The sequence below is a fragment of the Sphaerisporangium rhizosphaerae genome (assembly GCF_042665155.1).
GTDB lineage: Bacteria > Actinomycetota > Actinomycetes > Streptosporangiales > Streptosporangiaceae > Sphaerisporangium > Sphaerisporangium rhizosphaerae.
Genome location: NZ_JBHTCG010000028.1, coordinates 1 through 56,438, shown reverse-complemented (window position 1 = coordinate 56,438; position 56,438 = coordinate 1). Strand labels below are relative to the sequence as shown.

Here is a 56,438-nt window from a genome sequence, read left to right as displayed (position 1 = left end):
TGCCAGAGGGTGTAGTCGGCGTACTGCACCGGCAGCGGCTCCCAGTCGGGGGCGGTGCCGGCCAGGCGCGCGGCGTAGGCGGTGGACAGGTCGCGGCTCAGGGTGCCCATCGAGACGCCGTCGGTGGCGATGTGGTGCAGCAGGAGCAGCAGGCAGTGCTCCTGCGCGCCGAGCGCGAACAGCGTCGCCCTGACCGGCAGGTCGCCGGCCAAGTCGAAGGTGTGCCGGAGCGCGTCGCCCATGAGCGCGGGCAGCTCGTCGCGGCCGGCGGGCACGACGTCGAAGGCGGGACGGGCCTCGCCGGCGGGGTGGATCCGCTGGTAGGGGCGGCCGCCGTCGTCCAGGTAGACCGTGCGCAGCGCCTCGTGCCGCTCGACCAGGTCGGCCAGCGCGGCCGACAGGGCCGTGGCCGACAGCGCCCCCGACAGGCGCAGCACGAGCGGGACGTTGAACGTCGGGCTCGGCCCCTCCAGCCGGTGCAGGAACCACAGGCGCTGCTGGGCGTAGGACAGCGGGACGCGCTCGGGCCGCTCCATCGGCGCCAGCGCGGGCCCGTCGTCCTTGGTGGCGCGCAGCCGGTCGACCAGCGCGGCGACCGTGGGGGTGCGGAACAGGTCGCGGACCCGCAGCTCGGTGCCGAGGGTGCTCCTGATCCTGCTGACCAGCCGGGTGGCCAGCAGCGAGTGGCCGCCGAGCTCGAAGAAGTTGTCCTCCACCCCGACGTGCGGCACGCCGAGGATCTCGGCGAACAGCCCGCACATGATCTCCTCGCGGGCCGTGCGCGGCGCCCGGCCGCCCGAGCGGGTGGCGAACTCCGGCGCGGGCAGCAGCTTGCGGTCGAGCTTGCCGTTGGGCATGACCGGCAGCGCGTCGAGGGTCACGAACGCGGCGGGCACCATGTACTCGGGCAGGGTGGCGCCCACGTGCGCGCGCAACTGCCCCGGTTCGGGGGCCTTGGCCGAGGCCGCGACCAGGTAGGCGACGATGCGCCGGTCGCCGGGCCGGTCCTCGCGCACGATGACGGCGGCCTGCCTGACCTGCGGGTGGCGCGACAGCGCGGCCTCGATCTCGCCGAGCTCGACGCGGAAGCCGCGCACCTTGACCTGGCTGTCCACCCGGCCGACGAACTCCAGCTGCCCGTCGGCCCGCCACCGCACCGCGTCGCCCGTGCGGTACATGCGCCCGCCGCCGAACGGGTCGGCCACGAACCGCTCGGCGGTCAGGGCGGGACGGCGCAGGTAGCCGCGCGCCAGCCCCTCGCCGGCCACGTACAGCTCGCCGACCACGCCGGGGGCCACCGGCCGCAGGCCCGCGTCCAGGACGTAGACCCGGGTGTCGCACAGGGGCGAGCCGATGGGCGGGTTCTCCCCCGGCGTCAGGGCGCCGCTCGCGGTGGCCCAGATCGTCGCCTCGGTGGGGCCGTAGCCGTTCAGCATGAGCCGGCCCTCGCCCCACCGGTCCACCAGCTCGGGGCCGACGACGTCTCCGCCGGTCAGCAGGGTGGTCAGGTGGGGCAGCGGGGTGGGCGGGACGCTGGCCAGGGTCGCCGAGGGGATGACCGCGTGGGTGATCCGCTGGGCCGACAGCAGTTCGGCCAGGTCGTCGCCGCCGCGCACGTGCGGCGGCGCGACCACCAGGGCTCCCCCGGCGCCGAAGGCCATCAGCGTCTCCATGACCGAGACGTCGAAGCTCGGGGAGGCGAGCTGGAGCACCCGGCCGCCGTCGTGGACCAGCAGGCGCTCGCGCATCGAGGCGACGGTGGCGGCGATGCCGTGGTGGGTGACCGCCACGCCCTTGGGACGCCCGGTGGAGCCGGAGGTGTAGATCACGTAGGCCGGGTGGGACGGCTCCAGCGGCGCGGTCCGCTCGCCGTCCGTCAGGTCGCCCAAGGCGTACCCGTCCAGTCCGTCGAGGTCGGAGAGCGCGTCGAGCACCAGCCGGGGCACCTCGCCGCCGGTCTCGGCGGCCGGGCCGGTGATCACCAGGGACGGCCGGGTGTCGGCCAGCATGAACGCGATGCGTTCGGCTGGGTAGTCGGGGTCGACCGGGACGTAGGCCGCGCCGGTCTTGACCACCGCGAGCACCGCGGCGACGGCCTCCACCGAGCGGGGCAGCGCGACGGCGACGTGCGACTCCGGGCCGGCGCCGTACCGGTCCACCAGCAGGCGGGCCAGCCGGTTGGCCGCGGCGTTCAGCTCGGCGTAGGTGAGCGTGCGCTCGCCGGACACCAGCGCGGGCGCCTCGGGCGTGCGGGCCGCCTGGGCCTCGAACAGCGCCGGCATCGTCACCGGGGCGGCGGAGGAGGCGGTGTCGTTCCACTCCACCAGCAGCCGCGCCCGCTCGCCGGCCGACAGGATGTCCACCGCGCCCATCCGGCCGTCGGGGTCGGCGACCATCGCGGCCAGCATCCGGCAGAAGCGCTCGGCGATGCCCTCGGCCGTGGCCCGGTCGAACAGGTCGGTGGCGAACTTCAGGCCGACCTTCATCCCGCCGGGCGCCCGCCCGGTCAGCGGGTCATCCTCGTGCGCCTCCTCCAGGAAGAACATCAGGTCGAACTTGGCGGCCTCCAGTTCGACGTCCGGCGGGCTCACCGTCAGTCCGGGCATCCGCGCCTGGGCGCCGGCGTAGTTCTGCAGCACGATGCTGACCTGGAACAGCGGGTGGTGGGCCAGCGAGCGCGCCGGGTTGACGACGTCGACCAGCCGCTCGAAGGGGAGGTCCTGGTTGGCGTAGGCCACCAGGTCCACCTCGCGCACCCGGTCGAGCAGCTCGCGGAAGGTCGGGTCGCCGGAGGTGTCGGTGCGCAGCACCATGGTGTTGACGAAGAAGCCGACCAGGTCGTCGAGGTTCTCGTGGCTGCGCCCGGCCAGGCCGGTGCCGATCGGCAGGTCGGTGCCGGCGCCCATCCGCGTGAGCAGCGCGGCGAAGGCGGCGTGGGCGACCATGAACACGGTGACCCCGGCCTGGTGGGCCAGGGTGACCAGGTCGCGGTGCAGCGCGGCGTCGACGTGGCGGGTGACCATCTCGCCGCGGTTGGAGGCGACGGCCGGGCGCGGGCGGTCCAGCGGCAGTTCCAGCAGCTCGGGCATGCCGGCCAGGGCGGCGCGCCAGTGCCCGACCTGCCGCGCCAGCGCGCTGCCGGGGTCGTCCTCGCGGCCGAGCGTCCTGGTCTGCCAGAGCGCGTAGTCGGCGTACTGCACCGGCAGGGGAGGCCACGCGGGCGCGGCGCCGCCGAGGCGGGCGGTGTAGGCCTCGGCCAGGTCGCGCAGCAGCGCCCGCCACGACCAGCCGTCGCAGGCGACGTGGTGGATGACCAGGTGCAGGACGTGCTCGCGCTCGCTCAGCGAGAACAGCCCGACCCTGATGGGCGGCTGCTCGGCGAGCCGGAAGGAGCGGTGGCCGAACGCGGCGAGCGCCTCCTTCAGCTCCTCGGGCCGGACGCCGGTGAAGGCCACCTCGATCTCGGCGTCCTGCAGGGCCAGCACCACCTGGTACGGCTCGCCGTCCTCGCTGCGGATCAGCGTGCGCAGCACCTCGTGCCTGCCCACGACGTCCAGGACGGCGGCGCGCAGAGCGTCCTTGTCGACCGGGCCGCCGAGGCGCAGCACGGTCGGGATGTTGTACTGCGGGTTGTCCTCGTCGAGCCGGTGGATGAACCACACGCCGCGCTGGGCGTAGGACAGGGGGATGCGCTCGGGGCGCGGCTCGGGCTCCGGCTTCGACCGGCCCCGGCCCGCCAGGTCGATGCGCTCGACCAGCGCGGCCGGGGTCGGCGCCTCGAACGCCTCGCGGACGCCGAGCTCGACGCCGAAGACCGAGCGCACGCGGGCGACCAGCCGGGTCACCAGCAGCGAGTGGCCGCCGAGCTCGAAGAAGTTGGCGTCGGTGCCGACCTGGGGCAGGCCGAGCAGCTCGGCGAACAGGCCGCAGACGATCTCCTGCTGCGGAGTGCGCGGAGCGGACCCGCCGACCGGAGCGGCCGGTCCGGGCGCGGGCAGCGCGGCGCGGTCGAGCTTGCTGTTGGCGGTCAGCGGCAGCGCGTCGAGCACCACCACGGCCGAGGGCACCATGTAGGCGGGCAGCATGGCCCGGGCGTGGCCGAGCAGGTCCACCGGCTCGCCGGGGGTGAGCGTGACGTAGGCGACCAGGCGCTGGTCGCCGGGCCGGTCCTCGCGGACGATCACCGCGGCGGACGACACCCGGGGGTGCTCGCCGAGCACCGACTCGATCTCGCTGAGCTCGATGCGGAACCCGCGCACCTTCACCTGGTGGTCGACGCGCCCGGCGAACTCCATCTGGCCGTCGGGCCGCCAGCGGGCCAGGTCGCCCGAGCGGTACATGCGCGTCCCGGCGGCGAACGGGTCGGCCACGAATCGCTCGGCGCTCAGCCCCGGCCGGTTCAGGTAGCCGCGGCTGACCAGGTCGCCGGCGATGTAGAGCTCGCCGACCACGCCGGGCGGCACCGGGCGCAGCGCGGCGTCCAGGACATACAGCCGGGTGTTCCAGATGGGCCGGCCGATGGGGACGACGCCCGCGGGCACCCGGTCGCCGGGCTCGACGCGGTACTCCATGCAGCCCACGGTGGTCTCCGTGGGACCGTACTCGTTGATCACGGTGGCCGACGGGTGGCGGCGGCGCCACTCGTCCAGCACCTCCCCCATGAGCGACTCCCCGCCCAGCACGAGCTGCGCCGAGGGGGAGAACCGGTCGGGCAGGCCGATGAGCAGCGGCAGGTGGCTCGGGGTGGCCTTGACGAAGTCCGGGCGGGCCATGGCGGCCGCGGCGGCGTCGCCGTCGTCCAGGTCCACCAGGTGCGCGCACCCGCCGCTGGTCAGCGGCCCGAACAGGCCGGTGACGGTCAGGTCGAAGGAGACCGGCGAGTGCACCAGGGCGCGGCCGGCGACGCTGTGGTAGGTGTGCCGCGTCCAGGCCAGGTACTGGTTGAGCGAGCGGTGCTCGACCACGACGCCCTTGGGCCGGCCGGTCGAGCCTGAGGTGTAGATGACGAACGCCGGGTTGGCGGGCGTCGGGCCGCTGTCGAGGGGCCCGGCGGGCAGCGCGGCGGCCTCGGCCTCCAGCGCGGCCATGTCCCGCGGCGCGGCCAGGGTGAGGACGGGGGCGACGTCGTCCAGCATGAAGCGCACGCGCTCGGCGGGCAGGGCGGGGTCGACGGGCAGGTAGGCGCCGCCGGCCTTGGCGATGGCGAGCAGGGCGACCACCAGGGAGGCCGATCTGGGCAGCGCGACGGCGACGAACCGCTCGGGGCCCACGCCGCGCCCGGCCAGCAGCCGCGCCAGCCGGGAGGCGCGGGCGTCCAGCTCGGCGTAGGTGAGGATCTCCCCGCCGCACTCCACGGCCGCCGCGCCGGGGGTGCGGGCCGCCTGCGCCTCGAACAGCTCGGGCAGGGTCGCGTCGGGCACGGGGTGGGCGGTGGCGTTCCACTCCTCCAGCAGCGTGTCCCGCTCGCCCGGGGTGAGCAGGTCCAGCTCGCCGATGGGCCGCGCCGGGTCGCGCACGGCGCCTTCGAGCAGCCGCACCAGCCGCGCGGCCAGCACCTCGGCGCTGCGCTCGTCGAACAGGTCGGTGGCGTAGTCCAGGGCGCACTCGACCTCGCCGGCCCCGCCCCACTCGGCGGGCTCCCTGACGAAGAAGCTGAGGTCCACCTTGGCCGCGCCGGTGTGCACGGTGGGTTCCACCGACAGCGACAGCTCCGGGCCGAGCAGCGGCGCGCGCAGGCTGCGCTCGAAGGTCAGCATGACCTGGAAAACCGGGTGGTAGGACAGGGACCTGACCGGGTTGACGGCCTCCACGACGCTCTCGTACGGCGCGTCGGCGTTGGCGTAGGCCGCCAGGTCGGCCTCGGTCACCCGGGCGAGCAGCTCGCGGAAGCCCGGGTCGCCGGAGGTGTCGGTGCGCAGCACCAGCGTGTTGAGGAACTTGCCGACGAGCCCGTCCAGGGCCCGGTCCCCGCGGCCGGCGGTGGCCGTGCCGATGGGGATGTCGGTGCCGGCGCCGAGCCGGGTGAGCAGCGCGGCCACGGCGGCCTGGACGACCATGAAGACGGTCGAGCCGTCGCGCCGGGCGAGCGCGACCAGATCGCGGTGCAGGCCCTCGGGGAGAGCGAAGGCCACCCTGGCGCCGCCGTTGCCGGCCACGGCCGGGCGGGGACGGTCCAGCGGCAGCTCCAGCAGCGCGGGGCCGCCGGCCAGGGTCTCACGCCAGAACGCCACCTGGCGGGCGGCCGGGCTCGTCGCGTCGTCGAGGTCGCCGAGCAGCTCGCGCTGCCACAGGGTGTGGTCGGCGTACTGGATCCGCGGCGCGTCCTGTGCCTCGGCGCGCCCGGTGCGGTGGGCGTAGGCGGCGGCCAGGTCGTCCAGCAGCGGCTGCTCCGACAGCCCGTCGCTGGCGATGTGGTGGGTGACCAGCATGAGCACGTGCTCGCGCTCGCCGAGCCTGAACAGGGTCGCACGGAACGGCGCCTCGCGGGTGAAGGCGAACGGCCGCGCGGCCTCGGCGGCCAGCGCCGCGGCGAGGCCCCCGGCCGTGACGGGCACCACGGGCAGCCCGGGGACGGCGGCCCCCGGGTCGAGGGCGAGCTGGTACGGCTCGCCGTCGAGGTCGGGGTAGAGCGTGCGCAGCGGCTCGTGGCGGGCCACGACGTCGGCGACGGCCCGGCCGAGCGCCGCGGCGTCGACCCGGCCGGTCAGCCGCACGGCGAGCGGGAGGTTGTAGGTCGCGCTGGGCCCTTCCAGGCGGTGCAGGAACCACAGCCCGCGCTGGCCGGCGGACAGCGGCATCCGCTCGGGCCGGGGGCGGGCGGTGAGCGCGGGCCTGCGGCCCCTGGCGGCGGTGGCGACGCGGCCGGCGAGCGCCTCGGGGGTCGGCGCCTCGAACAGGGCGCGCAGAGGCAGCTCGACGTCGAACGCCTCGCGGACCATGCCGACCAGGCGGGTGGCCAGCAGGGAGTGCCCGCCGAGCTCGAAGAAGTTGCCGTCCACGCCGACGCCCGCCGCGCCGATGCCGCCGCCGATGCCCTCCGTGCCGTCCGCGCCGTCCGCGCCTTCGATGCCGAGCGCGTCGGCGAACAGGCGGCACAGCAGCTCCTCCGCGGCGGTGCGCGGGGCGCGTCCGGGGGCGGCCTGGACGGGCGGCGCGGGCAGCGCGCGGCGGTCGAGCTTGCCGTTGGCGGTGAGCGGCAGGGCGTCCAGCACCACCACGGCGGAGGGCACCATGTACGCGGGCAGGGCGGCCCCGGCGTGCTCCAGCACGGCGGCCTTCACCCTCTCGGCAGGGCCGGCGTGCCCGCCGTTCGGGCCGTCCGCTCCATTCGGCACGCCCATGCCATTCGGGCCGTCCACGCCGTCCGTGCCGTTCGGGTCGTCCGCGCGCGGGGTGACGTAGGCGACGATGCGCTGGTCGCCCGCGCGGTCCTCGCGCACGATCACGGCCACCTGGGCGACCCGGGGATGGCCGCCGATGACGGCCTCGATCTCGCCGAGCTCGATGCGGTGCCCGCGCACCTTGATCTGGTCGTCGACGCGGCCCGCGAACTCCAGCACCCCGTCCTCGCGCCACCGGGCGAGGTCGCCGGTGCGGTACATCCGCTCGCCGGGCACGCCGGAGGGGTCGGGGACGAACCGCTCGGCGGTGAGCCCGGGCCGGTTGACGTACCCCCGGGCCAGGCCGGTGCCGGCGATGTACAGCTCGCCGACCTCGCCGGGCGGCAGCGGGCGCAGCTCGGCGTCCAGCACGTGGACCCGGGTGTCGTCCATCGGCCGGCCGAGCGGCAGGACGCCGTCGGGCACCCGCTGCCCCGGCTCCACGCGGTACTCGGCGACGTTGACGGTGGCCTCGGTGGGCCCGTAGACGTTGATCACGGTGACGCCGGGGTGCCGCTCGCGCCAGCCGCGCAGCGCCTCGCCGCGCAGGGCCTCGCCGCCGAACATCAGCTCGCGGGTCGGGGAGAACCGCTCGGGCAGGATGTCCAGCAGCGGCAGGTGGCTCGGGGTGGCCTTGAGGAAGGTGCACGCGCCGGCGTCGCCGGGCACGCCATCCTCGGCGAGCGGCGACACCCGGACGCACCCGCCCGCGACCAGCGGCGCCCACAGCGAGGTCACGGTCATGTCGAAGGACACCGAGGAGTGCCACAGCGACTCCCCGGCCAGGCTCGGGTAGGCGCGCAGCGACCACAGCAGGTAGTCCGAGAGCGCGCCGTGCCCGATGACCACGCCCTTGGGCCGGCCGGTGGAGCCGGAGGTGTAGATGACGTAGGCGGGGTGACCGGCGGGCGCCAGCAGCGGCTCGCCGGGCCACGGCTGCTCGCCGTCGTCCTCGGCGAGCTCCTCCACCAGGACCCGGGGCCCTTCGTCCGGCACGGCGGCCGCCGCGGCGCCGCCGGTCAGCACGCACACCGGCCGCGCTTCCCGCAGCATGAACGCCACACGGTCACGCGGGTACTCGACGTCGATCGGCAGGTAGGCCGCGCCCGTCTTCAGCACGGCCAGCAACGCCACGACCAGGTCCGCCGAACGCGGCAGCGCCACGGCGACCAGGCGCTCGGGACCGGCCCCGAGCGCGGCCAGGCGGGAGGCGAGGCGGCCGGCCCGGCGGTCGAGCTCGGCGTAGGTCAGCTCGGTGCCGGCGAAGCGGACCGCGGGGGCGTCCGGCGTACGGCGTGCCTGGGCGGCGAACAGGCCAGGAAGCCACTCGGCGGGGCGCGCCGCGTCGTCGCCGTGCGGGTCGTGCAGCAAATCCTGGTCCATAAGCATGCCAGCCATCACTCGACTCCTAGTCACTATTCGCGCCACGACGAACCGAGTCTAAAAACGCGCCGTTTCGTCTTGTTATCGGGCGCGCATCACCGATCGAATTCCGCATTCTCGTCCGCGCATTTCCGAAAGCCCCGGATCAGGCCGGGAGCAGTTTCACCTGGAGGCTGCTGATTCCGCTCAACAGGTTGGAATGGACCGGCTCGGGCTCGGCCGTGATGTGCATTTCGGCGACGAATTCCCGCAGCGCCTCCAGCATGGCGCCGACCTCCGTACGGCCCAGGTAGGCGCCCAGGCAGAAGTGCGGCCCGTATCCGAAGGTGGCGTGCCGGTTGGGGAAGCGCCGCAGGTCCAGGCGTTCGGGGCCGTCGAAGACGTCCTCGTCCCGGTTGGCGGAGGAGTTCCACAGCGTGACGATGTCGCCCGCGGCGATCCTCGTTCCGCGGACGGTGACGTCCTTGAGCGCGCTCCTGCCGAAGTGCATGGCCGGGCTGACCCAGCGCAGGATCTCCTCGACGGCGGTCTTGGTCTCTATCTCGCCGGCGCGGTAGGCGGCCCACTGCTCGGGGTGGCCGACCATCGCCGGCACCGTCCCGATCATGGTGAGGCGGCTGGTCTCGTCGCCGCCGATGATCAGGCTGTAGCAGTTGAAGACGATGTCGTCGTCGGTCAGCGGCACCCCGTCGATGCTGCTGGCGACCATCGCGCCGATGACGTCGTCCTTGGGGGTGCGGCGGTGCTCGGTGACCAGGTCGTCGAAGTACATCAGGATCTCGTTGCGCGCCTCCAGCGACGCCTCGGCGGCGTCCTCGTCGTCGGCGTCCACCTCGTCGCTGCTCAGCGCGGTCTTGGTCAGGTCGAGCAGGTGGTCGCGGTGCTCGTCACCCTCGGGGACGCCGAGCAGGTCGCAGATGGTGTTGATCGGGATCTTCTCGGCGACGTCCCGCGCGAAGTCGCAGGCGCCCATCTCGACGCCCGCGCGGACGCGGGCGCGGGTGTTCTCCCGCACGCGTTCGGCGACGTAGGACAGCGCGCGGGGCGAGAACGCCTTGAGGAACACGTTGCGCAGGTCCTGGTGGCGCTTGCCGTCGGTCACCGCGAGCATGCGGCCGGCCGCGGAGTCGCCGCCCGCCAGCAGCGTGGTCAGGACGTTGCCGCGCTCGGAGGTGAAGTGGTCGTCGTCCTTGTAGACCGCCATGATGTCGTCGTACCTGGTGAGCGCCCAGAACCCGGGACGGCCGCCGCGGGGGGCGTTCCAGAACACCGGGGCCTCGGCGCGCAGGCGGCGCCAGATCGCGTACTGGTCGTGGGCGCGGAAGGTCCGCGGGTCGGCCAGGTCCAGCGCGTCCAGATCGACGGGAAGGCCGGCGGGGATGCCCGCGGGGATGCCCGCGGCGAGCTCAGTCATCCGAGCCGCCCCCGTCCACGAGGATCAGGTCCATCTCGACGCCCTCGCGCAGCGGAGTTATCTCCGCGTACTCCGGCGAGTTGTACCAGCGCCGGGCGTGCTCGGCGCTGGGGAACCGCATGACCGACAGGTGCGTGGGGTGCCAGTCCCCCTCCAGCACGTCGAACGCCCCGCCGCGGATGGCGAAGCCGCCGCCGTACGCCTGGAGCGTCGCCAGGACCTTGTCCCGGTAGAGGGCCATCTTCTCCTTGTCGGGGATGGCGGCCACGTTGCCAATGACGAACGTCGTCATCGTTCCTCCCGTTCGTGTAGCTCTCCACTCATGAAGATCACCGCGCGGCCGTCCAGCCCCACGCGCTCGCCGCGCGTCGTCACGCGCACGCGGCCGCCGCGCGGGGAGCACTGGAACCCGGTCAGGCGGCGCCGGCCGAGCCTGGCGCTCCAGAAGGGGCCGAGGCAGCAGTGCGCCGAGCCGGTCACCGGGTCCTCGTCCACCCCGTGCCGGGGCGCGAAGAAGCGGGAGACGAAGTCGTGCTCCCGCCGTCCCCGGGCGGTGACGATGACGCCCCGCACGGGGAAGGCGCTCAGCGCGGCGAAGTCGGGCCGCAGCTCGGCGACCTCCTCCTCGTCGGCCAGCTCGGCCAGGTAGTCGAAGCGGTTGCGGCCCATCCAGACGGGCTTGGCGCCGAGCGCCTCGGGCAGCCCGTCGGGGACCTCGGTCTCCTCGGCGGGCTCGGCGGGGAAGTCCAGGCCGATGCCGTCCTGCCCCCGCTCGGCCGAGAGGACGCCGCTGCGGGTGGCGAAGCGCAGCGGGCGGGCGCCGTCCTCGCCCTCCCGCTCCCACAGCACGTGCGCGGCGGCCAGCGTCGCGTGCCCGCACAGGTCGACCTCGCCCGCGGGGGTGAACCAGCGCAGGCCCATGCCCTCCGGGGAGTCCGCCGGGGTGGACCGGTCGACGAACGCGGTCTCCGACAGGTTCATCTCGGCCGCCACCGCCTGCATCCAGCGCGCGTCGCGCGGCCGGTCGAGCAGGCACACCGCGGCGGGGTTGCCCTGGAACGCCGCGTCGGCGAAGGCGTCGACCACGTAGATCCTCATGGCGCGGGGTAGGGGAAGTCGGCGCCGAGTCCGAGTTCACGGGCGGCCCGGGCCGCGGCGAAGCCGGACACGATGTCCTGCGCGGCCATGCCGAGCGACTTGTACAGCGTGATCTCCGCCGCGTCGCCGCGTCCCGGGTGCCGTCCGAGCAGCACCTCGCCGAGCTCGGCGCGCACGTGATCGGGGCCGATCAGCCCTTCGGCCAGCGGGACGCGCAGGTCGCCCGACTCGCTCGCCGCCGACTCCCTGCTGTCCACGAACACCGCGCACCTGGCGACCGCGTCGCCGGACAGCTCGCGCGCGTCGGCGACCGAGGCGCCGACCGCGTTGACGTGCGCGCCAGGGGCGAGGTCGCGCCCGAAGACGACCGGCTCCTTGGCGGAGGTGGCGGTGCAGACCAGGTCGGCGCCCGCCAGCGCCTCCCCGGCCGTGGGCGTCACCTCGACGGGGACCGCCAGCCAGGACGCGGCCCAGCGCCGGAAGTCCTCGGCCCGCCCTTCCGTGGGGCTGTACACGCGGACCCTGCGCAGGTCGCGCACGAGCGCGAGGGCTTCGAGGTGCGAGCGGGCCTGCACGCCCGACCCGATGACGGCCAGGTCGCCGGCGCCGGGGAGCGCCAGCGTGTCGGTGGCCACCGCCGAGACGGCGGCGGTGCGGATCGCGGTCAGCTCGGCGCCGTCCAGCAGCGCCAGCGGGTACCCGGTCTCGGGGTCGAAGACCAGGACCACGCCGATGTGCACGGGCAGGCCCCTGTCCCGGTTGCCGGGCCGCAGCATGATCGCCTTGAGGCCGTATCCGGGCAGGTCGCCGGTGACGTGGCAGGGCATGGAGGCGAAGACGCCGCCCTCGCCCGGGGGCCGCAGGATGGTGCGCAGCGGCTGGGTGACCTCTCCCCCGCTGTAGGAGCGCATGACGCCGGCCATCAGGCCGATCGCCCGCTCCATGGGCAGGGCCTTGCGCACCGCCCCGCTATCGAGGAACAACATCGGCGTTCTCCCTGTGGATGTCGGCGGCGGTGGCGTCCAGGTCGTCCAGGACGAACACCGACCAGACCATGCGGATGGGCCGGGTACGCGAGATGAACTCCAGGCCGTAGTGGTCCACGGCCGGGGCCGTGGTGAGCGCCAGGTCGCTGAACCCGCCGCTCGCGGCCATGGCCGCCGCGCTGGTCGAGTTCATGATCATGACCTTGCCCTGCGCGAACGGCGCGGGCAGCAACTGGGCGATCAGCGGGGCGGGCGCCGGGTGCGTGGCGATCGACGGCCGCACGGGCAGGGCGTCGTTGCCGCGCGACTTGGCGAGCCCGTACAGCGGGGTGTCCATGATGAACGCCCCCGCCAGGGCCAGCCGCGTGTCCATGTAGAACTCGTTGACCGCCCGGTAGGCGTTGGCCACGATGAAGTGGCTGATGTCCCGGTTGAGCAGGGCGTCGCATGCCCCCTCGTAGGTGTCGTACAGCGAGAGCTGCGGTTCGCTCGGCAGCTCGGAGAGCTTCTCCCACAGCAGGGTGGCGGCCGTCTCGCTGCTCGTCCCCGCGGGGCCGAGCGTTCCTATCTCCTTCAGCACCACCCGGCTCAGCGCGTCGATCTCCATCCACCCGAGCAGTTCCATCCCGCTCGCTCCTTTCATGCCGGTCGCTCCACTGGCTCGCCCCTGTTTGAGTCCGGCACACCCGGTTCCACCGCGGTCAGCCACCCGCGGGCGTCCTCCCGCTCGGCCCTGACCACCTGGCGGTAGCGCTCCACGAGCCGGGAGGTGACCGGGCCGGGCTCCCCGGTCCCGATCGGCCTGCCGTTGACCACGATCACCGGGGTGAGGCCGACGCCGGTGCCGGTGAGGAAGACCTCGTCGGCCAGCAGCAGGTCGGCGGGGTGCAGCGGCCGCTCGGCGGCGGTCAGGCCGAGGTCGGCCGCCAGCGTGAGCACCGTGTCCCTGGTGATGCCGGGCAGGATGTCGGCGTCGGGCGGCGGCGTGAGCAGGGCGCCGCCGCGCACCGCGAAGACGTTGGCCGTGCTGGCCTCGGCGACCTGCCCGGCGTCGTTGAGCAGGATCGCGTCGTCGTAGCCGGCCGCGCGCGCGTCCTCGACGGCCAGCGCGCTGTTGACGTACCCGCCGGTGATCTTGGCCTGGACGGGGACGGCCGCGCGCGAGGGCCTGCGCCACGAGCTGACCAGGCACCGGACGCCGCCCGGCGGGGTGTAGGCGCCCAGGCGGGAGGCGACGATCGTGACGGCGTCGGAGATCCCGCCCAGGCCCACCCCCGGCGGGGTGCCCGGCAGCAGGCCGAGCTTGTAGGCCAGCGGCCGGATGTAGACGTCGCCCATGTCGCCGTTGCGGCGCAGCAGCTCCACGGTGAGGTCGGCCAGCTCGTCGGCGCTCAGTCCCACCTCGATGCGCAGCAGCCGGCACGACCGCAGGAAGCGGCGGTAGTGGTCGCGCACCCGGAACAGGTGCACCCGCCCGCCGCCCGCGGCCGCGTGCGCCCTGATGCCCTCGAACGCCCCGGTGCCGTAGTGCAGGCCCTGGGTGGTCGGCGGCAGGCGGACGTCGTCGAAGCGGACGAACCCCCCTTCGTTCTGGACGCGGTGGTAGACCCAGCGGCCCGGCAGCGGCCGCATCACCCTCTCCTCGCGGCCAGGGCGAGGGCGGCGCGGGACTCGCGGTCGTCGCGGGCCGGCTCGTCGCCGCGGCCGTCCACCACGCGGGCGGCCTTCCAGCTCACCATCGCGCCCGTGCTCGTGATGCTCCCCGGGTCGCCGAAGGAGACGACCAGCTCGGTGCCGAGCACCTCGCGGCACTCCTCCTGGGCCAGCACCAGGCCCGGGTGGCTCTCGGAGGCGCCGTGCAGCATCAGGTCGACCCGGTCCTCGCCGAGGGGCGTGCGCTCCAGCCTGATCTGGTAGTCCATGAAGCCGCCCACGTGCCGCAGCAGCAGGTCCTCCAGGTCGTAGCCGGTGACGGCGTGGCCGTTCAGCATGATCTGGTCGCCCACCCGGCCGAGCACCTCCACGCGCGGCGCGGGGATCGTCGCGCCCGGCGCCACCGGGTGCATGCGCACCATGTCGCCGGTCCGGTAGCGCACCAGCGGCTTGGCGCCCTGGTAGAGGTTGGTGATCACCAGCTCGCCCTGGCGCACGCCGGCGCCGTCGGCCCGCGCGGGCCGCAGCGTCACCGGGTCGATGACCTCGTAGTGGTTGATGAGCGGCGCGGTGTACAGGCCGCCGTCCGCGCCCGAGGCGGCGAGGACGGAGGCCTCCTGCGAGGCGTACAGGGCGTTGTAGGCGCGCGCGCCCCACAGGGCGCCGATCCCGGCGAGCAGGCTCGGCGAGGCCAGCTCGCCGGTGAGCATGAGCACGTCCAGCGAGAAGTCGGCGGCCGGGTCCAGGCCGGCCTCCCTGGCCTTCTTGGCCAGCGACAGCGCCATGCCGGGCGTCGCGAACAGCCCGGTGACGGGCAGCATGCGCATGACCTCGAGGGCGCGGTCGAAGCCGATCATCGGCGAGTGCGGCCACATCTTGGCGACGGCGATGCCGAGGTTGCGGCACACGTCGCCGAAGGTGTCGCCGGTCGCGTGCAGCTCCGAGGGGCCGGAGACCCCGACGACCTGCCGGTCGCCGTACTGGTCGAACACCGTCTGGTAGTAGGCGGTGAGCACGGTGTTGTTGTGCAGGGTGTCGGTGTTGTCGCGCGGGCAGGGGGTGGCCCTGCCGGTGGTGCCGGTGGTCTCGTAGAAGATCCACGCCTCGTGCATCGGGCGGGACAGCATGTCGAACTGCGCGTCGCGCAGGTCCTGTTTGGTGGTGAAGGGCAGCGAGCCCAGGTCGTCGTCCTCGGCCGCCCCGTCGAGCCTGGCGCGGTAGAACGGGGAGCGCTCCTTGACGTAGGAGATGGTCTGGCGGAGCAGGCGGGCCTGGTGCGCCGCCACGCGCGCCTCGTCCCACTCCCCGGCCAGGAACTCCCGGTGCAGATCCCGCAGCGACCTGGCCATCTCGTCGAGCTCGGGGTGGTGAATCGTGAACATCGAAAGCCTCGTGTCTCTACTCTTCGAGGTCGGCGATGACCCAGTCGCTGATCTCTCGCCATAGCGCCGCCGACTTCTGGTGGAAGGGGTGGAGGAGGTATCTCTGGAGCGCGTCCGCGTCGCGGACCAGGCCGATGACGGCGAAGTCGTAGGCGATGGCGCGCTCGGAGATGTTCCTGCCGGTCCGCCATTCGAGGAGGTCCTCCACCTCCGCGCCGACTTCGGCCGACATGCGCTCCGCCTCGATGGCGCGCTCGTCCGCCCAGGTGTGCCCGGGCTTGAACTTGAAGAGCACGATGTGCCGGATCATTCGCCCACCTCCACGCGCAGGGCCGCGGCCGCCAGGTCCAGCCGTTCGGTGAGTTCGGTGACGGTCCCGCCGCGCGCGATCACGTGGCCGAACCGGTCGTAGGCGCTGCGCGGCGGGCCCACCCGCGTGCCCGGCGCGGCGGTGACGCCGACCCGCGCGACGCCCGGCAGCGCCGCCGCCCGCTCCACGCCGGAGACGGCGCGGACCTCGCCGGCGCGGTCGGCGACCAGGAACCGGATGCCCGCGTAGCCCTCGTGCCTCTGCTCCAGCGTCACCGGCGCGCCGATGGCGCCGCGGATCTGCTGTTCGAGCAGGTCCAGGCCGTCGACCAGGGAGATCAGCTCGGGGATCATGCCGCCGGCCAGCCGCGGGTTGATCTCCACCACCGCCACGCCGTCGGGCAGGAGCCTGACCTCGGTGTGGGTGGGGCCGTGCTGGACGCCGACCGCCGCGAGCGCGAGGCGGACCGTCTCGCGCATCGCCTCGCCGTCGGCGGCGCCGACGGGCGCGGGGTACAGATGGCCGGACTCGACGAAGTACGGGTGCCCGGTGAGCGACTTGGCGACGATCCCGACGCACCTGGCCTCGCCCTCCGTGTGCACCATCTCGACGCTGAACTCGGGGCCTTCCAGGTACTCCTCGACCAGCGCCGCCGGCTCGCACACCTGGCCCCGGACGTTGACCCGCACCGACAGCACCTGCGCCACCTGCGCCAGCGCCTCGGCCGGGGTCGCGCACAACCGGACGTCCTCGGACCCCGAGCCGCCGACCGGCTTGACCACGCACGGCAGCCCCACCCGCGCGACGGCCGCGGAGGTCTCACTCTGGTCGTGGACCACGGCGAAGCGCGGCTGCCGGAGCCCGGCCTTGGCCAGCGCCCGCCGCGTGCGGCCCTTGTCCCGGCAGATCCGCACCGCCTCGGGCGGGTTGCCCGGCAGCCCCAGGTGGGCCGCCAGCTCGGCGACGGTGGCGACGTAGAAGTCGCTGGTGGTGGTCACTCCGCACAGCTCGGCCGCGTAGGGGGCGACGGCGGCCAGGAGCGAGCCGGGGTCGTTGGTGTCGCAGCGCACCACCTGCGCGCCGGTCGCCGCGAGGCCCCGGTAGCGCTCCGGCCCGCCGGTGAGGAACAGTGGGTCCAGGCCGAGCTCGCCCGCGGTCCGCAGCGCGATCATGCCGGTGCCGGTGGTGTTGGCCTCTACGCAGGCAAGGCGGCCTCGCATCGCACCTCCCGGCGTCTCGGCCCGGGGAAGCAGTTGGACCAGGTCGTCACGGTCTGGGAGGCGTCGACCTCCACGGGCGCGTCGGCGACGGGCATGCCGTGCAGGTCCTTCTCCAGCCAGTGGCCCTCGTCGTAGACGGTGGCGCAGTAGCGGTCGCCGCGGTCGGGCATGATGCCGACGATCCGCGTGCCGGGGCCCTCCCTGCGGGCCAGGTGGCGCAGCACCCCGTACACCGAGCCGGCGGTGTTGCCGCCGAAGATCTGCTGCTCGGCGGCCAGGTCGGCGGTCGCCTGGAACGCCTCGCGGTCGTTGAGCCAGTGCACCTCGTCGATCAGCGAGTGGTCCACGTTGTCGGGGACCAGGCTGTTGCCCAGGCCGCTCTGCAGCCGTCCCGGCAGGTCGGGCTGGCCGAAGATGACGCTGCCGACGCAGTCCACGCCGACCGTCCACAGCTCGGGCAGCGTCTCGCGCAGGGCCCGCGAGGTGCCGCACAGCGAGCCGCCGCTGCCGACCGCGCCGACCAGCACGTCGATGTGCCCGAGGTCGGCCAGCAGTTCGGCGGCGAGGGTGGCGTAGGCCCGCGGGTTGTCGGGGTTGCTGTACTGCCGGGGCCAGAACGACCCGGGCAGCTCGGCGCGCAGCAGTTCCAGCCGCTCCAGGCGGGCGCTCTGCCAGCCGTGGGAGGTCATCTTGTCGACGATGTGCACCGAGCAGCCCAGGAAGCGGAGCTTGGCCAGGGTGATCGGGTCGATCCGCGGGTCGGTGACGATGTGCACCGGGTGGCCGAGCGCGGTGCCGACCAGCGCGACGCCGAGCGCCATGGTCCCCGAGGAGCTCTCGACGATGGCCGCGCCCGGGGCCAGCTCGCCCGACTCGCGGGCGGACAGGATGACCTGCCGGGCGACCCGGTCCTTCATCGCGAACAGGTTCTGCAGTTCCAGCTTGGCGTAGACCGCTGCGCCGCCCAGGTCGAGCGATACCAGCGGGGTGTGCCCGATCGCGTCGATCACGTTGTTGTGAAGCACCGGACCTCCTCTGCGTCGGCGGTGAGCGAATGGTCGACGTGCGCGTGTCCCGCCAGCCGCGCGCACGCCCTCTCGGCGCGGCCGAGCCGGTCGCGGTAACGCGGGTCGGCGATGTCCAGCAGCAGGCCGATGGCGGTGCCGCTGTGCGCGACCGCGACGCCGAGGCCGCCGACCTCCTCGCAGATCTGGCGCATCGACCGCATCGTGGTCTTGGGGTTGAGCCGCTGGTTGAGGATCGCGCTCTGGGTGGCGACGTGCCCGATGTCGGCCACGTCGCCGGCGGCCACGGCGACCACGAGCATGTCCAGCAGCCGCGCGTACTCCTTCCTGTCGTCGTCGGAGAAGGGCTTGGGCCGCCGGTTGAAGGCGATGGTGTCGACGCTGCCGCCCTCGTCGACGCTGACGATCGTCAGCGGAGGCAGGTGGCCGAGCCGGGTGAGCAGGCGCACCTCGCGGTGCAGGAAGGCGACGGCGCCGTCGTACATGACGCCGTCGGTCGGCTCGATGGGCCGCAGCAGCGACTCGATCTCGGCGGCCTGCGGCACGGCCCCGATGGCCTCGCCGACCGCGCGGGCGGTCGCCACCAGGTCGGCGGAGGAGCTGCTGAACCCCTTGCCCTCCGGCAGGTCGCTCTGCACGGTCAGCACGCCGCCGGTCCGCACGCCGTGCTCCTCCAGCAGGGCCCTCGCGACCCGCAGCGACTTGCTCTTGTGCCCGGGCACCACGGTGACCTGCGCGGACTTCGGGTCCAGGCGGAAGGTCGCCCGGCTGGACCTCGGGATGGGCAGCGTCACCAGGAAGTCCTGGCCGCCGCCGGCGAGCTGCCCTTGCATGAGCTCGCCGAAGGTCCCGTAGGCCACCCCTGTGCCGATCACGACCGGGACTCGAGACCGAGGAGCCCGTCCACGGCGGCCACCGACGCCTCGGCCCGCCGGCGGCGCGCCGACCACTCCCTCGCCAGGACGGCCAGTTCCTCGCCCTGGCCGGCCAGCATCGCGCGGACCTCGTCGGGGTGCGCCGAGCCCAGCGAGCGCTTGCGCCGCAGTCCGGCGCCCGGTTCGAGCGTGCCGTCCAGCAGGCCGGCCGCGTCGGCCACCGGGTGGCCGGCGCCGGCGCAGACGCGCTCCAGCGCCTCCGGGTCGGCGGGCGTGCCCTCGGCGATCATGGCGACGATGTAGCGGCCCGCGATGACCTGCGCCGTCCGCCACGGCACGCCCGCGTCCAGGGTCAGCCGGTTGGCCAGCGAGAAGCCGCCGAGGTGCTCCCCGGCGCACAGCTCGCGTCCCCGCGCGGCGGGGAAGACGGCGTTGTCCAGCACCAGCGTGAGCAGGCCGAGCACGGAGGCGAAGGTGCGCGTCGCGGAGTCGAGCTGCGCGCCGCCCTCCTTGCCCACCTCGACGGTGTTGCTGTACGGCGTGCCGCGCTGGGCGGCGGCGACGTCGACGAACCACGACAGCAGGTGCGCCGTCCGGCCGCGGATGCGCTCCAGCAGCGGGTAGTTCTTCTTCTGCGGCATCGCCGAGGAGATCCCGGCCAGCTCGTCGGGCAGCTCGACCAGCCCGTAGTGGCTGCCGGCCCAGGTCATCAGGTCGCTGACGAACCTGTTCAGCCCGGTGGCGAAGGTCGCCGCCTCGGCCGCGAGCTCCAGCATCCACGCCCGGGAGGCGACGGCGGCGAGCGCGTGCGTCCGCGGCCCGGCGAAGCCCAGGTGCCCGGCCATCGCCGCCCTGTCCCAGGGCAGCTCCTGGCCGGCCATGGCGCCCGCCCCGAGGGGGGACAGGTCGGCGTGGTCGTAGGTCGCGAGCAGGCGGCGCAGCGTGTGCAGCAGGTGGTCCGACAGCGCGCTGAGATAGAAGCCCGGGGTGATCACCTGGGCCGCCTGGAGGTGGGTGTACCCCGGCATCGGCGCCTCGGTGTGCCGGGCGGCCAGCCGGTGCGCGGCGTCCACGCAGGCGACCAGGCCCTCGGCGATCCCCAGGGTCCGCTCGCGGCCGAACATGAGCTGCGCGCAGGCCTGCGCGTCGTTCCTGCTCCGGTCGACGTGCCAGCGCGGCGCCGGCGCGCAGGACCGCCCGGAGAACCACGCGGCCACCAGGCGCTCGATGCCGAAGGAGATGTCGGACAGATTCTCCTCGGGGTCGGCGGTGAGGTCCTCGGGGGTGATCGCGTGCAGGGCGCTCGCGATTCCCCCGGCCTCCTCGGGCGCCAGAATCCCCATCCGCCGGTATTCGAGCAGCAGGACCTTCTCAATGTGGAGGTAGTGCGGCAGGAGATGCCGCACCTCATAGGAGAACTGCGGCTCCAGCACCTCCTCGTGCAGGAGGTTCGCCGGAGCGCCGCCAATTCGGCCCGTCACCATAGCCATGCCCGAACGCTAGGGCGGCGACTTATCGGCTCGTTTTCACCCGTCTATGAAAAGCAGATGATATGTGCCGGATATGACGCCTCCATAGTCTGCGGGACAGGAACAAATATGGAGGTGGGCACGGTGCCCGACAGGGGAAACCAAGAATACTGGCGCGAAACACTCGCAGCGGGAGGCGGCACACGGCTGCCCCGCTGGTCGCATGGATACGCAGGCGAGGCCTCGCGCGGTTTTCCCCTGTTCCCCCCGTCCGCTTTGTCCCCCGAGACGCCCGGCTCCCCCGCGCCACCGGCTCCGTCGCCGGCGACGCTGCTCGCCGCGCACGCCAAGGTGCTCGCGGCGCTGTCCGGCGAGACGACGGTGGCCACCGGTTACCGCGCCCCCGGGGCGGCCGAGGCGCTCCCCTGCCGGATCACCGTCGGCGACGGCACGTGGCGCGAGCTGACCGCCGCGGCCTCTCGCGCCGAGGAGGAGCTGCGGCGGCACGCCGGCCACCCGGTGGCGGCCCTGCGCGCGGAGCTCGGCCCCGAGGCCATGTGGTTCAAGACGGTCCTGGACCTTAGCGGGGGCGACCCGGACGCCGGTCTCGGCGAGGTCGTGCTGCGGGCCGAGGTGGACCTGCCCCGCGGGCGGCTGCTGCTGCGCTACCGCACCGACGTGGTGGACGAGAAGTACGCGGGCAGGATCGCCGGCTACTACCGCACGGCCCTGGAGCTCGCCGCCCGCGACCTGGACGCCCCCCACGGGGAGCGGAGCCTGCTGGCGGAGCAGGAGCTGCGCCACCAGCTCGACGTGCTGGCGGGCCCGCCCCGCGAGCTGCCCGACCGGCGCTTCCACGAGCTGTTCGAGGAGCGGGCGCGCGAGCGCCCCGGCGAGGTGGCCGCGGCCCGCGGCGGCGTGGAGCTGACCTACGCCGAGCTGAACGCCCGCGCCAACCGTCTCGCCTGGGGGCTGCTCGCCCGCGGGCTGGCCGCCGAGGACGTCGTCGCCGTGGCGGCCGAGCGCGACCTGGACTGGATGGCCGCCGTCATCGCCATCCTGAAGGCGGGCGGGGTCTACCTGCCCGTCGACCCGGGCTTCCCCGCCGGCCGCGTCGCCACCATGCTGGAACGCAGCGCGTGCCGCTTCGTGCTGGGCCACGGCCCGGTGGAGGGCGCGGGCGAGGTGGTCACCTACGCGGACGCCGTCGCCGGCGTCACCCGCGAGGACGACCCGGGCATTCCCGTCGCCGCCGGCCAGGCCGCCTACATCTACTTCACCTCGGGCTCCACCGGCCTGCCCAAGGGCGCGGTGTGCGAGCACGCGGGCATGCTCAACCACCTGTACGCCAAGATCGAGGACCTGCGCATCGCGCCGGGCGACGTGGTCGCGCAGACCGCGCCCCAATGCTTCGACATCTCGCTGTGGCAACTGCTCGCCGCCCCCATGGCCGGCGCCCGCACGCTCATCGTCGAGCAGGAGGTGATCCTGGACGTGCGGCGCTTCGCCGCCACGCTCGCCGAGCGCCGCGTCACCGTGGCCCAGCTCGTCCCCTCCTACCTGGAGGCCGTGCTCGCCCACCTCGACGACGAGCCGCGCGCCCTGCCCGACCTGCGCTTCGTCTCGGTCACCGGCGAGGCGGTCAAGAAGGAGCTGCTGGTCCGCTGGTTCGCCCGCTTCCCCGGCGTCGGGGTGCTCAACGCCTACGGGCTCACCGAGACCCACGACGACACCAACCACGAACTGCTGGAACGCGCGCCCGACGGCGAAGGGGTGCCGCTCGGCGCGGCCATCCCCGGCGCCCGCGTCTACGTCGTGGACGAGAACCTGTGGCCGGTGCCGCTCGGCTCGCCCGGTGAGATCGTCTTCTCGGGGCGGTGCGTGGCCAGGGAGTACATCGGCGACCCCGAGCGCACGCGCCTCGCCTTCACCGGCGACCCGCACCGGCCCGGCCTGCGGCTGTACCGCTCGGGCGACTTCGGCCGGTGGCGGCCGGACGGCAAGCTGGCCTTCCTCGGCCGCAGGGACGCCCAGGTGAAGATCCGCGGCCACCGCGTCGAGCTGGGCGAGGTGGAGGGACGGCTGCTGCGCGTGCCCGGCGTGCGCGACGGGGCCGTCCTGGTCGCCGAGAGCGGCGGCGGCCCGCAACTGGTGGCCTTCTACTCGGCCGGCGCGGACATCCCCGAGGACGACCTGCGGGCCTCGCTCGGCGCGGCCCTGCCGGTCTACATGGTGCCCGAGCGCTTCCACCGGCTGGACGCGCTGCCCCTGACCGGCAACGGCAAGGTCGACAAGAAGAGCCTGGCCGTCCTTGCCCGGGAGACGCCCCGGCCGGCCGGCGACCTGCCCCCGCGCACCCCCGCCGAACGGCGCGTCGCCGCGCTGTGGGAGCAGGTCCTGTCCCTGCCCGCCGGCCGCGTCGGCCGCGGCGACGACTTCTTCGCGCTGGGCGGCACCTCGCTGTCGGCCATCAGGTTCCTGGCCAGGCTCGGCAGGGCGACGACCCTGCGCGAACTCGCCGACCACCCCGTGCTCGCGGCCTTCGCGGCCCACATCGATGGAGGCGACCGGCGGATGCCGACCCCCGTGCACCACCCGGACAGGCCGCCGATCCTCGGCGTCCCCCAAGGCGCGGGCCCTGACTGGGTCCGCGACCACCGCGACGAGCTGTACGCGACGGTCGCCGAGCACGGCGCCGTGCTGCTGCGCGGCCTGGACCTCACCGGCCTCGACGGCATGCGCGGCTACGCGAAGGAGTTGCTCGCCGAGCCGGCCGTCGAGCGGGAGGGGTTCGCCCCGCGCGCCGACCACGGACACGGCCTGTACTCCTCCGCCGAGTGGCCGCCCGACCAGCCGATGTGCATGCACCACGAGCTCAGCCACTCCCTGACCGTGCCCCGGCTGCTGCTCTTCGGCTGCCTGACCGCCCCCGCCAAGGGTGGGGTCACCGGGCTGGCCGACGGCCAGGAGGTGCTGGCCAGGCTGGGCGGCGCGCTGACCGAGCGGTTCGAGCGGGAGGGGTGGCTGCTCCAGCGGCACTACGGCGACGACGTCGGCCTGCCCTGGCAGGCGGCCTTCGGCACCGGCGACCGCGCCGAGGTCGAGCGGTACTGCGCCGAGAACGCCATCGAGTACCGGTGGGGCCCGGACGGCACGCTGTCCACCCGCCAGCGCAGGGCCGCGGTGCTGGCCCACCCGCTCACCGGACGGCGGTCCTGGTTCAACCAGATCGCCTTCCTCAACGCCTGGACCATGGCGCCGGAGGTCCGCGAGTACCTCCTCGAGGTGTACGGACCCGAGCGCCTGCCCTTCAACACCTCCTACGGCGACGGCGAACCGGTCGGCGCCGCCGAGGTGGATCTGATCAACAAGGTCTACGAGACGTGCACCCTGCGCGAACCGTGGCGGAAGGGGGATCTGATGATCGTCGACAACCTCCGGATGGCGCACAGCCGCGAGCCCTACCAGGGGCCGCGCGAGGTGGTCGTCGCCATGGGGGACCCCGTGCGTCTGGCGCCCCGGTGAACGGCACCGTGAACGGCATCGTGAACGGCGCGGTGAACGACGCGGTGAACGGCACGGTGAACGGCGGCGGCATCCGCGTCCAGGGGCTGACCAAGCGGTTCGGCAAGGTCCACGCGCTCCAGGGCGTCGACCTGGAGGTGCGTCCCGGGACGGTCCTCGGCCTGCTCGGGCCGAACGGCGCGGGCAAGACCACCATCGTCCGCATCCTGTCCACGCTGGAGCGCCCCGACTCCGGCACGGCGTCCGTCGGCGGCCACGACGTGGTGCGCGAGCCGCACCTGGTCCGGCGGGCCATCGCGGTCGTCGGCCAGTACGCCACCGTCGACCAGGGCGTCTCCGGACGCGAGAACCTCTACGTGGTCGCCCGGCTGCTGGGGCTGCGCCCCCGCGCCGCAAGGGCCCGCGCCGAGGAACTGCTGGAGCTGTTCGGGCTCGGCGCGATGGCGGGCCGCGCGGCCGGCGGGTACTCCGGCGGGCAGCGCCGCCGCCTGGACCTGGCCGCGAGCCTCATCGGCCGGCCGGGCATCCTCTACCTCGACGAGCCCTCGACCGGCCTTGACCCGCACAGCCGCAAGGAGCTGTGGGACCTCATCCGCGGCCTGACCGACGACGGCATGACCCTGCTGCTGACCACCCAGCACATGGAGGAGGCCGAGGCCCTCGCCGGTGACGTGGTGGTCGTCGACCGCGGCCGGGTGGTCGCCGCCGGCACCCCCAAGGAGCTGCGCTCGCGCATCGGCGGCCAGATGCTGCACGTCCGCACGGCCGCCACGGCCGACCTCGAGACGGCGCGGTCCGCGCTGCGCGCCGCCGGCCTGGCCCCGGCGGGCGACGGCGAGGACGGCGTGCTGCGCATGCCGCTCACCAGGGACGACCACCTGACGGCCGCGCTGCGGGCCCTGGCCGGCGCGGACATCGTCGTCACCGGCTTCGAGACCCGCACACCCAGCCTCGACGAGGCGTTCCTCGCCCTGACCAGCGTGCCCCGCGACCGGGAGGACCAGTGACCCCGCGACAAGGACCCAGGACCCGGCGAGAACGACCCGCCGCCCGGCGAGAACGACCCGCGAGCCGGCGCGAACGACCCGCGGCCCGGCGACAAGGACCCGCGACCCGGCGACGAGGATTCGCGGCCGGGCGAGAAGGACCCGTGACCCGACGAGGAGGACCCATGAGCCCCACCCCGACCGGCCCGCCCGAGGAGGACCCGTGAGCCAGGCACTGACCGCGATGGACGCCGTCCGGCACGCCTCGGTGATGACCCGGCGCAACATCGCCCAGTTCAGGAACGACCCGGGTCTGATCCTCGACGCGACCCTGACCCCCGTGCTCATCTCGGTCATCTTCGTGTCGGTCTTCGGCGGGGCCATCGCCGGCGGGACGGCCGACTACGCGCAGTTCTTCGTCCCGGGCATCATGGCCATCAACCTCATGATCGTCTCACGCAACACCGGCGTCGGCATGGCCGTCGACTTCAACTCCGGCGTCGTCGACCGGTTCCGCACCCTGCCCGTCGCCCGCTCGGCCCTGCTGTCCGGCAGGGTCGCCGCGGACGCCCTGCGCATGCTGCTCAGCCTCGTGGTGATCCTGGCCTGCTCGACCCTCATCGGGTTCCGCATCGGCGGCGGCCTCGCCGGAGCCGCCGCGGCCGTGGCGCTGCTGCTCGGGTTCGGCGTCGCCCTGTCCTGGATCGCCGTCTGCATCGGCGTCTCGGTGCGCAGCATCACCACCGTCTCGACCCTCACCTCCCTGTGGGTGCTGCCCTTCCAGTTCGGCAGCTCCGCACTGGTCCCCACCGAGGGCATGCCCGCCTGGCTGCGGGTCTTCGCCGACGTCAACCCGGTGACCCTCGTCGTGAACGCCTCCCGGGGCCTGCTGGACGGACGCGCGGCCGCGGGCCCGATCGCCGGCGCCCTCGCCTGGATCGCCGTGATCCTGGTCGTCTTCGTCCCGATCTCGGTCACGCAGTACACCCGCCGCGGCCACCACTGACCGGCGCGGCATCACTCGATCAACCCAAGCGACACGAACGGATGGTTTGTCATGCTCAAAAACGTTGTCATCGTCGGTGGCGGAACCGCGGGCTGGATGACGGCCTCCTACCTCGCCTCGGCGTTCGGCGACCGCGTCTCGGTCACCCTGGTCGAGTCCAAGAGGATCTCCACCATCGGCGTGGGCGAGGCCACCTTCAGCACCGTGCGGCACTTCTTCGAGTACCTGGGCCTGCGCGAGCAGGACTGGATGCCGCACTGCAACGCCAGCTACAAACTCGGCATCAGGTTCGAGAACTGGCGTGAGAAGGGCCACTACTTCTACCACCCCTTCGAGCGGCTGAGGATCGTCGACGGCTTCCCGATGACCGACTGGTGGCTGCACAAGAAGCCCAGCGAGCGGTTCGACCGGGACGTGTTCCTGATGGCCTCGATCTGCGACGACAAGCGCTCGCCCCGGTATCTGGACGGCCGGCTCTTCGAGCAGGACTTCGTCGAGGGCAGGGAGCCGGCGGAGACCACCCGCACGACCCTGCTCGACCAGGGCACGCAGTTCCCCTACGCCTACCACTTCGACGCCTCCCTGCTCGCGAACTACCTGTCCGGCTACGCCAAGGAGCGCGGGGTCACCCAGATCCTGGACGACGTCGTCGAGGTGGGACGCGACGAGCGCGGCTGGATCAGCCACGTGCGGACGGCCGAGCACGGCGACGTCACCGGCGACCTGTTCGTCGACTGCACCGGCTTCCGCGGCCTGCTGATCAACAAGACGATGGAGGAGCCGTTCATCTCCTTCCAGGACACCCTGCCCAACGACAGCGCGGTGGCGCTGCGGGTGCCGGTGGACATGGAGGAGAAGGGCCTGCGGCCGTGCACCACGGCGACCGCCCAGGACGCCGGCTGGATCTGGACCATCCCGCTGTTCGGCCGGATCGGCACCGGTTACGTCTACGCCAGCGACTACAGCACCCCCGAGGAGGCCGAGCGCACCCTGCGCGAGTTCGTCGGCCCGCAGGCCGAGGAGATGGAGGCCAACCACATCCGCATGCGCGTCGGCCGCACCCGCAACCCGTGGGTCGGCAACTGCGTGGCCATCGGGTTGTCCTGCGGTTTCGTCGAGCCGCTGGAGTCCACCGGCATCTTCTTCATCCAGCACGGCATCGAACAGCTGGTGAAGCATTTCCCCGCCCTGGGCTGGGATTCCGCGCTGACCGACTCCTACAATCGCGTCATGGCCGACGCCATCGACGGCGTGCGCGAGTTCCTCGTCCTGCACTACAAGGCGGCGGCCCGCAACGACAACGCGTACTGGCGCGACGCGAAGACCCGCACGACGCCGGACGGGCTGCAGGAGCGTTTCGACCAGTGGCGCTCCAAGCCGCCCGCGGCCGACACCATTTTCCCGCGCTACCACGGCTTCGAGGCCTACTCCTACCTGGCGATCCTCCTCGGCATGGGCGGCGTCCCGATGAAGCCGACGCCCGCGCTCGCGCTGATGGACGGCACGGCGGCCGACAAGGAGTTCCAGATGCTCAAGGACGAGTCGCTGGACCTGGTGAAACGACTGCCCAGCCAGTACGAGTACCTCGCCCAGATGCACCGCTAGGAGAACAGATGTACGTGTTGCTGCTGCTCCCCGCGATCGCGCTCATCGTGATCTGCGGCGGCTGGGCCGCACGGCGGCTCAGCCAGCCGGAGGTCGTGATCGAGATCGCCCTGTGCCTGGCCCTCGGCATGGTGGCGGCCACCCTGCTCGGCCGGGACCTCACCGGCTCGGCCGCTTTCGAGGTCCTGCGGTTCGCCGGGCAGCTCGGCCTGGCCATGTTCCTGGTCGGGGCCGCCCACCATATGCGCGAGTCCTTCGGCGGGCACTCCCTGCGGCAGGTGGCGTGGCTGTCGGCGGGCGCGACCCTGGTCCCGCTCGCCGCGGGCGCCCTGTTCGCGGTGTGGGTGCTCAAGGACGGCGACCCGCTGTTACGCGGCGGGGCGCCCACGGTGGCGCTGGTGCTGATGCTGGCGATCGCGCTGACCGTCACCGCCGTGCCGGTCCTGGCCGGCATCCTGCGCGACCGCGGCCTGCAGCACACCGAGGACGGGCGGCTCGCCCTGATGAGCGCGTCCGGCATCGACGCGGTCATCGGGGTGCTGCTCGGGATCACGATCGGGCTCACGCAGGGCGGCGGCGGGTTCGTCACCATCCCGGTGGTCCTGGCCGGCGGCGCGGTGGCCGTGCTGCTGCGCCGCCTGGCGGCCACCGCGCGGGTCGCGGCACTCGCGGAACGCCACCGCGTCGTGCTGCTGGTGCTGATCGCGGCGGCCGCGACCGGCGCGGCCCTGGCGACCAAGCGGCTCGGGCTGACCGAGGTGTACGGCGCGGTGATCATCGGACTGGCCCTGCCCGGCAGGCCGGGAGCGGCCGAGCGCGGCCCGTGGACGGAGGCGGCCGAGACGCTGGGCCGTCTCGGCCGGTCGCTGCTGCCGGTCACGTTCGTGGTCACCGGCACCGTCGTGGTGGCCGGCCCCGACCGGATCTTCTCCTGGGAGGCCACCGCGATCGCCACCGCGCTGGCCATCGTGGCCAAGCTCGGCGGCGCCTACGCGGGCGCGAGGGCGGGCGGCCGGTCGCGCACCTCCAGCATGCGCCTGGCGACGCTGATGAACACCCGGGGCCTGACCGAGATCGTGGTCCTGCAGGCGGGGTTCACCGCCGGGATCCTGTCCCCCGCGATGTACCTGGCGCTGCTGGTCATGGCGCTGGTCACCACGGGGCTCAGCGGCCCGCTGCTGCTGGTCACCGACCGGTACGCGCGCTCGACGGGCGTCGGGGCGGGCGTGCCCTCCTCCATCCACCTAGCCGAGCGGTGATCACATGACCATGGCGCCGAGGGCCGTACGAGACGGCCTCGACCATCCCGCCGAGACCACTCCCGACCGGTTCCGCAGCTTCATGTCCGGTTTCCCGAGCGGGGTCGCCATCATCACGGCGACCGGCCTCGACGGCCGGCCGTGGGGGATGACCTGCTCGGCGCTGTGCAGCGCGACCACCGACCCGCCGACGCTCATCATCGGCATCCGCGCCGAGAGCCCGACGCTCAAGGCGCTGCTGGACAGCCGCGTCTTCGCGGTCAACCTGCTGCACGACCGGGCCAGGCGCACGGCGGAGCTGTTCGCCTCGGGGGCGCCGGACCGTTTCGACGGCGTGCGGTGGGAGAGCCGTCCCGGGTGCGGGCCGCACCTGCTGGACGACGCGCACGCCGTGGCCGACTGCAGGGTCAGCGACAGCGTGCTGATCGGCCGCCAGCGCATCGTGTTCGGCGAGCCCTTTCGCATCGACGACCTGGCGGAGACCGTCCCGCTGCTGTACGGGCTGCGGCAGTACGGAAGGTGGGCCGAGGGCCGGTGACCCCGGCCGTGGGGAAGGCCGAGACCGGAAGGTCTCGGCCTTCTCCCCTGCGTCCGCCCGGACGGCGGTCACCGGGAAGGTCCCCGTGTCGTCGTCACCGGGAATCAGCCCGCGTCCCCGTCATCGGGAAAGGCCCTCCCGGACGGCGGCCAGCATCTCCGGGCAGTCGTGCACGAAGAAATGGTCGCCGGGAAAGACGTGGAAATCGAAACCGGCGCCGCTGTGCGCGCTCCACCGGCGCACGTCGTCCGGCGGCGCGCTCGGGTCCTGCGCCCCGGCGAACGCGGTGATCGGAACCGGCAGTACGGAACCCTCGGCCGCCGCGGAGGTCTCGGAAAGCTGGAAATCGGCCCGAATCGTGGGCAGAAGCAGGTCGACCAGGTCGCGGTCCTCGAAGAACTCCGGCGGCGTCCCGTTCATCTTGCGCAGTTCCTCGATGAACTCCTCGTCGGGCAGCAGATGGTGGCGGCGCCCCTCGGGGACGGCCGCCGGCCCGCACCCCGACAGGTAGACGCGCACCGGCACGTCGTTCCCCTTCTCGCACAGCCGCAGCGCCAGCTCGTAGGCGACCAGGCCGCCCATACTGTGGCCGTACAGCGCGAAAGGCTTGGTCATCGTGGGGGCGAGGCCGTCGATGAGCATCGGGACCAGCTCGTCCAGCCGCGCCACCGGGTCCTCGGAGATGCGGTCCTCCCGGCCCGGCAGCAGGATGGGGCAGACCTCGACGCCCGGCCCGAGCGCCCCCGCCCAGGAGTCGAACATCCGGGTGCCGCCGCCGGCGTAGGGCAGGCAGTAAAGGCGGGCACCGGCCGCCGGATTCTGGTGACGCCAGGAAATCCACCGCTGACTTGTCATGGTCGTCGCACCCTCCTCGGGTCATTCTTTCCCATTGAAATGGTAGCAGCGGGACACGGCATTCCGCCGCCCGGTGAAAAGGCTTTGATAACCACAAGAAATCGCCGCCGTATAGCCTTTTATCGTGCCGGTGATCAGCGATCCACTCCAGTACAACGCAGAGGACGTCTACGTCGACCTGCGGCCCACGTTCGGGCAACGCCTGTATCTCAAGTACGAAGGGTTCAATTTCGGCGGTTCCATCAAGATGAAGGCGGCCGCCGAGATGGTGATGGCCGCCGAGCGCAGCGGACGGCTCCTGCCGGGCTCGACGCTGGTGGAGTCCTCCTCGGGTAACCTCGGCCTGGCCCTGAGCATCATCGCGGCCAGCAGGGGTTACGGGTTCGTGTGCGTTACCGATGCCCGCTGCAACCCCGCCGTGCGAAGCATGATGGAGCTGTACGGCACGCGGGTGCACGTGATCACCACGCCCGACCCCGTCAACGGACTCCTCGGCGCGCGCATCGACTACGTCCAGAGCCTGTGCGCGGAGGACGACCGCTACGTCTGGCTCAACCAGTACGCCAATCCCAGCAACTGGACGGCCCACTACCGGCGGACGGCGCCCGCCATCGCCTCGGCCTTCCCCGACCTCGACGTGCTGTTCGTCGGCGCGGGGACCACCGGGACCCTGATGGGGTGCGCGCGGTACTTCCGCGAGCACTCCCCGCGGGTGACCATCGTCGCGGTGGACGCCATCGGCTCGGTCACCTTCGGCGGTCCCGCGACCCCGCGGATGATCCCGGGGGTGGGCACCAGCCTGCGCCCTCCCCTGCTCGACGAGTCGTTCGTGGACGACGTCGTGCACGTCAGCGAGGCCGACACGATCCAGGCCTGCCACCGCATGGCCAGCAACGGGTTCCTGTTCGGCGGCTCGACGGGCACGGTCGTCAGCGGCGCCCTGCGGTGGCTGTCCGCGGGCGGGTACGACGCGGAGACCACCGCGCTGACCATAGCCCCCGACCTCGGGGAACGCTACCTCGACTCCATCTACTCCGAGACCTGGCTGCACGACCACTACGCGGGCGAGGAGTGGGGGCCACCCTGCTGGGACCTCCGCGAGATCGCCCACGACGTCCAGGCCCCGCCCACACCAAGCACCTGAGGAGACGACCATGGCCACCAACCCCTTCGAGAACAACGACGGCACCTACCTCGTCCTGGTGAACGACGAGAACCAGCACTCCCTGTGGCCGTCCTTCATCGAGGTCCCCACCGGCTGGACCAACGTGTTCGGCGAGAACGGCCGGCAGGAGTGCCTCGACTACATCGAGGCCAACTGGACCGACATGCGCCCGGCCAGCCTGGTCCGCCTCATGGAAGAGGCGAACGCCTAGCAGGGAGTGCGGGGCCGGGCGCGACGAGCGCGCCCGGCCCTTCGCCGATGAGGTCTCGACGGGATCGGCCGCACGCCGGTCAGGTGTGCGTGCCGCCGGTCAGGTGTACGTGCCGCCGGTCAGGCGTACTGGGCGCGGGCGGCCATGCTGCCCGCGGTGTCGCCGGGGGCGTCGGCCCTGCTCTTCTCCCGGGCGTACTGCGCGAACAGGCTCGGCAGACGGTAGCGGCGGCGGCCGTCCTGGTCGCGCGCGGCGACCTCCAGGAACCCGGTCTCGTGCAGGTTCTCCATCAGGTCCTCGGCCTCGGCCGGGCCGCAGTCCAGCAGCGTGGCCGCCATCCACGGCGTGACGTCGCGGATGCCGAGCAGCCCGAGCCGGCGCAGCGCGAGCGCGGCCCGCGGCGACAGGTCGCGGTAGCTCGCGCCGATGCGCGCCCGGACGTCCCAGATGCCGTGGCTGATCTCGCTCAGCCGCCGCTCGGGGTCCTCCAGGCGCAGCAGCAGGTCCTTCAGCGTCCAGTGGCTCCTCGCCGCGAGCCGCAGGGCCGCGCTCCACAGCGCGAGCGGCATCCCGTCGCAGAGCTCGCCGAGCCGTTCCAGCGAGTCGGGGTCCTCGCGGGCCCGCTCCTCGCCGATGATGCCGCGCAGCAGCGCGGAGGACTCGGCGGTCCTGAACGGCCGCAGGTGCAGCCGGACGCTGCCGTGCGCGTCCGGCAGGGCGCGGCCGGTCAGCAGCACGCAGCAGGTGCCGCTGCCCGGCAGCAGCGGCCGGGCCTGCGCGGCGTTGCGCACGTTGTCGATGACGACGAGCACCTTGCGGCCGTCCACCAGGCTGTTGTAGAGCGACGTCTGCTCCTCCAGCCGCGCCGGGATCTCGGCGAGCGGCACGCCGAGGGCGTGCAGGAACCCGCTGAGCACGGCCGCGGCCTCGGAGGCCGGCTGGTCGGGATCCCATCCGCGCAGGTCGGCGAACAGTTGCCCGTCGGGGAAGTGCTCGGCGGCGCCGTGCGCCCAGTGCACGGCCAGCGCCGTCTTGCCCACCCCGACCCGGCCGGTGAGCACGCCCACCGGCACCGGGCCGCTCCGGGCGCGCTGGTCGAGCAGCCCGTCCAGCGCGGCCAGGTCGGCCTGCCGGCCGGTGAACAGCGGCGCGCTCGGCGGGAGCTGCGCGGGAACGACCCTGGTCCACACCGACGGGACCGGCGCGCGCACCGACGCGAGCTTGGGATCGTCCCGGAAGATGGCCGCCTGCATGTCGCGCAGGATCGGCCCGGGTTCGAGCCCGAGGTCCTCGACCAGCCGCCTGCGGCCCTCGTTGAAGATCTCCAGCGCCTCGCTGCGCCGCCCGCCGCGGTACTGCGCCAGCATGAGCAGCGCCCGCGCGCGTTCCCTGAGCGGGTGTTCCCTGACGAGGGCGGCGAGGTCGGGCACCAGGTCGGTGTGCTGCCGCAGTTCCAGTTTGAGCGCCAGCGACTCCTCGTAGACGGCCAGGCGGGTCTCCTCCAGCCTGATCGCCTTGCCCTCGACGACGGAGCTCGGGACGCCCGCGAGCGCGGGGCCCCACCACAGTTTCAGCGCCTCGTCCAGCTTGGCGCTGGCCTCGGTCGTGCGTCCCTGCTGCAGGGCCGCCTGTCCCTCCTCCACCAGGCGGACGAACTGCTCGCCGTCGATGCGGCAGCCCTCCGACACCAGCTTGTAGCCGGGTGAGACGGTGGCGATGACGTCGTGGTAGCCCGCGGCGGCGAACAGCTTGCGCAGGGCGGCGATGCAGATGGCGACCTGGGTGCGGCCCGTCGCGGGCGGCGAACCGCCCCAGACGGCGTCGACGAGGCTGTCGACGGAGACCACACAGTCGCAGGACAGGAGGAGCATGGCCAGCACGACGCGCTGGCGAGGGCTGCCGATCCGCAGGCGGCGGCCTCCGGCCTGTACCTCCAGCGGACCCAGATAGCGGAACCCCAGCGATGAAGGAGCGGTTTCCGACGGCTCACTCACGAGACCACCTTCAAGGTGCGGGAATTAAACGATTCTCCAGAACTGGAGCTCAGGTGTGTTCGCGATCGTGGTCTCGACCAGTCTTCTGAGCCTGACGTCGGCCTCCTGCGCCGTGGCCACCCGGTAAAAGGCGAAGATGTCCAGGCCCTGGGGGCCGGCGCGCACCTGGATGTGTTCGAGGCCGTCCCCGGCCGTGGCGTTGACCAGCACCCGCTCCCGCCAGCCGTCCGCGTCGCACGAGACCAGGGGCGCGACCCGCAGGGCGGACATCCGCATCAGAGGCCCACCGACGTGGCGGGTGGCGCGGCCCCGGCGCCGCCGGCCGCCGGCCCGTCCGCCGGCCGCAGGGCGAACCCCCAGCCGAAACCGGTGCCGTCGGGCGGGCCGTAGTCGACGGTCTCGCCCATGGCATGGGGGTCGCCCCAGCCGAAACCCCCGTCAGGCTGCCACGGTATGCCGGGATCGACCCACATAATGGCGGCGCTCGCAAGAGCGGTCGCGACAATTGCCAGCGTGGCCAGGTGCCGGCGGACGATCTTCGTGAGGTAGGCCATGATTCTCGCACTCTCCTTCGCCTGAATGCTTCGACATCCGCCCCGTACGGACCGCTTTCCCCGGGCGGCTCACCCCACAATGCGTTGCCGGCCCCCTGATGTCATCGGCTAGGGGTTGGCGCGAGGCCGCCTGGCGGCCTTCCGCCAGCGGCGGCCGCGCGGGCGGCGGCATCGCCGGCCGCCGCGGAAAATGGGGCGTTCGCCGGACGGCCCAGGTCAGGGGCTCAGTGGGGCGCGAAATCCGCGCGTGCGACTTCGGAGAGTAACCGTCCGCGAGATTCCCCCGGGCATTTCGGACGACCTTGCGAGGAAAAGGTCACTTGATCTATATTACGGGCGAGCGGGGGGATGGAAGAAGACTTGCAGGGTGAATGACTTCGATAGTCAAGGCAATCTCCGGTGCTACCAGCCGTCAACGGCAGTCACCCTGAGCAAGCCAGGTCATTCGATTTAATTTTGAATCAGCCCCCATCTCACCGGGCGACAGTGGGTCGAAGAAAAGGCGCAGGAGGCGCCGCTTTCACTGTGCAGGGAGGTAACGGTGCTGAGCGCGCTGGGGCTGTCCACCCGCGATGAGGCCATCTACCGCACCATGTTGGACCGCCCCGATTTCGGTGTGGCCGATATCGCCGCCCATCTGGGCCTGACGACCGACGACGTCCGTGAGGCGCTCGACACCCTCATCGACCTGGCCCTGGTCCGCTCCACCATCGAAGACGGGACGGTGCGGGCGGTGCGGCCCCAGGCCGGCCTGACGGCGCTGCTCGCCCGCGTCGAGGCCGAGCTCGGCACCCGCCAGCAGCAACTCGAAGGCGCCCGCGCCTCCATCGCCTCCATCGCGGCCGCCTACGCCGAGCAGGAGCAGTCGGAGGAGGGGCGCCGCCTCAACGGGCTGGACACCGTGCGCGACCGGCTGGCGGAGCTGTCGCACAGCGCCGTGGTCGAATGCGTCTCCCTGAGCCCCGGGGGCGCGCAGAACCCCTCCACCATCGAGTCGGAGAAGCCGCTCAACCAGATCGCGCTCGGCCGCGGGGTCAAGATCCGCACCGTCTATCTCGACAGCATCCGCAACGACCCGGTCACCCTCTCCTACGCCCGCTCCATGGTCGCCCTCGGCGAGCAGTGCCGCACGGTGCCGAACCTGCCCATGCGGCTGGTCATCGTGGACCGCGAGATCGCGCTGGTCCCCCTGGATCCCATCGACCCCACCCGCGGCGCGCTCGAACTGCGCAGCCGCGGCGTCGTCACCGGCCTGTACGCCCTGTTCGAGCAGGTGTGGAGCAGCGGCACCCCGATCACCGAGCCGCCCGCCCGCAACGAGCACGGGCTCACCCCGCAGGAGCACAGCCTCCTGCGGCTGCTCGCCGACGGCCACACCGACGAGTCGGCGGCGCGCAACCTGGCCATCTCGCTGCGCAGCGTCCAGCGCATGATGAACGCCCTGACCGAGCGCCTGAACGCGGTCAGCCGGTTCCAGGCCGGCACCGAGGCCAGCCGGCGCGGCTGGGTCTGACCGGCGCCGGCCGCCCGCGGTCAGCGCATGTAGAAGCACAGCATCGGGTCGTTGCGCCCGGTGTGCACGGCCTCGCTCAGCTCCAGGGACTCCTTCAGCTCCGCCAGCCCGCGGTTGACCTCCGGCGCGGCGGCGCGCGAGGCGGTGAAGTATCCGATGCCCCGCTCGGCCAGCCACGACAGCACCACGCGGCCCTCGCTGAACGGCCACGGCCGCCTGGTGTGGAACACGTCGTGCACGCTCACCGGCACCCCGGCGGGGACCGTCGGGAACAGCTCGTTGACGTACCAGCGCGCGAAGCTCCTGGTGTGCGCCGCGTCCACGAACAGGTAGTCGATCTCGTGGTCGTGGCCGGCGAGCATCTCGCGCGCGTCGCCGCGCACGAACGTCCACCGGCCGGCCGACAGGTCCTCGGGCACGTTGCGGCGCGCGTTGTCGATCAGGTCGTAGGTGTACAGGTGCCCGGAGCCGTTGTCCCGCAGGGCGCGCAACAGCCAGGTGGTCGACCATCCGTCCAGCGAGCCGATCTCGACGACCTCCTCGGGACGGTGCTCGCGCACCATCAGGTAGGTGATCTCGGCCTCGAGGTCGTCCAGTTTCGTCGCGGCCCCCGGGTTCGCGGCGCGCAGCGCGTGCTGTTCGACGCGCACGGCCCGCAGGTCGTCGGCGTATTTCCGATAGAGGTCGACGACGTAACCGAGGTTCAATTCGCCGTTCTCCTGGTGACCCGCCACCTGTTCCCGGCTATTTCCGTCCACGCCGTGCCTCCCTGTATTCGCCTCCGCGCCCGCCGTGCGCGGCCGGGCCCGCGGTGCGGGCGCCCTTGGCCCGCCGCGGCCCGCAACGAGGATCTACGGGTTCGGACAATATACGAGCCGCATTTCACTTCGTTATGTGCGTGGTTTCCCCGCGGCCTCGCGGTCCTGGACGCGGCCCCTTTTCGGCCCGGCTCTGTACACGGCGCCTCATCATCGGCAGGAACTTAGCGTGACGGAGTCGCGCGCGAATTATGGTGTGGACGCGGGTGATCTTGAGTGCGGTGAGCACCCACCCTCACCCGCCTCGGCCCTCCACCCCCGGCCACGTGCTGTAGGTGATCGGCGCCGGGGCGGCGGGGCGTGGTACGGCGATGCCGGCGCCTGTTACGGCGTCCGCGCCGGTGGACGTTCGTGCACGGCGCACTCAGTCGAAGACCGAGACGCGGGCGCGGTGGTGCCGGGCGTGTCGATCTCGTCCACCACCGCCACCGCCAGGTCGGCGTAGGACAGTCGCGCGGACGCCGACGGCACGGTCTCGCCTCCGATCCGGTACCGCCCGGTCCTCGCCCCGGTCGCGTCCAGCAGCGCGGGCGGGGTGAGCATGAGCCAGTCGACGACCGTGTCCCTGGCCGCCGACGGCACTCGGACGCAGCCTGCTGACCCTGATCGCGGCCGCACGCGCCTGGAGCGAGGACCACCTCCCGGCGCTGCTCGAAGCCCGTTAGGCGCACGACGCCTCGCGGGCGCGCGGGGAGCTCTCAGGGTCGCGTGCGGGAGGCGCTGACCACCTCGTTCGCGGGGACGCGGAGGGCGTTGAAGGACGGCCTGCGCCGTAGGGAGAACCCGAGCGATTCGTACAGGCGGATCGCGCCGGTGTTGTTCGCCGCGGCGTGCAGGAACGGGATCTCCCCTCGTGCCCGGATGCCCGCGGCGACCGCCAGCACCAGGCGGGTGGCCAGGCCCTGACCTCGGAACGCGGTGTCGGTGCAGACGGCACTGATCTCGGTCCAGCCGGGCGGGTGCAGCCGCTCACCCGCCATGGCGACCAGCGTGCCGCCGCGGCGGATTCCGAGGTAGGTGCCGAGGCCGATGGTGCGCGGGAGAAAGGGGCCCGGCTGGGTGCGTCCGGCGAGGTCGAGCATCTCGGGCACGTCGGCCGCGGTCAGGCGTACCGCCTCCTCGTCGGGTGCGCCGAACACCGCGGCGCCCGACATCTGGACACCTGGAATGACCTGTACCACCTCCCAGCCGGCCGGGGGTGAGGTCGTGGCGCCGGCCACGGACACGACGGCGCCCGTGCCCGACAACGCGGCGATGTCGTCCCAGTCGGCGTCCGACGGCTCGCTTCCGACCGCCAGGAAGGGAGACATGTCCGCCGGGTAGCGCCGGACGGCGCCGCGTACTTCGGCCAGGTGCGCGTGCGGCCCGGTGAGCGAGGCCCATGCGGGGTTGTCCAGCGGATGCGTCACCGGGTCACCTCGGCCACGACCGCGCCGGGGGCGGGCCCGGTGATCAGCGATGTCACAGGCATGTCCGTCCTCGGTCAGCTCGACTGGCGGGGCAGGCCCGGCGGGTTGATCTGCGACTCGGGGATCGCCTCGTTGCCCAGGCCCCAGCGGTCGAGCACTTCCTTGTACCTCCCGTCCTTGATCACCGTGTTCAGCGCCTCGTTGAGGGGCTTGACCAGGCCGTTGTCCTTCTTGGTCATCGCCGCGATGAGGCCCTGCAGATCAGGACCGGCGCCCGAGGCGGTGCCGGCGATCCGGGAGTCGCCGCTCACCGTGACGTTGTAGGCGATGGACGGATTCGGCCCGAAGTACGCCTGGATGCGTCCTGACTTCAGCGCGAGCAGGGCGTCGCCGAAGGCGGTGTAGTACTGGATCTCGGCCGGCTTGAGACCGGCCGCCTTGTTCTGCGCGTCCCAGTCGAGGAGGATCTTCTCCTGGTTGGTTCCCGACCCGACGGAGACCCGCAGCCCGGCGATGTCGGCGGGCTTGCTGATCGACGTGATCGGGCTGCTCTTGGGTACCTGCCAGGCGAGCTGGTCCACGCGGTAGGTCGCGAAGTCGTAGATGTCCTTGCGCTCTTCGGTGACCGTGACGTTGTTGAAGACGACCTCCAGTTTTCCGGACTTCGCGCCCACGAAGAGGTTCTCCCAGGAGGTGATCTCCTGCTTCACCTCCAGGCCGAGGACGTCGGCGACGAGCTGGGCGATGTCGGTCTCCACGCCGATGTACGTCGTGTCGTCGTCGGCGAGGAAGCCCAGCGGCGGAGCGCCCTGGCCGCTGTGGCCGACGGCGAGCCTGCCGTCCGCCGCGATGGCGGCGGGCACCTGCGCGGCGATGGAGTCGACCTTCCGCGCGCGCACGCGGTTCTGGTCGGGGCCGGTGTTGATCTTCCTGTCGGCTCCGGCGGCGGCGTTCGCGCCGGTGGGGGCGCTCGTGGCGGCGCCCTTGGCGGCGTCGGTCGGCTCGGCGCCGCACGCGGCGACGGCGAGGGCCAGGAGCATCGCGGGCACGGCGGAGGCGGCCCACCTGGGAGAAGAGCGCATGATGGTTCCTAGCGTCAGAGGACTTTGCCGATGAAGGCGCGGGTGCGTTCGTGCAGCGGATCGTCCAGGACCTGGGACGGGGGTCCTTGTTCGAGGATCTGTCCGGCGTCCATGAAGACGACCGTGTCGGCCACCTCGCGGGCGAAGCCGATCTCATGGGTGACGACGAGCATGGTCGTGCCGGTGCGGGCCAGGTCCTTCATCACTTCGAGGACCTCGCCGACGAGTTCGGGGTCCAGCGCCGAGGTCGGCTCGTCGAACAGCACGACCTTGGGCTCCAGCGCCAGCGCCCGGGCGATGGCCACCCGCTGTTGCTGGCCACCGGACAAGGTGCGCGGGTAGGCGTCCGCCTTGTCCGCCAGGCCGACCCGGTCGAGCAGCCGGGTCACCAGGATCCCGACCTCGGCCCTGGACCGCTTCTGTGCCGAGAGCGGCGCCTCGGCCACGTTCTGCCGCACGGTGAGGTGCGGGAAGAGGTTGAAGTTCTGGAAGACGAAACCGATCCGCGTCCGCTGCCGGAGGATCTCCCGCTCGTGCAGTTCGTGCAGCCGATCGCCCGACCTTCTGTAGCCGAGCAGCTCGCCCTCGATCTCGACCGTCCCCGACTCCACCTTCTCCAGATGGTTGATCGTCCGCAGCAGCGTCGACTTGCCCGAGCCCGACGGGCCGAGGATCACGGCCACCTCGCCCTGCCGCACGCTCAGGCTCACTCCGCGCAGCACGTGCAGCGGGCCGAAGTGTTTGTGCACGTCACGCAGTTCCACCATCGTCGTCATGAGCGCCCTCTGCCGTAGTGACGCTCGACGTAGTACTGCACGACCGACAGCACCGTGGTCAGGACCAGGTACCAGACGGCCGCCACCAGCAGCAGGGCCATCACCCGGCCGTTGCGCATGTAGATCACCTGCACCTGGTAGAACAGCTCGGGCAGCGCCATGATGTAGACGACCGACGTTCCCTTGACCAGGCCGATGATCTCGTTGCCCGCGTTCGGCACGATGGTGCGCATCGCCTGCGGCAGGATGATCCGGAACAGCCGGCGCACGCGGGGGATGCCCAGCGCCGCGGCGGCCTGCCGCTGGCCCGGGTCCACCGACAGCAGCCCGCCCCGTACGATCTCGGCGGCGTACGCGGCCTGGTGCAGTGCCAGGCCGAGGGCGGCGGCGGTCAGCGGCCCGATGAGGTCCATGGTGCCGACGGCGAAGAACCCGGGTCCGAAAGGAACCCCGAACGACAGCCGGGGATACAGCAGCGCCAGGTTGTACCAGAACAGCAACTGCAGGATCAGTGGTACCGAGCGGAAGAGCCAGACGTAGCCCCAGGCCACCGACGACAGCAGCCGGTTGGGCGACAGGCGCATGAGGGCCAGTACGGTGCCCAGGGCGAATCCGAGGACGATGCCGAACGCGGTCAGCTCCAGGGTGAGTCCCACCGCGCGCAGGACCGAGGGCGCGAACAGGTACTGTCCGACGATCCCCCAGTCCCATGCGGGGTTGGTGGCGAGCGAGTTGGCCGCCATCGCGAGCAGGAGCAGCACGAGAGCGGTCGACGCCCAGCGCAGCGGATGACGGGTCGGGACGACCTTCGGCGGGAGTTCGTCCCGCTGGACGCCCAGCACCGTCCGGGTGCCGGAGAGCGTCATGATCCCACCGAGCTGAGCGCGGCGGCCCGGGCGAGACGGAGTGTGTCCTGGTTGCCGAACGAGGGACCGGGGCGCGGCGAGGTTTCGGAGCCGTCGTTGGTCCCGCCGATACCGAGAAACTCGACGGGCATGGATGCCGCCTTCCTGGGGGGCGAGGTAGACGGTTTCACCTCAACACAGCCTGATGTTCCCGTCAAGACCTACTTGTTTAGTAGGTTTTTACACCCGGCCATCTCACCGCCCGGCCGTCTCACCGGCGGTGCCATTCCTCGGCGAGCAACCGGTAGGAGCGCACCCGGTCCTTGTGGTCATGGGTGATGGTCGTGACGACGAGCTCGTCGGCGCCGGTCGCCTCCCGAAGCTGTTCGAGCCGGTCGGCGACCTGCCCGGCGGTCCCGACGAACTGGGTGTCGACGCGGTCGGCGACCAGCTCACGGTCGGCCTCGCTCCATGGGATGGCACGGGCCTCGGCGGGGGCCGGGAACGGGATCGCCCCTTCGGCGGTCCGGATGCTGCGCACCCACGGCCCGTAACCCGCGGCGAGGTCGCGGGCGGCGGCCTCGGTCCCGGCGACGACGACGTCGGCGGAGACGCTGACATAGGGCCGGTCCAGCTCCGCGGACGGGCGGAACGCGGCCCGGTAGCCCTCGGCCGCCTCCAGTACGCTGCCGGGACTGACGTGGTAGTTGGCGGCGAACCGCAGGCCGTTCGCGCCGGCCACGTTCGCGCTCTCGCCGCCGCTGCTGCCGAGGATCCAGAGCTGCACCTGCGCGCCCTCACCCGGGACCACATGCGCTTCCTCGCCCTCCGGGGACCGGTAGGTGCCGCGCAGCAGGTCGAGGATGTCGCCGACCTGTTCGGTGTAGTCCTGCGACCGCGCGCCGGGCAGTTGCAGCAGCGTCTTCTGCAACGCGAAACGCGGCGAGGCGAGCAGATGGGCGAAGGAGAACTTCGGCGGGATCGGCAACCCGTTCGGCGCCCGCCCGTCGACCACCGTGGCGCCGGACACCAGCGCCGGTTCCCGGGCCGTCTCGGCCGGCCGCCCGCCCGACCGGCCGAGACCGAGGTCCAGGCGCCCCGGGTGCAGCGCGTCGATGAGCCCGAACTCCTCGACCGTCGACAGGGCCGTGCGGTGGCCCATCTGCACCGCGCCGGACCCGATCCGGATCGTCGAGGTCGCCGACGCGGTCAGCGCCAGCAGTACGGCGGGCGATGTCCCGGCGACCCCTGGGTTGAGGTGGTGCTCGGCGAACCAGTAGCGGGCGTAGCCGAAGCGTTCCGCCTGCCGCGCCAGGTCGATGCTGTTACGCAGGGCCTGCACGGCGGTCGACCCCGACGAGATCGGCACCAGGTCGAGCACTGCCAGTGGGATGGTGGCCATGTGTCACCCTTCTAAGAAGGCGGAAACGGGCTACGGAGTGACCGGCCCCCACTCCCAGGGCGGGTCCGGTATCTCCTTGCGCAACACCGGCGCGATGTCCGACTGGAACAGCTCCAGTGACGCGCGGTGCTGGGCGTCGGTCAGGCCATCGGCGTCGGCGTGCAGGTGCATGACGCTGTGGCCGAAACGCTCGTGGTAGCGGTGGACCTTCTCGACGATCTGCTGCGGGCTGCCGATCAGGGCGGAGCTGCGCTCGACGAAGTCCTCCAGGGTGGGAAAGACCGGCTCCAGCCCGAGTCGCCGCTGGAACGCGAGCGTTCCCTCGAAGACCGGCCGGTAGGCCGCGAGGGCGTCCTGCGACCGGTGGTCGGCGTAGTAGCCGGCGGTGCCGGCCCCGACCACGGCGGCGGCCGGATCGTGACCGTAGGCGGCCCACCGCTCGCGGTAGTGGCGGACCAGCTCGGCGTAGGGCTCGATCGGGTTGCTGACGTTCGCCGAGAAGAGCGGGTCGCCGTAGCGCGCGGCCAGGTCGACCGATTCCCGGCTGGTCGCGCTGCCGTGCCAGACGCGGATCGGCCGTTGCAGCGGCCGGGGCCACACCTCCGCCTCGGTGAGGCTCGGCCGGAACCGCGGCGTGGCGGTGACCTTCTCCTCCCGCCACAGCCGGCGGAACAGCTCGTAGCCCTCGGCGTTGCGGTCCCACTGGTCCTCGGGCGTGACGTGGAACAGCTCCCGTTGGGCGGTGCCGTTGCCCTTGCCGATGATCAGCTCCAGCCGGCCGCCGGAGAGGTGGTCGAGGGTCGCGTAGTCCTCGTAGGCCCGGACCGGGTCGAGCAGGCTCAGTGTGGTGACCGCGGTGAAGAGCCGGATCCGGGAGGTGAGCGCGGCGATGTGGCTCAGCACCACCGGAGGGGAGGAGGAGATGAAGGGCCGTTCATGCCGCTCCCCCACGCCGAAGCCGTCGAAGCCGAGCTCCTCGGCGAGCACGGCGTTGTCGAGCACCTCGCAGAACCGCTCGTAGGTCGGCTTGCGCACCCCGGTCACCGGATCCGGCGCGTGCACGATCAGGGTGATCAGCAGGAATCTCACGAGCCGTCCCCTCTGTCCTCGCCGGTCCGCCGCGGCCCGGCCAGGCCCCGCCCGGCCTCCGCGACCAGGTCGGACCGGTAGCGGACGGTGAAGAGCTCCGTCTCCCGTGGCGCGCGCCGTGCGGCCGGATGCCGCCCGGCCCCGTCGAGCGCGACGGCGCGATGGAGCGGGGGAAACGAATCGGACATCGGCATTGACCACCTCCGGATCGAAGGGCGCCACGATGGCCCCTCCGCCGATCGATGGCCGTTGGCCGGAGGCTACGCCGCTTTCCGGATACCTGTCTATACCTACCTAAATAGTTGACTTTACGGCGTCGGCATCGGCACCCGGTTCCGGCGGCCCGCCGAGCCGCTCGCGGACACCTGTCCCGAGCGGCCGGCGGTACCCGCACCGGTGGGCGTACGCCCGGGATCTCTGCACCGTGCCGGCTGATCGCGCGGTCAGGGGATCGCGCGATCAGCCGGTCGCGCGGTCAGTTCGCCGAGACCGAGAAGCCGTTGGTGCGGAAGTCCATGCCGCCGCTGGAGGAGGTGATCTCGTAGCCGAACTGGACGTCGCCCAAGGTCACGTCGCCGAACCAGTTGTTGCCGCGCAGCCAGGTCAAGATCGCCTTGATGTCGACCGTGCCGGAGCTGGTGTTGCCCTGCCGGACGAAGGAGAACACCTGGTTGGAGCCGTTGGACCCGCGGTAGACGTCCCAGTTGTGGCCGCCGGCCGAGACGCTGGTCTGGCGTGAGCCGATCGGGCCGACCGGCCCGTACTTGTTCATCCACAGCATGATCTCGTAGGTGTGGCCGTCGCACCAGATGTCGTAGGCCGTGGTGTAGGCGCCGCCGTTCGGCACGGTGACGTTGAAGCTGCTGCTCGCGCTGCCGAGCGCGCTGATGCGCCGGTTCACGTTCCTTGTGGCGTTGGGGTAGGACTTCACCCCGCCGGTGTTGGGGTGGTTCGCCCACACGCCCCAGTTGCTGTAGCTGTTGGCCCAGATGGTCTGCGGGCCCGCGCCGTTGCCCCAGATGTTGTTGTAGAGGGTGTAGCCGCCGTTGGTCCAGGTGCCCCACCGGTCGGTGGAGGACCAGGTCGCCGCCTGCGCCGGGGTGGCGAGCAGGCCGACGAGCGCCACCAGCACCGACACCGGGACGAGTAGGCGTGACGTCCTGAGCATGATCTTCCTCTCCTGCCGTCGTGTCGCCGGGCGTCCGGCCCGGCGGGATTCGCCGTAACCCCGTCGAAATCACCGTCGAAGCGCTTCGACGGCGTTTCGACTTGATCGCTGATCGGATTCGCCGTGGAGTGGGGTCACCGTAGGTTCGGCCGCCACCAGAGGCAACGCGGCAGGGAAAACCTTTCCGACAGTCCAGGTCAAGCGGCGAACGCCCTCGTCCGCCTGTGAAAGTTTCCGGCGGGCCGCCGGAGCCGGGACGCACCCCGGGAACGCCCGTCCACCACGCCTGGCGATAATGGGACGACCGGAAACCGATGACCTCTTGGTGCACCCCGCGTACCCGCGGCCCTGTCGCGGGCACGTCCCCCACTCGAGAGCAGCCAGGGAGCGCGCGTTGAGTTTCAGCCATCTGTCCCACCTGGAGTGCGGCCGGTGCGGAGCCGAGCACGACAGCGAGCGGCCGCAGAACCTGTGCACCCGGTGCGCGTCCCCACTGCTGGCCCGCTACGACCTGGCGGCCGTCCGGGCCTCGGTCACCCCTGACGACCTCGCGCGGCGCTCCCCCGACCTGTGGCGCTACCACGAGCTCCTCCCGGTGCGTGACCCGCGGTCGGTCACCAGCCTCGGCGAGGGGATGACGCCGCTGCTGGAGATGGCGCGCTACGGCGAACGCATCGGGGTGCCCCGGCTGCTGATGAAGGACGAAGGACTGATCCCCACCGGCTCGTTCAAGGCCCGCGGCGCGGCGGTCGGGGTGTCGCGCGCGGCCGAGCTGGGCGTCGAGCGGCTGGCCATGCCGACCAACGGCAACGCCGGCGCCGCGTGGGCCCTGTACGGCGCACGGGCCGGCCTGGCCGCCACCGTGGTCATGCCGGTGGACGCGCCGGAGATCACCCGGCGCGAGTGCGTGGCCTCGGGGACGGACCTGTACCTGGTCGACGGCCTGATCAGCGACGCCGGCCGCATCGTCGGCGAACTGGTCGCCGCCTCCGGCGGCCGGGTCTTCGACGCCTCGACGCTCAAGGAGCCCTACCGCATCGAGGGCAAGAAGACCATGGGCATCGAGATCGTCGAGCAGCTCGGCTGGCGGATGCCCGATGTGATCCTCTACCCGACCGGCGGCGGGGTCGGCCTGATCGGCATCCACAAGGCATTGGAGGAACTGCGCGAGCTCGGCTGGATCGCAGGGCCGCTGCCGCGGCTGGTCGCGGTGCAGGCCGAGGGCTGCGCGCCGATCGTCCGCGCCTTCGAGAGCGGGGAGCCCGAGAGCCGCTACTGGGACGGCGCGCGCACCGTGGCCTTCGGCATCAACGTCCCGAAGCCGCTCGGCGACTTCCTGATCCTGCGGGCCCTGGCCGCGACCTCGGGCACCGCGGTCACGGTCACCGACGCCGAACTGCTGGCCGAACTCCGCGAGGTGGCGGCCCTCGAAGGCGCCTTCGTCTGCCCGGAGGGCGCGGCGGCGTTCGCCGCGGCCCGCAAGCTCCGCGCCTCAGGCTGGATCGCCCCCGACGACCAGGTCGTCGTCCTGAACACCGGCGCCGGCATCAAATACCCCCAGACCATCGAAGTGGACGCCCCAGTACTCCCCGTGGACGCCCACCTGGCCTAACCCCCACCACGCCTCAGGCACCACTCGGTGGGTGACCACGGCACCGCCACGCTGCCTGATCGCCACGGAATCCAGCAGGGACCCAGCGAGAAGGTGAGAACAGAATGGACGCCTTGAAGTGGTGTAGAAGTTCTTACAGCTCAGCCAACGGCGGTGAGTGCGTCGAGATCGCGGCGATTTCGGGCGTTGTCGCGATCCGTGACAGCAAGGACATCGCGCAGGGGCATCTGACCGTGACCGCCGGAGCGTTCAGGGCGTTCCTGGCCAGGATCAAAGTCTGAGTCCCCGAGACGGAGCAAGGAATGATCATCGGTGGGCTCGTCATCGTCTACGGTTCCATGCTCGCGTGGCTGGTCATGGCACTGCTCACCCTGAAGAACAGACGAGCCCACCGCGTCTTCCTGATCGCGCACCTGGCCATGTCTTCGATCGCCGCCCTGTGGCTTGTCTCCTCAAGGTGGGCCCCAGGAATGGTGGTTCTGATGGTCGCACCTGGCGCCTGCGTGTCGGCGGGGAGATTGGTGACCGGATTGGTTCATGACCACCGGCGCCATTGACCCGTCCGAGGACACCTGACGGCACCTGAGCACTGTCGGGGGCTTATCGTGCATAGGTGCGTCGTGTGCTTGTCGTCGGGATCAGTGGGGCCGGGAAGTCGACCATGGCGCGGGTGTTGGGTGATCATCTCGCGGTGCCGTATCACGAGATGGACGCATTGCACTATGTGGGGCCGGGGTGGGCCGTGGACGACGGGTTCGCGGCGAAGGTGGCCGCCATCGTCTCCTCGCCCGGCTGGGTGTTCGACTCCTTCGGCTACCCCCAGGTGCGCGAGCTGCTGTGGGAGCACGCCGACACCGTGGTCTGGCTGGACTACTCCAGAAGCGTGATCATGCCGCGGGTCCTGCGCCGATCGCTGCGGCGGACCCTGCTGCGCGAGCCGGTCTTCGGCGGCAACCGCGAGACCCTGGCCGGCTGGTTCCGCCGCGACCACCCGGCCTGGTGGGCCTGGTCCCAGCACGCGGCCCGCAGGGCGGCCATCCACCGGCTCGTCCACGATCCTCGCTTCGCCCATCTGCGCGTGATCCGCTTCGGCGCGCCGGAGGAGGCAGACACCTGGCTGTACGACCTCATCCACCGCTAGCCGTGGTGTCGCAGGACGTCGGTTCCACGAAGTGCAGGGGCGGGTCCGTCTGTGCTTCGTGCCGGTCGCGGCGATCGGGATCTCAGGGGTCCCGCGTGCGCGGCTGTTTCCGGTGTCAACGGGCGAACTTCTCGATGGCCGCCGGGGTGACCGGGGTGAAGAAGTTCACGAGGTTGCCGTCGGGGTCGCGGAACAGCAGCGACCGGTTGCCCCAGGGCATCGTGGTGGGCTCGGTGACGAAGTCGGTGACCAGGCCGGTCAGGTTCCGGTGCACGCGGTCCACGTCGTCGACACGGAACTCGGTGATCACGCTGTGGTTGTCCGCCGGGCGGGCGGAGCCCGGGGCGAACAGCGGGACGGTGCGGGTGCCGGCGATCGCGAGGGTGGCGTTGGGGGTCTTGAGTTCGGCGAAGTCCTCGGTGGCCCACATCGCCCGCACCCCTGTGACTCCCTCGTAGAACTCGACGAGGCGCCGGACGTCCTCGGTGATGATGCGGATCGAGACGAAGTCCATGGTGATCTCCTTGGCTGATGGAGTGGCTGCACCTCGCAGGCTAGGAGAAATAGGGGACAGAATCGGTCCTGTATTCGCCGTAGGCTGTGCACGTGCCTCGACCCACCGGCCGCGTGCTGACACTGCTGGAGTTGCTGCAGTCGGGCGGCACCCGGACGGTGGCCGAGCTCGCCGACCGGCTCGGCGTCGACGGGCGCACCGTGCGGCGGTATGTGGACCAGCTGATCGACCTTGACGTGCCCGTGGAGTCGGTGCGCGGCCGCTACGGCGGCTACCGGCTCGCCCCCGGGTACCGTCTGCCTCCGCTCATGCTCAGCGACGACGAGGCGCTGGCCGTGCTGCTCGGCCTGGTCGCCGGCCGCCGAGCAGGGTTGACGGCGGCGGGGCACACCGCGAGCGAGACGGCATCGGCCAAGATCCGGCGGGTGCTGCCCAAGCACATCGCCCGCCGGCTCGACACCCTCCTTGAATCTCTCTTCTTCACGGATCGGCCCCGTGAGTTCGCCACCCCGGACGCCGGAATCCTGCTCACCATCGCCGACGCTGTACGCCATCGCCGACCGGTCTCGATCCGGTACACCGACCGCGACGGCCGGCGCAGCGAACGCACACTCCACTCGTACGGGATCGTCGCCCATTCGGGCCGGTGGTACGTCACGGGCACCGACCCCGAGATCGGCGAGGACCGGACCTTCCGGCTCGATCGCATCGCGGACGCGCGGACCCTGCCCGGCTCTTTCGAGGCGCCCGAGGGTCCCGATCCGGCACATCGCGTGTTGTCAGGGTTCGCCACGGCCGAGTACCGGCATGAGGTGATCTTGCGGATCCACGGGACGGTCGAGCGGATCCGCGCCCACCTTCCCGCCGGCGTCGCGATCCTGGAGGAGCACGAGCCCGCGGCGGGCAAGGACCCGGCGACCGACCGCTGGCTGCGCGTCCGGCTACGGGCGGAGCGGCTCGACTGGTTGCCGCCGACACTCGCCGCACTCGACCGGCCGTTCGTCATCGAGCGCCCCGACGAACTGCGCGACCTCGTCATCGCGCTCGCCGAGCGCCTCGCGTCCAACGCCCGCCAGGCCTGACAGCCAGGAACCAACGTCAGGAGATCGCACAGCCGGCGCACGCCCGCACAGGCCCGGAAATGACTGTGGGCACCCTCCCTCAAGGGGAGAATGCCCAGGTCATCGGCGTTGACCGTGGTGCGCCGCCAGGGACTCGAACCCCGGACCCGCTGATTAAGAGTCAGCTGCTCTAACCAACTGAGCTAGCGGCGCGTGACCATGTCCAGGTTAGCGGAAACGCGGGGGTGCCCGTGACGTCGGCCGCGGGGGCCGCCGAGGCCGGCCTTACCTACGGGTGAGGCGGTCCTGTCCGCGCATCGATGTTTCACCGGCGAATGACGGGTAGGGCGAAGAGTCCCGACGGCACAATCGAAGGGAGAACGAAGATGGCACAGGATCTTTGGAGTTACGGCCCGACCGTCACCGGAGCCCATCAGAGCTTCGACGTGGTCGGATATCACGTGGAGGCCACGGACGGCAAGATCGGTTCCGTGGACGACGCCACCTACGAGGTCGGCGAGAGCTACCTGATCGTCGACACCGGACCGTGGATCTTCGGCAAGAAGGTCATGCTCCCCGCGAGCACGGTCATCAACATCGACCCGCAGGAGAAGAAGGTCTTCGTCAGCCGCACCAAGGACGAGATCAAGGACTCGCCGGAGTTCGACGAGGCGAGCTACAAGGAGCCCGCCTACCGCGACCAGGTCGGCGAGTACTACGGCCGCTTCCCCTTCGGGCCGGGAGCCACCCTGTAAGCATGCGCGACTGGTAGGCCATCGCCTTCCCCGGCACCGCGAGGTGCCGTGAAGGCGCCAGTGAAGGGCCGCGCCGCACCGGCGCGGCCCTTCCGCGTGCAGGCCTGCCTGGTGGTCAGCTCAGCGCGAGGCGCAGGAGCAGGTCCTTGACGTCGGTGGCCTCGAAGCGCTCCGCGGTGACCGAGGGGTCGGAGCACAGGAGCACCGGGGCGTCGGCCGCGTCCCTGGGCAGCAGCCCGTGGGAGCCGCGCACCGCGCGGGCGCCCGCGTCTAGCCCGACGACGTTCATCATGTAGCGCATGCCGACCTTCTTGCGCAGCAACGCCACCCCGGCCCGGCGCTTGGCGCCGAGCACGTCCTGGGGGTCGAAGAACAGCTCGGCCGGGTCGTAGCCGGGTTTGCGGTGGATCTCGACCAGCCGGGCGAAGTCGGGGGCGCGTGCGTCGTCGAGCCAGTAGTAGTAGGTGAACCAAGCGTCCGGCTCGGCGAGCAGCACCAGTTCGCCCGACCGGGAGTGGTCGAGCCCGTGGGCCCGCTTGCCCTCCTCGTCGAGCACCTCGGCGACGCCGGGGAGGGACGCACAGAGCTTGGCGACGGCCGGGACGTCGGCCGGGTCGGCCACGTAGACGTGCGCCACCTGGTGGTCGGCGACGGCGAACGCCCGCGAGGTCCACGGGTCGAGGTACTCCATGCCGGCCTGGGTGTGAACGCGGAGGAACCCTTCGGCGCGCAGCGTCCGGTTGACGTCCACCGGGCGGGAGACGTCGGTGATCCCGTACTCCGACAGCGCCACGACGGTGGTCCCCCGTGCCGCGGCGGCGTCCAGCAGGGGGGCGAGCACGCCGTCGAGTTCGGCGGCGGCAGCGGCGGAGCGCGGGTCGGACGGGCCGTACCGTTGCAGGTCGTAGTCGAGGTGGGGCAGGTAGGCCAGGGTCAGGTCGGGGTCGTGGTCGGCCATGACCTTCTCGGTGGCGCGGCAGATCCAGGTGGAGGAGGCGATACCCGCTCCCGGGCCCCAGTAGGTGAACAGGGGGAACTCGCCGAGGGCCGAGGTGAGCTCGTCGTGCAGTTCGGGCGGGTAGGTGTAGCAGTCGGGGTCCTTGCGCCCGTCGGCGTGGTAGATCGGCCGCGGCGTGACGGTCCAGTCGACGTCGGCGCCCATGGCGTACCACCAGCACACGTTGGCCACCGTGAACCCGGGCCGCTCCCGCCGGGCGGCGTGCCACAGTTTGTCCCCGCCGACGAGCGCGTTGTGCTGGCGCCACAGCAGGACCTCCCCGAGGTCGCGGAAGTACCAGCCGTTGCCGACGATGCCGTGCTCGGCGGGCGGCGCGCCGGTGAGGAAGGTCGACTGCACCGAGCAGGTGACGGCGGGCAGGACGGTGCCCAGTTCGGCCTGGAAGCCGCCGTCGGCGACGGCGCGCAGCCGCGGCATGTGGGCCAGCAGCCTCGGGGTCAGGCCTACGACGTCCAGGACCAGCAACGATGTCATGCTTCCACTCCCAGGTGGCGAAGTTCGGCGCGGACGAAGTCCAGCTCGTCGGCGATGCCGTCGGCGAGCTGCCCGGGCGTCTGCGGGCGCAGCGCGGCGGGCAGGACGCCCCAGGTGTAGGTCTCCACGTCGAAGTGGTCGCACAGCGGCTCCGGGCCGCCGGCGAGTTCGGCGAGCGCCTCGCGCAGCAGCGGCGTGGTCGCCGCGAGCGGCGCGGACGGGGAGACGTGCAGCGGCACGTGGTAGTGGACCCGCCACGGCCCGGGCAGCCGCCGGTCCAGGGCCTCGTCGAGGTCGTCGGCGGCCTCGCCCGCGGGGGTGCGCGTCTGGTGCAGGAAGCGCGGTTCGACGTACTCGCGCAGCGCCTCCGGCTCGGCGGTCTCCAGGGCGGCGGAGAGCTGGACCTTGACGACGGGCAGGCCGGCGTCGCGCAGCGCGCCCAGCGCGTCGGCGGGCTTCTCCCAGGCGCAGGCCAGGTGGGCGAGGTCGACGCAGACGCCGAGCCGGTCGTGGTCGGCGTCCGCCAGGTGGGCGATGGCCTGCTCGGTGGTCTCCACGACGCAGCCCGGTTCGGGTTCGAACGCGACGCGCACGACCCGTCCGGTGGCGGACTCGACGTCGGCCAGGCCGGCGGCGAGCTCGTCGAGCCGGCGTGCGGCCTGGCCGGCCATCGCGGCGTCCCAGGGGTCGCGCCAGGCGAGCGGCAGGGTGGACACCGAGCCCCGGGCGGCATCGTCGGGCAGCAGGTCCGCCAGGACGCGCGCCAGGTCCAGGGTGTAGGTCAGCCGTTCCCGCGTCGTCCAGTCGGGGTGGTAGACCGCGTGCTTGACCACCGGGTCCTGGAAGGAGCGGTAGGGGAAGCCGTTGACGGTCACCACCTCAAGGCCCCGCGCGGTCAGCTCCCCCCGGAGCCTGGCGCGTAGCGCCGGGTCGGCGGCGAGGGCGGCGGCGACGGGCGCGGCCAGCCAGAGCCCGAGCCCGAGCACGTCGGCGCCGAGGCGGTCGCGGATCGGGACGGCGTAGGCGTCGAACTGGGCGATGATGCCGTCGAGGTCCTCGGCCGGGTGGACGTTGGTGCAGTAGCTGACGTGCAGCGGTGTCCCCGAGGAGTGGAGCAGCCGCATCAGCTGCCTCCGCGTTTGATGGAGCTGCCGGCGAAGGTGGGCTCGTCGAAGCCGGCGACGGAACCGGCGACGGAGCCGGACCCGTCTTCGGCGCCGGTCAGGTCCAGGCGTCCGGACTGGCCGTAGAACTCCACGGGGTTGCGCCACAGCACGCGGTCGACGTCGTCGTCGGTGAACCCGGCGGCCAGCATCGCCCTGCCGGTCTCCAGCGTCAGCAGCGGGTCCGAGACGCCCCAGTCGGCGGCGGAGTTGACCAGCATCCGGTCCGGCCCGTGCTTGCGCAGGATCTCCACCATGCGCTCGGGCGACATCTTGGTCTCGGGGTAGATGGAGAAGCCCATCCAGCATCCGGACTCGTGCACGATGTCGACGGTGACCTCGTTGAGATGGTCCACGACGACCCGCCCGGGCGCGATCCCGGAGGCGGCGACGACCTCGATGGTCCGCTGGGTGCCGCGGGCCTTGTCGCGGTGAGGGGTGTGCACGAGCGCGGGCAGGTCGAACTCGACGGCCAGGGCGAGCTGCCGTTCGAAGGCGTCGTCCTCCTCGGGCGTCATCGAGTCGTAGCCGATCTCGCCGACCGCGACGACCCGGTCCTTGTCCAGGTAGCGCGGGAGCAGGTCCAGCACGGGCCGGCAGCGCGGGTCGCCGGCCTCCTTGGGGTTCAGCGCGATGGTCGCGTGGTGGACGACGCCGAACTGGGCGGCCCGGTACGGCTCCCAGCCGAGCAGCGAGTCGAAGTAGTCGGCGAACGAGCCGGGGTTGGTACGGGGCTGCCCGAGCCAGAAGGCGGGCTCCACGATGGCCCGTACTCCGGCGGCGGCCATCCGCGCGTAGTCGTCGGTGGTGCGCGACGTCATGTGGATGTGCGGGTCGAAGATGCGCATCAGGCCTCCTTGGGGGTCAGGCGGTCGAGGAGGGCGGCGGCGTCGGCGGGCATGGGACGTCCTGCCGCCGCGCGCTCGTCGGCGAAAGCGGCCAGCATGGCCGCCAGCTCGTGGTCGGCCCGCTCGTCCAGCCGGTCGACGGCGGTCAGCGGCACGCCCATGAAGACGCATTTGAGCACCGCCTGCCGCCATGCCGTCTGGTCGAGGTGGCGGGCGTACGGGCCGAGGGCGGCCGCGACCAGGCGCGTGTCGTTCGTGCGGATCGCGTCGTGCAGCAGCGGCACCGCCGCCGTGTCGGCGGCGAGCATCGGCAACGCCTTGAGCACGGCGCGTTTCTCGTCGGCGTCGCCGTGGCGGTAGAGCTCGCCGGCCTGGTCCGCCTGCCGGTCGGGCGGCAGCGCGGACAGCAGCAGCGCCCGCGCGGCCTCGTCCGCCGTCCAGCCGGGCGCCCCGGACAGGGCCTGCCTGCCGACGCGCCGTCCGGCCGCGGCGAAGGACCGGCCGATCGACTCGGGCCGCTCGGCCGCGGCGGCCAGGGCGTCCTCCAGCCACTCCCCCGGCGATCCGTCGCGCAGTGCGGCGCTCAGCCGCTCCTCCAGCGTCACGATGGACCCTCCGCCGCCTCGCGCGATGCCGGTCCCAGCGTCATGACGGGCTCCCTTCCGGCCCGCGCGGCGCCTGTCCCAGCGTCATGACGGGCCTCCTTCCGGCCCGCGCGGCGCCTGTCGCGGCGTCATGACGGGCTTGCTTCCGTCCCGTGCGACGCCTTCTCGGCGGCGCGCAGGAAGTCGATCGAACGCGCGGCGACGGCGGGCGCGGCGTGGGAATGGCGGGGCAGCTCGACCGCGACCAGGCCGCGGTAGCCGGCGTCGTCGAGGGCGCGCAGCACCGGCGGGAAGTCGATCTCCCCTTCGCCGAACTCCAGGTGCTCGTGCACGCCGAGCCGCATGTCGTCGATCTGGACGTTGACCAGGTGCCCGGCGACCCCGGCGACGCAGGCGGGCACCGGGTCGGGCTCGTTGCAGCGGCAGTGCCCGATGTCCAGCGTGATGCCGAAGCCGTCCGGCGCGCCCAGGGCCTGGTGCAGGCGGCGCCAGCCGGCGATCGTCTCCACGAGCATCCCCGGCTCGGGCTCGAAGCCGAGCGTCACCCCGGCCTCCCGGGCGGTCTCGGCGACCCGCTCGCACCCCTCGACCAGCCGGTCCCAGGCGACGGCCGGGTCGACATGGGCCGGGCGGATGCCGGACCAGAACGACACCGCCTCGGCCCCGAGGTCGGCCCCGATCGCGACGGCGCGGCGCAGGAAGTCCACCCGCGTGTCGCGGTCGTCGTCGAGCAGCGTCGGGGCGTGCTTGCGCCGCGGGTCGAGCAGGTAGCGCGCACCGGTCTCGACGACCACCGCCAGATCGAGGGCGCGCAGCCGGTCGGCGACCTCCGCCACCCGCCGTCCCAGCCCGTCGGCGTACGGGTCGAGGTGACAGTGGTCGAGCGTCAGCGCCACTCCCTGGTAGCCGAGGCCGGCGATGACCTCCAGGGCGTCCGCGAGCCGGTGGTTGGCGAAGCCGTTGGTGCCATAGCCGAGCCTCATGTCGCGGCGATCTTCTTGACCAGGCGCCGGGCCAGCGGGGCCGCCGCCGCGAGCAGGAGGGCGAGGCGCGGAGCGCCGCCGCGCGCGGTGAGGGCTCCCTGGAGGGCGGGGAGGCTGACGATGCCCGCGCTGACCGCCTCACGGACGTGTCCGGGCGAGGGGTCGGCGACGGCCTGCGCCTGGGGAAGGCCGAACTGGGCGGCGTACCAACCGGCGAGGGCGGGCTGCGTCCCGTTCGCGCTGCCGCGGACGGTGGCGGCGGTGAGCGCGACGGTGCCCGCCAGGGTCGCCGCGGGCACGGCCGGACGCGTGCCCGACACCTCTCCGTGGGAGAGCGCGGTGAGCAGGTAGGTGTGGGCGGCGATCGTGGCGGCGGACGGCAGCGCGGCGGCGGCGCGGGACCCGGGGCTGGCGCCCAGCAGCACGTCCAGGCCGCGGCACAGGGCCATGACCGGCGGACCGGCGGCCGTGCCCTTGGCCAGCACGTCGTAGGCCCAGATGGCGGCGGCCAGCGGCGCGGCGACCGCCAGGGCACGCCGGCCGCCCGCGAGCCCGGCCACGGCGACGCCCGCGAAGGTGAGGCCCACCGCCGTGCCGAGGGCCGCGTTCGCCGTCACCCGCCCCGAGGGGATGGGGCGCTCGGGGCGTTCCCTGGCGTCGAGGTGCCGGTCGGCCCAGTCGTTGGCGGCCATCCCGGCCCAGTACAGGCAGACCGAGGAGCAGGCCAGGCCGGCGGTACGCCGGCCGAGCACTCCGGCGGCGGCGGCCCCGGCGACCACGTCGCCGGGGACCGACAGCGCGGCCGGGGCGCGGACCAGCTCCAGCAGGTCGCGCAGGGTCGTCATCGCGGCGTGCCCGGCGCGCCGTAGGAGGCGACGGCGTCGCGCAGCACCTGCCACTGGTCGGACAGGGCGTGCGGGACCTGTCCGAGGGGGTCCTTGAAGAAGAAGGCCAGTTCGGTGAGCGGTCCCACGCGCCCGGCCTGGTGGGCGGCCGAGGTCAGCCGCGCCAGGTCGAGGATCAGCGGCGCGGCGAGGGCGGAGTCGCAGCCGTGCCAGCTGAACTCCATGCGCATGCGCGTGCCCAGGAAGCCCTCGAAGGTGATCAGGTCCCAGGCGGTCTTGAAGTCGTCGAGGTCTTCCACGAAGTCGATGCGGGTGTCGCCCTGCGGCTGGTAGCCGAGGGTCTCGGCCAGCACGCGCTGCTTGCTGGCGGACTTGGCCGCGTTGGCGGCCGGCTCGGCCAGGTTCGCGCCGTCGCCGCCGCCGAGCAGGTTGATCCCCGACCAGGTGCGCACCCTCAGGTTGCGCTGGACGAACATCGGGGCGAGCACGGACTTGACCAGCGTCTCGCCGGTCTTGCCGTCGTGTCCCCCGTAGGGCAGCCCCTGCGCGCGGGCGAGCGCGTCGAGGGCGGGCAGGCGGGCGCCGGTGGAGGGGGTGAAGTCGACGTACGGGCAGCCGGCGAGCAGTGCGGCGTAGGCGGCCAGGGAGCTGGGCGGCAGGACGGGGTCGGGGCCGTCCAGCGCGGCCCGCAACGCGTCGAGGTCGGCGTGGGCGGGGTGGGGCGGCGGCGCGGGTTCGGTGGTCGACACGTTGATCACGACGACCCGGTCCAGCCGGTGGCGCCGGCGGAAGGTGTCGAGGTCGGCGCCGATCTCCCGCGCGACCTCGGCCTGGGTGGCGCCGACGGGCAGCGGCCGCACCTGCTGTTCGATCTCGAACAGCGCGTCCCGCACGGCCTCGGCGAGCCGTGCCGGGAGGATTCCCGCCTCGGCCAGCGCGGCGGCCTTCTTGTCCAGGGGGACCGAGGAGACGTCGTGGCCGCCGAAGACCAGGTCACCGAGACGCGGAAGGGCGTCGTTCCGCAGCGCGGGCGACTCAAGGACACACCCGGTCGGCGCGGTCAGGCCCGCCCGCACCGCCAGGGCACCGATCATGCTGGTGACCGCGACCGATCCTCGTGCTCCGATCAGCCATACTCCGGTACTCATCAGTCTCCTCTCACGGTCGGCTCGCAACCGGCAGGGTGCGCACGGCGGCGCGCACGGGGGGTGGGCTCGCGCGGGCGGCGGTCATGGCGCGGCCGCCGCCCGGCGAGGGGTCATTCGGTGGAGAAGGCGGCGTCGAAGGCGGCGGTGGGTGGGGTGATGGCGTTGAGGCCGCGGACGTAGGCCAGGGCCTCGGGGGCGCCGGCCAGGCGGTCCATGCCCGCGTCCTCCCATTCCACCGAGATCGGCCCGTCGTAGCCGATGGAGTTCAGCGCCCGGA

The 56,438-nt window shown here is 72.5% G+C and carries 49 protein-coding genes, 1 tRNA gene and 2 pseudogenes (1 of these 52 running past the window's edge); 15 read left to right on the top strand and 37 right to left on the bottom strand.

Annotated features, from left to right (window positions below; genetic code table 11):
* From ACFQSB_RS30650 to ACFQSB_RS30590, 13 genes are all read right to left on the bottom strand, one after another.
* Window positions 1-8,777, bottom strand: the 5' portion of a protein-coding gene (locus ACFQSB_RS30650; RefSeq protein ID WP_380830320.1) for a non-ribosomal peptide synthetase. Its footprint begins 7,246 nt before the window's first position; only the first 8,777 of its 16,023 coding nucleotides appear in the window; the start codon lies at window positions 8,775-8,777; its stop codon lies beyond the left edge, outside the window.
* A 130-nt stretch (window positions 8,778-8,907) separates the two neighbouring features.
* Window positions 8,908-10,176 carry a cytochrome P450 gene (locus ACFQSB_RS30645; RefSeq protein ID WP_380830319.1) on the bottom strand — a complete coding sequence of 423 codons (1,269 nt, stop codon included), beginning with the start codon at window positions 10,174-10,176 and terminating at the stop codon, window positions 8,908-8,910.
* Window positions 10,169-10,468 (bottom strand): DUF1330 domain-containing protein, encoded by a 300-nt coding sequence (locus ACFQSB_RS30640; RefSeq protein ID WP_354848127.1) that lies wholly within the window; start codon window positions 10,466-10,468, stop codon window positions 10,169-10,171. The genes ACFQSB_RS30645 and ACFQSB_RS30640 overlap by 8 nt, the downstream gene beginning before the upstream one ends.
* Complete coding sequence (locus ACFQSB_RS30635; protein WP_380830318.1) at window positions 10,465-11,274, bottom strand: PhzF family phenazine biosynthesis protein; 810 nt, start codon at window positions 11,272-11,274, stop codon at window positions 10,465-10,467. Before ACFQSB_RS30635 ends, ACFQSB_RS30640 begins: the two co-directional genes overlap by 4 nt.
* Complete coding sequence (locus ACFQSB_RS30630; protein ID WP_380830317.1) at window positions 11,271-12,260, bottom strand: ornithine cyclodeaminase family protein; 990 nt, start codon at window positions 12,258-12,260, stop codon at window positions 11,271-11,273. The genes ACFQSB_RS30635 and ACFQSB_RS30630 overlap by 4 nt, the downstream gene beginning before the upstream one ends.
* Window positions 12,244-12,885: a hypothetical protein gene (locus ACFQSB_RS30625; RefSeq protein ID WP_354922354.1), complete on the bottom strand. Its 642-nt coding sequence runs from the start codon at window positions 12,883-12,885 to the stop codon at window positions 12,244-12,246. Before ACFQSB_RS30625 ends, ACFQSB_RS30630 begins: the two co-directional genes overlap by 17 nt.
* Before the next feature lie 14 nt (window positions 12,886-12,899).
* Complete coding sequence (locus tag ACFQSB_RS30620) at window positions 12,900-13,892, bottom strand: branched-chain amino acid transaminase (protein ID WP_380830316.1); 993 nt, start codon at window positions 13,890-13,892, stop codon at window positions 12,900-12,902.
* Complete coding sequence (locus tag ACFQSB_RS30615) at window positions 13,892-15,295, bottom strand: phenylacetate--CoA ligase family protein (RefSeq protein WP_380830315.1); 1,404 nt, start codon at window positions 15,293-15,295, stop codon at window positions 13,892-13,894. The genes ACFQSB_RS30620 and ACFQSB_RS30615 overlap by 1 nt, the downstream gene beginning before the upstream one ends.
* Window positions 15,296-15,311: 16 nt before the next feature.
* On the bottom strand, window positions 15,312-15,605 hold the full coding sequence (locus tag ACFQSB_RS30610; RefSeq protein ID WP_380830314.1) for a Dabb family protein: 294 nt from the start codon (window positions 15,603-15,605) through the stop codon (window positions 15,312-15,314).
* Window positions 15,602-16,825, bottom strand: a complete 1,224-nt coding sequence (locus ACFQSB_RS30605; protein ID WP_380830313.1) for an ATP-grasp domain-containing protein — start codon at window positions 16,823-16,825, stop codon at window positions 15,602-15,604. The genes ACFQSB_RS30610 and ACFQSB_RS30605 overlap by 4 nt, the downstream gene beginning before the upstream one ends.
* Window positions 16,801-17,850 (bottom strand): PLP-dependent cysteine synthase family protein, encoded by a 1,050-nt coding sequence (locus ACFQSB_RS30600; RefSeq protein ID WP_354848105.1) that lies wholly within the window; start codon window positions 17,848-17,850, stop codon window positions 16,801-16,803. Before ACFQSB_RS30600 ends, ACFQSB_RS30605 begins: the two co-directional genes overlap by 25 nt.
* On the bottom strand, window positions 17,832-18,725 hold the full coding sequence (locus ACFQSB_RS30595) for a GHMP family kinase ATP-binding protein (protein ID WP_354922341.1): 894 nt from the start codon (window positions 18,723-18,725) through the stop codon (window positions 17,832-17,834). The genes ACFQSB_RS30600 and ACFQSB_RS30595 overlap by 19 nt, the downstream gene beginning before the upstream one ends.
* Window positions 18,722-20,215 carry an argininosuccinate lyase gene (locus ACFQSB_RS30590; RefSeq protein ID WP_380830312.1) on the bottom strand — a complete coding sequence of 498 codons (1,494 nt, stop codon included), beginning with the start codon at window positions 20,213-20,215 and terminating at the stop codon, window positions 18,722-18,724. Before ACFQSB_RS30590 ends, ACFQSB_RS30595 begins: the two co-directional genes overlap by 4 nt.
* A gap of 255 nt (window positions 20,216-20,470) precedes the next feature.
* On the opposite strand from ACFQSB_RS30590, the gene ACFQSB_RS30585 reads away from it, so the two are divergent.
* The 6 genes from ACFQSB_RS30585 (at window position 20,471) to ACFQSB_RS30560 (ending at window position 29,113) form a co-directional block, all read left to right on the top strand.
* Complete coding sequence (locus ACFQSB_RS30585; RefSeq protein WP_380830310.1) at window positions 20,471-23,719, top strand: non-ribosomal peptide synthetase; 3,249 nt, start codon at window positions 20,471-20,473, stop codon at window positions 23,717-23,719.
* 71 nt (window positions 23,720-23,790) lie between these two features.
* A complete protein-coding gene (locus ACFQSB_RS30580; protein WP_380830392.1) occupies window positions 23,791-24,726 on the top strand; it encodes an ATP-binding cassette domain-containing protein in 936 nt (311 codons plus the stop codon).
* Between the two features lie 202 nt (window positions 24,727-24,928).
* Window positions 24,929-25,711 (top strand): ABC transporter permease, encoded by a 783-nt coding sequence (locus ACFQSB_RS30575; RefSeq protein WP_354922329.1) that lies wholly within the window; start codon window positions 24,929-24,931, stop codon window positions 25,709-25,711.
* A 51-nt stretch (window positions 25,712-25,762) separates the two neighbouring features.
* Window positions 25,763-27,316 carry a tryptophan halogenase family protein gene (locus tag ACFQSB_RS30570; protein WP_380830309.1) on the top strand — a complete coding sequence of 518 codons (1,554 nt, stop codon included), beginning with the start codon at window positions 25,763-25,765 and terminating at the stop codon, window positions 27,314-27,316.
* An 8-nt stretch (window positions 27,317-27,324) separates the two neighbouring features.
* Window positions 27,325-28,575 (top strand): cation:proton antiporter, encoded by a 1,251-nt coding sequence (locus tag ACFQSB_RS30565; protein WP_380830308.1) that lies wholly within the window; start codon window positions 27,325-27,327, stop codon window positions 28,573-28,575.
* Between the two features lie 4 nt (window positions 28,576-28,579).
* Window positions 28,580-29,113, top strand: coding sequence for a flavin reductase family protein (locus ACFQSB_RS30560; RefSeq protein ID WP_380830307.1), 534 nt, complete (start codon window positions 28,580-28,582; stop codon window positions 29,111-29,113).
* 120 nt (window positions 29,114-29,233) lie between these two features.
* On the opposite strand, the gene ACFQSB_RS30555 is transcribed toward ACFQSB_RS30560, so the two are convergent.
* The gene (locus ACFQSB_RS30555) at window positions 29,234-29,968 is read right to left on the bottom strand and encodes a thioesterase II family protein (protein ID WP_380830306.1); all 735 of its coding nucleotides are present in this window, start codon (window positions 29,966-29,968) and stop codon (window positions 29,234-29,236) included.
* A gap of 124 nt (window positions 29,969-30,092) precedes the next feature.
* On the opposite strand from ACFQSB_RS30555, the gene sbnA reads away from it, so the two are divergent.
* Both sbnA and ACFQSB_RS30545 read left to right on the top strand, forming a co-directional pair.
* Window positions 30,093-31,112 carry a 2,3-diaminopropionate biosynthesis protein SbnA gene (gene sbnA, locus ACFQSB_RS30550; protein WP_354922317.1) on the top strand — a complete coding sequence of 340 codons (1,020 nt, stop codon included), beginning with the start codon at window positions 30,093-30,095 and terminating at the stop codon, window positions 31,110-31,112.
* A 10-nt stretch (window positions 31,113-31,122) separates the two neighbouring features.
* Window positions 31,123-31,344: an MbtH family protein gene (locus tag ACFQSB_RS30545; RefSeq protein WP_380830304.1), complete on the top strand. Its 222-nt coding sequence runs from the start codon at window positions 31,123-31,125 to the stop codon at window positions 31,342-31,344.
* A gap of 119 nt (window positions 31,345-31,463) precedes the next feature.
* Here ACFQSB_RS30545 and ACFQSB_RS30540 read toward each other — a convergent pair whose 3' ends face one another.
* From ACFQSB_RS30540 to ACFQSB_RS30530, 3 genes are read right to left on the bottom strand one after another with little or no spacing between them, the layout of a single operon-like run.
* Entirely contained in the window at window positions 31,464-33,338 is a 1,875-nt protein-coding gene (locus ACFQSB_RS30540) for an AfsR/SARP family transcriptional regulator (protein WP_380830303.1), read from the bottom strand.
* 24 nt (window positions 33,339-33,362) lie between these two features.
* On the bottom strand, window positions 33,363-33,614 hold the full coding sequence (locus ACFQSB_RS30535; protein ID WP_380830302.1) for a hypothetical protein: 252 nt from the start codon (window positions 33,612-33,614) through the stop codon (window positions 33,363-33,365).
* The gene (locus ACFQSB_RS30530) at window positions 33,614-33,892 is read right to left on the bottom strand and encodes a hypothetical protein (RefSeq protein WP_354848064.1); all 279 of its coding nucleotides are present in this window, start codon (window positions 33,890-33,892) and stop codon (window positions 33,614-33,616) included. Before ACFQSB_RS30530 ends, ACFQSB_RS30535 begins: the two co-directional genes overlap by 1 nt.
* Window positions 33,893-34,433: 541 nt before the next feature.
* On the opposite strand from ACFQSB_RS30530, the gene ACFQSB_RS30525 reads away from it, so the two are divergent.
* Window positions 34,434-35,405, top strand: coding sequence for a LuxR C-terminal-related transcriptional regulator (locus ACFQSB_RS30525; RefSeq protein WP_380830301.1), 972 nt, complete (start codon window positions 34,434-34,436; stop codon window positions 35,403-35,405).
* A 20-nt stretch (window positions 35,406-35,425) separates the two neighbouring features.
* On the opposite strand, the gene ACFQSB_RS30520 is transcribed toward ACFQSB_RS30525, so the two are convergent.
* From ACFQSB_RS30520 to ACFQSB_RS30475, 10 genes and pseudogenes are all read right to left on the bottom strand, one after another.
* Window positions 35,426-36,163, bottom strand: coding sequence for a class I SAM-dependent methyltransferase (locus tag ACFQSB_RS30520; protein ID WP_354848058.1), 738 nt, complete (start codon window positions 36,161-36,163; stop codon window positions 35,426-35,428).
* A 384-nt stretch (window positions 36,164-36,547) separates the two neighbouring features.
* Window positions 36,548-36,805, bottom strand: coding sequence for an NAD(P)-dependent oxidoreductase (locus ACFQSB_RS30515; RefSeq protein WP_380830300.1), 258 nt, complete (start codon window positions 36,803-36,805; stop codon window positions 36,548-36,550).
* Between the two features lie 116 nt (window positions 36,806-36,921).
* On the bottom strand, window positions 36,922-37,632 hold the full coding sequence (locus tag ACFQSB_RS30510; RefSeq protein ID WP_380830299.1) for a GNAT family N-acetyltransferase: 711 nt from the start codon (window positions 37,630-37,632) through the stop codon (window positions 36,922-36,924).
* Between the two features lie 74 nt (window positions 37,633-37,706).
* Window positions 37,707-38,714 (bottom strand): ABC transporter substrate-binding protein, encoded by a 1,008-nt coding sequence (locus ACFQSB_RS30505; RefSeq protein ID WP_380830298.1) that lies wholly within the window; start codon window positions 38,712-38,714, stop codon window positions 37,707-37,709.
* Window positions 38,715-38,728: 14 nt separating this feature from the next.
* On the bottom strand, window positions 38,729-39,490 hold the full coding sequence (locus ACFQSB_RS30500; protein WP_380830297.1) for an amino acid ABC transporter ATP-binding protein: 762 nt from the start codon (window positions 39,488-39,490) through the stop codon (window positions 38,729-38,731).
* Window positions 39,487-40,356, bottom strand: coding sequence for an amino acid ABC transporter permease (locus ACFQSB_RS30495; protein ID WP_380830296.1), 870 nt, complete (start codon window positions 40,354-40,356; stop codon window positions 39,487-39,489). The genes ACFQSB_RS30500 and ACFQSB_RS30495 overlap by 4 nt, the downstream gene beginning before the upstream one ends.
* Window positions 40,357-40,606: 250 nt before the next feature.
* Window positions 40,607-41,737, bottom strand: coding sequence for an LLM class flavin-dependent oxidoreductase (locus ACFQSB_RS30490; RefSeq protein ID WP_380830295.1), 1,131 nt, complete (start codon window positions 41,735-41,737; stop codon window positions 40,607-40,609).
* Between the two features lie 30 nt (window positions 41,738-41,767).
* Complete coding sequence (locus ACFQSB_RS30485; RefSeq protein ID WP_380830294.1) at window positions 41,768-42,826, bottom strand: LLM class flavin-dependent oxidoreductase; 1,059 nt, start codon at window positions 42,824-42,826, stop codon at window positions 41,768-41,770.
* The gene (locus ACFQSB_RS30480; RefSeq protein ID WP_380830293.1) at window positions 42,823-43,014 is read right to left on the bottom strand and encodes a hypothetical protein; all 192 of its coding nucleotides are present in this window, start codon (window positions 43,012-43,014) and stop codon (window positions 42,823-42,825) included. Before ACFQSB_RS30480 ends, ACFQSB_RS30485 begins: the two co-directional genes overlap by 4 nt.
* A gap of 287 nt (window positions 43,015-43,301) precedes the next feature.
* Window positions 43,302-44,000, bottom strand: a pseudogene (locus ACFQSB_RS30475) (glycoside hydrolase family 12 protein); the annotation flags it as partial.
* 388 nt (window positions 44,001-44,388) lie between these two features.
* Between ACFQSB_RS30475 and ACFQSB_RS30470 the strand changes: the two are divergent.
* From ACFQSB_RS30470 to ACFQSB_RS30455, 4 genes are all read left to right on the top strand, one after another.
* Complete coding sequence (locus ACFQSB_RS30470) at window positions 44,389-45,606, top strand: threonine synthase (RefSeq protein WP_380830292.1); 1,218 nt, start codon at window positions 44,389-44,391, stop codon at window positions 45,604-45,606.
* Window positions 45,607-45,710: 104 nt separating this feature from the next.
* Window positions 45,711-45,887, top strand: a complete 177-nt coding sequence (locus tag ACFQSB_RS30465) for a DUF397 domain-containing protein (RefSeq protein WP_380830291.1) — start codon at window positions 45,711-45,713, stop codon at window positions 45,885-45,887.
* Window positions 45,888-45,908: 21 nt separating this feature from the next.
* Window positions 45,909-46,163: a hypothetical protein gene (locus ACFQSB_RS30460; RefSeq protein WP_380830290.1), complete on the top strand. Its 255-nt coding sequence runs from the start codon at window positions 45,909-45,911 to the stop codon at window positions 46,161-46,163.
* 134 nt (window positions 46,164-46,297) lie between these two features.
* Complete coding sequence (locus ACFQSB_RS30455) at window positions 46,298-46,747, top strand: hypothetical protein (protein WP_380830289.1); 450 nt, start codon at window positions 46,298-46,300, stop codon at window positions 46,745-46,747.
* 115 nt (window positions 46,748-46,862) lie between these two features.
* Here the strand turns inward: ACFQSB_RS30455 and ACFQSB_RS30450 are convergent, their stop codons facing one another.
* Window positions 46,863-47,261 (bottom strand): VOC family protein, encoded by a 399-nt coding sequence (locus tag ACFQSB_RS30450; protein WP_380830288.1) that lies wholly within the window; start codon window positions 47,259-47,261, stop codon window positions 46,863-46,865.
* Window positions 47,262-47,353: 92 nt separating this feature from the next.
* Between ACFQSB_RS30450 and ACFQSB_RS30445 the strand changes: the two genes are divergently transcribed.
* Window positions 47,354-48,343 carry a helix-turn-helix transcriptional regulator gene (locus ACFQSB_RS30445; protein WP_380830287.1) on the top strand — a complete coding sequence of 330 codons (990 nt, stop codon included), beginning with the start codon at window positions 47,354-47,356 and terminating at the stop codon, window positions 48,341-48,343.
* A 115-nt stretch (window positions 48,344-48,458) separates the two neighbouring features.
* Here ACFQSB_RS30445 and ACFQSB_RS30440 read toward each other — a convergent pair.
* Window positions 48,459-48,535: transfer RNA gene (locus ACFQSB_RS30440), tRNA-Lys, on the bottom strand.
* Between the two features lie 173 nt (window positions 48,536-48,708).
* Here ACFQSB_RS30440 and ACFQSB_RS30435 point away from each other — a divergent pair.
* Window positions 48,709-49,077 (top strand): PRC-barrel domain-containing protein, encoded by a 369-nt coding sequence (locus tag ACFQSB_RS30435; protein WP_354848012.1) that lies wholly within the window; start codon window positions 48,709-48,711, stop codon window positions 49,075-49,077.
* Window positions 49,078-49,192: 115 nt separating this feature from the next.
* Here the strand turns inward: ACFQSB_RS30435 and ACFQSB_RS30430 are convergent, their stop codons facing one another.
* From ACFQSB_RS30430 to ACFQSB_RS30395, 8 genes and pseudogenes are all read right to left on the bottom strand, one after another.
* A complete protein-coding gene (locus ACFQSB_RS30430; RefSeq protein WP_380830286.1) occupies window positions 49,193-50,569 on the bottom strand; it encodes an alkaline phosphatase family protein in 1,377 nt (458 codons plus the stop codon).
* Window positions 50,566-51,693, bottom strand: coding sequence for a metabolite traffic protein EboE (eboE, locus tag ACFQSB_RS30425; protein ID WP_380830284.1), 1,128 nt, complete (start codon window positions 51,691-51,693; stop codon window positions 50,566-50,568). Before eboE ends, ACFQSB_RS30430 begins: the two co-directional genes overlap by 4 nt.
* Window positions 51,693-52,580, bottom strand: a complete 888-nt coding sequence (locus tag ACFQSB_RS30420) for a TatD family hydrolase (protein WP_380830283.1) — start codon at window positions 52,578-52,580, stop codon at window positions 51,693-51,695. The genes eboE and ACFQSB_RS30420 overlap by 1 nt, the downstream gene beginning before the upstream one ends.
* Entirely contained in the window at window positions 52,580-53,185 is a 606-nt protein-coding gene (locus ACFQSB_RS30415) for an EboA domain-containing protein (protein WP_354922246.1), read from the bottom strand. Before ACFQSB_RS30415 ends, ACFQSB_RS30420 begins: the two co-directional genes overlap by 1 nt.
* 128 nt (window positions 53,186-53,313) lie before the next feature.
* The gene (locus tag ACFQSB_RS30410; RefSeq protein WP_380830282.1) at window positions 53,314-54,168 is read right to left on the bottom strand and encodes a sugar phosphate isomerase/epimerase family protein; all 855 of its coding nucleotides are present in this window, start codon (window positions 54,166-54,168) and stop codon (window positions 53,314-53,316) included.
* Window positions 54,165-55,013: an SCO3242 family prenyltransferase gene (locus tag ACFQSB_RS30405; RefSeq protein ID WP_380830281.1), complete on the bottom strand. Its 849-nt coding sequence runs from the start codon at window positions 55,011-55,013 to the stop codon at window positions 54,165-54,167. Before ACFQSB_RS30405 ends, ACFQSB_RS30410 begins: the two co-directional genes overlap by 4 nt.
* On the bottom strand, window positions 55,010-56,161 hold the full coding sequence (locus ACFQSB_RS30400; RefSeq protein ID WP_380830280.1) for an inositol-3-phosphate synthase: 1,152 nt from the start codon (window positions 56,159-56,161) through the stop codon (window positions 55,010-55,012). Before ACFQSB_RS30400 ends, ACFQSB_RS30405 begins: the two co-directional genes overlap by 4 nt.
* A gap of 110 nt (window positions 56,162-56,271) precedes the next feature.
* Window positions 56,272-56,438, bottom strand: a pseudogene (locus ACFQSB_RS30395) (sugar phosphate isomerase/epimerase); the annotation flags it as partial.

Excerpts from the sequence above, each read along its gene's own strand:
- ACFQSB_RS30645 (WP_380830319.1), bottom strand. The coding sequence starts at position 10,176 with ATGACTGAGCTCGCCGCGGGCATCCCCGCGGGCATCCCCGCCGGCCTT.
- ACFQSB_RS30640 (WP_354848127.1), bottom strand. The coding sequence starts at position 10,468 with ATGACGACGTTCGTCATTGGCAACGTGGCCGCCATCCCCGACAAGGAG.
- ACFQSB_RS30635 (WP_380830318.1), bottom strand. The coding sequence starts at position 11,274 with ATGAGGATCTACGTGGTCGACGCCTTCGCCGACGCGGCGTTCCAGGGC.
- ACFQSB_RS30630 (WP_380830317.1), bottom strand. The coding sequence starts at position 12,260 with ATGTTGTTCCTCGATAGCGGGGCGGTGCGCAAGGCCCTGCCCATGGAG.
- ACFQSB_RS30625 (WP_354922354.1), bottom strand. The coding sequence starts at position 12,885 with ATGGAACTGCTCGGGTGGATGGAGATCGACGCGCTGAGCCGGGTGGTG.
- ACFQSB_RS30620 (WP_380830316.1), bottom strand. The coding sequence starts at position 13,892 with ATGCGGCCGCTGCCGGGCCGCTGGGTCTACCACCGCGTCCAGAACGAA.
- ACFQSB_RS30615 (WP_380830315.1), bottom strand. The coding sequence starts at position 15,295 with ATGTTCACGATTCACCACCCCGAGCTCGACGAGATGGCCAGGTCGCTG.
- ACFQSB_RS30610 (WP_380830314.1), bottom strand. The coding sequence starts at position 15,605 with ATGATCCGGCACATCGTGCTCTTCAAGTTCAAGCCCGGGCACACCTGG.
- ACFQSB_RS30605 (WP_380830313.1), bottom strand. The coding sequence starts at position 16,825 with ATGCGAGGCCGCCTTGCCTGCGTAGAGGCCAACACCACCGGCACCGGC.
- ACFQSB_RS30590 (WP_380830312.1), bottom strand. The coding sequence starts at position 20,215 with ATGGCTATGGTGACGGGCCGAATTGGCGGCGCTCCGGCGAACCTCCTG.
- ACFQSB_RS30570 (WP_380830309.1), top strand. The coding sequence starts at position 25,763 with ATGCTCAAAAACGTTGTCATCGTCGGTGGCGGAACCGCGGGCTGGATG.
- ACFQSB_RS30565 (WP_380830308.1), top strand. The coding sequence starts at position 27,325 with ATGTACGTGTTGCTGCTGCTCCCCGCGATCGCGCTCATCGTGATCTGC.
- ACFQSB_RS30560 (WP_380830307.1), top strand. The coding sequence starts at position 28,580 with ATGACCATGGCGCCGAGGGCCGTACGAGACGGCCTCGACCATCCCGCC.
- ACFQSB_RS30555 (WP_380830306.1), bottom strand. The coding sequence starts at position 29,968 with ATGACAAGTCAGCGGTGGATTTCCTGGCGTCACCAGAATCCGGCGGCC.
- ACFQSB_RS30545 (WP_380830304.1), top strand. The coding sequence starts at position 31,123 with ATGGCCACCAACCCCTTCGAGAACAACGACGGCACCTACCTCGTCCTG.
- ACFQSB_RS30535 (WP_380830302.1), bottom strand. The coding sequence starts at position 33,614 with ATGCGGATGTCCGCCCTGCGGGTCGCGCCCCTGGTCTCGTGCGACGCG.
- ACFQSB_RS30530 (WP_354848064.1), bottom strand. The coding sequence starts at position 33,892 with ATGGCCTACCTCACGAAGATCGTCCGCCGGCACCTGGCCACGCTGGCA.
- ACFQSB_RS30505 (WP_380830298.1), bottom strand. The coding sequence starts at position 38,714 with ATGCGCTCTTCTCCCAGGTGGGCCGCCTCCGCCGTGCCCGCGATGCTC.
- ACFQSB_RS30500 (WP_380830297.1), bottom strand. The coding sequence starts at position 39,490 with ATGACGACGATGGTGGAACTGCGTGACGTGCACAAACACTTCGGCCCG.
- ACFQSB_RS30495 (WP_380830296.1), bottom strand. The coding sequence starts at position 40,356 with ATGACGCTCTCCGGCACCCGGACGGTGCTGGGCGTCCAGCGGGACGAA.
- ACFQSB_RS30490 (WP_380830295.1), bottom strand. The coding sequence starts at position 41,737 with ATGGCCACCATCCCACTGGCAGTGCTCGACCTGGTGCCGATCTCGTCG.
- ACFQSB_RS30480 (WP_380830293.1), bottom strand. The coding sequence starts at position 43,014 with ATGTCCGATTCGTTTCCCCCGCTCCATCGCGCCGTCGCGCTCGACGGG.
- ACFQSB_RS30465 (WP_380830291.1), top strand. The coding sequence starts at position 45,711 with ATGGACGCCTTGAAGTGGTGTAGAAGTTCTTACAGCTCAGCCAACGGC.
- ACFQSB_RS30460 (WP_380830290.1), top strand. The coding sequence starts at position 45,909 with ATGATCATCGGTGGGCTCGTCATCGTCTACGGTTCCATGCTCGCGTGG.
- ACFQSB_RS30450 (WP_380830288.1), bottom strand. The coding sequence starts at position 47,261 with ATGGACTTCGTCTCGATCCGCATCATCACCGAGGACGTCCGGCGCCTC.
- ACFQSB_RS30435 (WP_354848012.1), top strand. The coding sequence starts at position 48,709 with ATGGCACAGGATCTTTGGAGTTACGGCCCGACCGTCACCGGAGCCCAT.
- ACFQSB_RS30430 (WP_380830286.1), bottom strand. The coding sequence starts at position 50,569 with ATGACATCGTTGCTGGTCCTGGACGTCGTAGGCCTGACCCCGAGGCTG.
- eboE (WP_380830284.1), bottom strand. The coding sequence starts at position 51,693 with ATGCGGCTGCTCCACTCCTCGGGGACACCGCTGCACGTCAGCTACTGC.
- ACFQSB_RS30420 (WP_380830283.1), bottom strand. The coding sequence starts at position 52,580 with ATGCGCATCTTCGACCCGCACATCCACATGACGTCGCGCACCACCGAC.
- ACFQSB_RS30410 (WP_380830282.1), bottom strand. The coding sequence starts at position 54,168 with ATGAGGCTCGGCTATGGCACCAACGGCTTCGCCAACCACCGGCTCGCG.
- ACFQSB_RS30405 (WP_380830281.1), bottom strand. The coding sequence starts at position 55,013 with ATGACGACCCTGCGCGACCTGCTGGAGCTGGTCCGCGCCCCGGCCGCG.
- ACFQSB_RS30400 (WP_380830280.1), bottom strand. The coding sequence starts at position 56,161 with ATGAGTACCGGAGTATGGCTGATCGGAGCACGAGGATCGGTCGCGGTC.